This is a genomic window from Parabacteroides leei, from assembly GCF_023369805.1.
Classification (GTDB): Bacteria; Bacteroidota; Bacteroidia; order Bacteroidales; family Tannerellaceae; genus Parabacteroides; species Parabacteroides leei.
Window position 1 is genome coordinate 173,015 of sequence record NZ_JAMBQG010000009.1, and the last position, 57,671, is coordinate 230,685.

Consider the following 57,671-nt stretch of genomic DNA (forward strand, 5'->3'; position numbering starts at 1 on the left):
CCGTTGCCAGGCTCGTATGAAAGCGGAGAATCTGAAGAATGAAGAAGAGTTACAAAGTTACTTTATCCACCGGATGGGGGATCTCTTGAAGTCGAAAGGAAAGAAACTGGTCGGCTGGGACGAGATACTGGAAGGTGGCTTGGCACCCGATGCTAATGTGATGAGCTGGCGTGGCATGGACGGTGGTATCAAATCGGCTAAAGCCGGCCACCATGTGATTATGACACCGACGGAACATTGCTATCTGGATTTGTATCAGGGAGAACCTTCTGTTGAACCCGCTACTTATTCCATGTGCCGGTTGAAAGACTCGTATAGCTTTAATCCCGTACCGGAAGGTGTTCCGGCTGAAATGGTATTGGGCGGACAAGGAAATGTATGGGGAGAAGCCATTCCGACCTTCCGTCATGCCGAGTATATGACCTGGCCGCGTGGATGGGCTTTGGCGGAAGTTCTGTGGAGCGGTCCTGCGCAAACGGATTGGGAGAAATTCTGGCCTCGTGTAGAACGTCATTTCGTGCGTGCCGATCAGGCCGGTATCAATTATGCTCGCAGCATGAATAATGCGATTGTCACTCCGTATTTGCAGGATGGTGTGTTGGAGGTTGAACTGGGTAGTGAAATTGCAGAAACAGATATTTACTACACATTCGATAATACCGATCCGGATTGCTTTACCCCGAAGTATAATAAACCGCTGCGTATTCCGAAAACAGCCAGCCGGCTGCGTGTCATTACCTATCGCGACGGTAAACCGGTCGGCAAACTGATAACCCTTACAATAAAAGAGTTGGAGAAGCGTGCCGAGTCGGATAAAAGAACCGGACATGGAAACCTGACAGTTGAATTGCAGGCTCCGAACGAATAGTTTGTAACAATATTGTAATAATTTGGTTTTATCTTTGTAACAGGGCTGCAATATATGTGAAACAGAAAAGCTGTTCCTTTGCTGCCGGAAACAGTGATGTAACATTTTTTCACCGCAACCAACAAAGTTAGGAATGAAAGTAATCAAATTAATGGCGCTCACCCTGTTGGCGCTGCTTCCCTTTCTCGCGGAAGCTCAGAACACGGAACAGTTAGATGCCCGCATAGATTCGCTGGCGGAAGAGGCAGCAACGCTGGATAAGATAGTGAAGGGACTTAGTAAGTTTAAAGTCTCTGCCTATATCCAGGGACAATATCAGTATGGGCAGGAAGATGCCACCCTGAAGGTCGGCGACAAGAACGAACATGAAGACAAAGGCTTCAACCGTATCGGTATTCGTCGCGGCCGCCTGAAGTTTGAATACAACGACGGCATCGGAACCGGAGCCGTGCAGATTGAGGCAAACGATAAGGGTGTCAGCTTCCGTGACCTGTATATCGGGATCAAAGATCCTTGGACAAAACGCAGCCAGTTGATGGCCGGTGTCTTCAACCGTCCTTTCGGACATGAGATCGGCTACTCGACCAGCGGTTTGGAGTCGCCCGAACGTGCTACCATTATCCAGTACTTCTTCCCGGACGAACGCGACCTGGGAGCTATGTTGACCCTCCGTGCCAAGAAAGAGAGTCCCCTGGGTTTCCTTCGTCTCGATGCCGGGCTCTTTGCCGGAAACAGTATCAACCGCGAAACCGACAGCCGCAAGGATTTTATCGGACGCCTGGGTGCCGATAAGGAGATCGGTAACTGGGGGAAATGGGGAGCAGGCCTATCCTATTATAATGGTGGTGTTTACAATCCGACGACAACAGCTTATGAGATGGACGGTCAACGCTTCGTCGAAGTGGATAAAGGTAAAACCGGTACTTACATGAAACGTGAATATATCGGTCTGGATGCCCAGTTCAGTTTCCTGAGTTCCTGGGGGACGACTACTCTGCGTGCCGAAGGCCTTTTGGGTACACAGCCCGGTATCGCCTCCAGCAGTAAAAGCCCGAACAGCGGTACACGTCCGGAAGACCTGCCCGAAAACTCTTTGTTCAAACGTCCTTTTATCGGTTATTTCTTCTATCTGGTACAGGATATCGGAACGTCTCCTTTCTCTGCTGTATTCAAATATGATGTGTACGACCCGAATACAAAGCTGAAAGGAAATGAGATAGGTGTGGAGAACACATTTACTTCCAAGACTGATTTAGCCCAGAGCACTTTCGGTATCGGTGGCCTCTACCGCTTCAACAAACATATCCGTGTACAGGCCTACTATGAATTCAACTTCAATGAAAAGAGCGACTTCGTAAAAGGTTACGAAAAAGACCGCAAAGACAATGTGCTGACGGTTCGTTTGCAGTATAAGTTCTGACCGGATTACCTGAAAAGGAAACATAAATGTAACACCTGTTTCATGCTCTTGAAATACGCATGTAGTTACTTTGCAGTAAGAAATTAATTCAATAAGAGTAATGAAAAAGACAATTCTTTTGGCTGCTATGGCCGCTTGTTTGTTTACGACAAATGTATTTGCACAGAAGATCAAAGGTAGTGATACTTGCTTGCCGGTGACCCAGACGGAAGCCGAAAACTTTATGAATAAGAATAAGGGATCAAAGGTAACTGTAACAGGTGGTGGTTCCGGTGTCGGTATCTCCGCTCTTATGGAAGGGACAACCGATATCGCTATGTCGTCCCGTAAGATGAAATTCGATGAGAAAGTTCGTTTGCAGGAAGCAAAGAAAAATACAAAAGAGGTAGTAATTGCCTACGATGCCCTGGCCATCGTCGTTCACCCCTCCAACGGTGTGACGAACCTGACCCGCGAACAGTTGGAAGGTATCTTCACCGGAAAGATCAAGAACTGGAAGGAAGTAGGCGGTGCCGACCTGAAGATCGTTGCCTATTCGCGTGAAACGTCTTCCGGTACCTACGAGTTCTTTAAAGAAAGCGTCCTGAAAAATAAGAACTATATGAACGGTATCCTGAGTATGCCCGCCACCGGAGCGATCATCCAGTCGGTGAGCCAGACCAAAGGTGCTATCGGTTATGTAGGCCTGGCCTATGTCAACAAAGACGTAAAACCGATCCATGTCTCTTACGATGCCGGAAAAAGCTATGTAGAACCTTCTTTTGCCAACGCAAAGAATAAAACCTATCCGATCGTCCGTCCGTTGTTCTACTATTACGAAGTGAAGAATGAAGGTCCTGTGAAGCCTTTCATCGATTACGTGTTGTCTGCTGAGGGACAGGAAACTGTGAAGAAAGTGGGTTATATACCGGTCAAATAGTTTAGTCTTTAAAGCTTTTGTTTAGGGTGTAGTCTGAAAGGATCGATATTATTGCACAAAAAAGATATACCTGTGCAATAATATTGGTCCTTTTTGCACATCATTTGGTTTATTGTGCTACCTTTGCTGCGTATTTATAAACTATATAAACTTTCATGAAGACATTAACAATCGGAGATCTTAAGCCCCGTTTCCCAATTATCCAAGGTGGGATGGGCGTAGGAATTTCTCTATCCGGCTTAGCCTCGGCCGTAGCAAATGAAGGTGGGATCGGCGTTATCTCCGCAGCCGGTCTCGGACTTTTATATAAGAAATTATCCCCCAATTACACAGAAGCAGGCAATTTAGGCCTGGCCGAAGAGATCCGTAAAGCCCGTGAAAAGGCAAAAGGTATCATCGGAGTGAACGTAATGGTGGCACTTTCCGACTTCGCAGAACTGGTAAAGACAAGTATCGCCGAAAAGGTTGATATCATCTTCAGTGGTGCAGGTCTGCCGCTAGACTTACCTTCTTTCCTTAAGAAAGACAGTGTGACGAAGTTGGTACCCATCGTATCGAGTGCACGTGCCGTACGCATCATCTGTGAAAAATGGAAGAACAACTACGACTATCTTCCCGATGCCGTTGTACTGGAAGGCCCGAAGGCCGGAGGTCACCTCGGTTACAAGGAAAACCAGTTGGAGGACGAACATTTTTCACTGGAAGAGTTGCTGCCCCAGGTGGTACACGAAGTTTCTCTGTTCGAAGAGAAATACAACAAGAGAATCCCGGTAATTGCGGCAGGAGGCATTTATACGGGTGAAGATATCAAACGCATGATGGATCTTGGAGCATCAGGCGTTCAATTAGGAACCCGTTTTGTCACTACTACCGAGTGTGATGCTTCCGATGCTTTCAAAGAAAGCTATATTAAAGCGGAAGAGAAAGACATAGAGATCATCAAAAGTCCGGTCGGAATGCCGGGGCGTGCGATCCATTGTAATTTCCTCGAGAAGGTGAAGGCTGGCATCAAGCAACCGAAGGCGTGTCCATTCAACTGCATCAAGACGTGTGACATCTCGAAAAGTCCTTATTGCATCGTAACGGCGTTGTATAATGCTTTCAAAGGAAACTTTGAAAACGGATATGCCTTTGCCGGAAGCAATGCCTGGAAGACCAACCGTATCATGTCGGTAAAAGAGACGATCAACGAACTGATCAACGAGTGGAAATCGAAAGAATGATTTTTTCTACTTATATGAATACAAAACCCCGGTAGGCGTAATGCTTATCGGGGTTTTATTATTATTCAGGATCTTGGCCTGTCTTAGTAGTGTTACCGTATGTAGCATGCTAGTGCTACTAAGCGTGACTTACCTATCCTGTCGGCAAGCAGTGATTATTGCTCATCCAACCATTTGCTCAATCCTTCCTTATTCTGTACTGCGGCTTTGACACCAGCATTGGCAGCCTTGCTGAAATACTCGAGTGCTTTCTGGTACTCTTTCTTCTTGGCGTAGGCAACACCGAGGTTGTTCCATGCTTCCGGTGTATTGATCTTTTGCAGACGTTCGATACCGGCTTCGGTAGCTCCACGTTCTATTTCCAGGGCGGCTGTGTTCTGCTGTGCGACCGGATCAGTCGGGTAGAGGCGTACGGCAATGTCGAATACTTCCTTGAATGCTTCACTATCTTTCGGATAAGTGTTGGCTACCACGAACATTTCGTTCAGGCTCAGGTATTGCGGTTTCGTCTTGATCACCTGTTTCGCTTCGTTCACGTCGAACGGACGGGCAATGTAGGCCAATGTATAGTCAATACGGCGCAGGGCAGGATAATAATCATCCAGCAACATACGGTAAGTACGTCCTCCGTTCAGGGCTTTGAGTTGTGCTTTACGTTTGTTGATGTCGGATATTTCCAGTACTTTTAGGATTGCGTCGCGGTCGGACAGGTTAGAAGCTTTCACTGCGTTGCGCAGGCCGATCCAGTCTTCACCTTCCCAGTTCACCTTCATCAGTGAGGCCGGCATATCTTCTTTATCTTTCATATAGGCAGCGAATGCCTTGGCACGGCTTTCCGACAGTTTCATGTTATAGTCGTAGCCACCTTCCGGTGATGCGTATCCGGTGATATTGAACTCTGTAAATTTCAGGTTCTTGTCGTTACGAACTTCATTCACGATCTTGTTTACGCTTTTCAGTTCGGCGGCATTATTCTTGAAGTCGTGCAACAGGACAGATTTGCCCACTTCAAAGTTCAGGTAAGCCGAGTGCGTTTCACTACGTTGTTTTACCGGTTCTGCCGGAGGAGTCACATAGCTCAGTTCATAAGTCGGTGCAACTACCGGAGGCAATATGCGTGACGACAGCGGAGTGATATTGCTGGCTACATCACACGAAGCACATCCGGTGGTATTTGCCTGCATCACCAGCGAGGCATTACGCATCCAACTTTCGTACGGTACGGTCAGAGTCATCGGGATAGATTCCGGCTGATTTTTCTTATGACGGAAGATCACGGTCGGTGTCTGTTCGAATGGCTCGGCACCGAAACCCATCTCGCGGTCGAGTGCTTTCATACGTTTCTTTCCGGTAATGACGAACGGATCGAACTTTACCGTGTGTGCTTTGTCTGCCGATTGAAGTACCGGAGTGACGATCACCATGTTCTGTGATTTAAGCTCCATGTTGGTGAGATTAGCGGTGGTCGACAATACAACCTGGCTGCCCTGTTTGTTTACTTGCAGGTCGCTGTAAGTTATACCGTCGGGGCTAACAGTCTGTGCCTGCATGCTCCCATAGGCGGAGCATAATAAAACGGTTGCTATATAGAATAACTTCTTCATTTTGCTTGTTTGATTATTAGTGGATAAAATAGATAAAAGAGATAGACGCTTTCGTCACACCCCAGTAGTTGTGGTTGCCGGTGCGTAGTTTCGGCATGTCTTTGCCCTTGGCGTACTCGTCGTAGTGCATACGGGCATAACCGGCACCGATCTCGCCTTCGATACTCCAGCGTTTGCTCAGTACCCATTGATGACCGATACTGATACCTCCACCGTACAGGTAACCGTCGTAGCGATGGTCGCGCAGTTTCTTGAACATATCGAACGGCAGTTTGAACCCTGACACATCGTATTGTCCGCCCAGGGCGTGAACGCCGATAAATGTTCCGTTAAACTTTTCGCAGGTCCAGAAACGTACGCCTGCATGTGCCAGCCAATGTTTGAACTGTTTGTCGTTGTTGAACTCGAATGGATTGTAACCCGCAGAAAGGTCCATCGTGACCTTCTTTCCTAATCCCACTTCCAGACCCAGGTTGGGAGTGGCGGTAGCATCGTAAACGATATTGTTCTTTAATGCGACATGCTGTGCACTGGCATATAAAGAAAGAAATAACGTTGCTCCTATTAAAAAGAATTTCTTCATGTGATATTCATTATTAGTGATACTCTTTGTTCTTAACAGCGAGGTTTCGGATATTGTTTGCTGTGTTTTAAAAAAAGGGTGAAATGTTAGGGTTAATTATTAGAAAGATGAGGCTTTTTGTATTTGTTATGTTAATAGTAAAGGAGACAACAAGGGATACGTTTAAATAACGTAGTTAGTTTGGAGCCCGATTGTAGAGAACTGCAACACTGTCGGCTCTATGCTTTATTGATATCGCTGAGTTCCACCAGCTTATTCACAATCGCATAAACGGTCAAGGCGCTGGCACTGTGTACCTGCAACTTACGGGCGATATTTCTTCTGTGTGTGATGACCGTGTGGGTGGAGAGGAACAGGCGGTCGGCAATTTCACGGTTGGTCATGCCTTTTACCACGCATACCACTATCTCTTTTTCGCGGGCACTCAATGTCTGTTGTTCGTCGCCATCGCCGTCTTCCTCCGATTTGGCATGGAGCCGTTCCAGTTTAAGCCCGATCTCGTCGGGGCTGTCGAGGATATTGATATGATCGTCGTAATAACGGATCAGGGAATGGTCGATAGGGGCATAGAGCATAGCTACACATTTCATATTCGGGCAACCTGTCATTTCTTTCAGATGTGGAATAGTGAAATACCCGGGAATAGAAGGATTGATGATGAGGATATCCGGCCTGTGTGTCCGAAGATCCTCGGTAAGCGACTCGATAGTCGTTATTTCAGAAAACTGGACACGCAAGCCGCCGGGCAGGCGTTTCAGTATTGTTTCCAGTCCGTTACGGACGATAGCGGAAGGTTCAGCAATAACGATTTTCAGTGTGGTGCTCATAGGGCATCAATTAATTGTTTTTTCTAATGCTAAAATAGCGGGCATAAAGAGATAATCTTCCACATGGTTGTGTGAAGCCAGGTCCTGCTCGGTGGCGAAGATGTCGAACAGGACGCTGTTCAACAGGTTGCTTCCGGGACCGGGGTAATATTTTATCAGGATATTCTTCAGTTCCACGATCTTCATTTCTATCTGGTCGTGGCGTTTGCGGAAGATCGATATATTGTATTTCGGGTCTTTTTTTCCGGCCAGCAAGCCACGGACATACGGGAAGACCACTTTCTCTTCGTACGACATGTGCTTGTGTACCTCTTCGGCATATTCGTCGAAGAACTGCTGGATAACGAAGGCTACATCTTTCGGGCATTCGGTGATGGCTTCCAATAGCTTCCTGCGCAGATGCGGCAGGCGGAAGTTAAGGAAGTAGTCGTGTGCATTATGCAAGTATGTGATCAGCGCATCGATAGACAGGCATTTATTGAGGTCGGTGACAGGAGTGGTTACGTCTTCCGTCAGGAAGTTTACCACTGTCAGGAAGGTGCAGGCGTCTACTCCATTCTGACGGCATACCTCACCGATATTCTTTTCTCCGAATCCCAGGGCAATCCCAAAACGGCTCATAACGAGGACCATCGGATAGTTCTCGCATATCAAATCGCTCATTTTATCGGTTTCCCGGTATTTTCCGTTTTTGTACATAGGCTGTTTCTTTCTTGTTTTGGTGTTATTGATTATTCAATAGTTCAAAGGTAATGCTTTTTCTGTGAACAGATGGAGTTGTTATTAATCTTTCACGTTTGTTGGGGCTAACCATTCGTCAAAGAATCTCCGTCTTTTCAATAATAATCGATTACAACGGAGCATATTCAGGCTCATCTACGGCAACGACGGCGATACATTCGATTTCGACCAGCCAGCCCGGACGGCATACCGGAGCCCGAACGATCAGGTAAGGCATAGTCGGATGGTTTGTTTCCATGTATCGCTTCACGCGGGCAAAGTCTCCCGTGTCGCGGATGTAAACGATGGCCTGCATGATGTCATTCTGGTCGGCACCCGCTTCGTTTAACAGGGCGGTGATGTTTTCTACCATACGTTCCGATTGCTTGATGACATCTCCCGGATAGACGATTTCGCCGTATCTGTCGATACTGGCCGTTCCCGAAACGAATACATGACGTCGGTCGCCATACGTGATAGCTACCCCTCTTTCAAACGTCACCCCGTATTCGTAGGTGCGACTCAAATGGTTGGGGGCATAAAGATACTGGATCTGTTCCTGGCCGATACCCGATACGGCATACGTATCCATTGTTACGTACACGCTTGTATCCTGATAACGTCCCTCTATGCCCGTACTGGCGATGAAGTGGGTGTTTTCCGTTAAGTTTTGCGTTGCAAAGACTTCCTTGCGGGCTTTCACGACTCCCGGGTAGTTGACATCTACATTCTGTACGAATATCCAGGTGCGGATACAGTTGTTTGCCAGCGTGCACTTGGCTTCTGTCAGTTGCATGATATAATCGCGGAAGATAAGCCGTGTCTGATATTCGGAGTTGGCAGCACGGTTACAAAGATTGGCTCCGAAAAGCTGGCGGTAACTTCCGTGACGGGCTTCAAACAGATTGCTTGGGAGCACCTGCGTCTGTACACCTGTCTGGAGCCATGCCCAAAGGGCTATTTTAGTCCCGTTCATGGGGGCCTGTTGTACGATGGATAATGCACAATACGGATTGGAACGTTCTTTTTCCATCAGTAAAGCGGTCTGGTTGGTCACGTCACTCAGGAAATAACGGCGGAACACGGCAGTCGGGTTTCCCGGAAGCTCTTCCACACATTGTGTATAGGCTTTGAGCAAATCCTGCAACTGGGTGGAGTAATCATCCATACAATCCATTTGTTCGAGGATGATATGATATTCGGTGATCCCTTTTTTTGTCTCAAAGGGGGTGATCTGTACTGCCGTTTTGTTGTATTGTCTTGTTATTGGATCCATGGTAACCTGATATATATATTTTTGTTTCCCAAAGATACAGTATATAGGATTGAAGCCAAATTCTGGAGTGTGAAAAGAAGACAAAAGCTGTGAGAAAATAATATTTTATCAGACTTTCTTTATATCGTTCAGTTCGACCAGTTTATTCACAATGGCATACACCGTCAGGCCGCTGGCACTGTGCACCTGCAGTTTCCGGGCAATATTCCGGCGGTGGGTAATCACGGTGTGGGTAGAAAGATACAAGCGATCGGCGATTTCCCGGTTCGTCATGCCTTTGACAACACAGACAACGATTTCTTTTTCCCTCGAACTGAGTGTCTGCTGTTCTTCCTCCTCTTCTTGCGGCTCAGTAGATGCTTCTTCCGCATTCAGCCGTTCCAGCTTATGTTTCAGTTCGTCGGGACTGTCATAAATATTGATCAGGTCGTCATAAGGGCGGAGCATGGCTTGATCGGTTGCCATGCAGGCAATAGCCAGGCATTTCATTTCGGAGCAGCCACACTCTTCTTTTAGATGCTGTATCCCGAAATAGCCGGGAAGTGAAGGGTTAATGATCAGTACTTCCGGTCGGTGCATGCGGAGGCTTTCCACCAGGCATTCAGCCGTAGCTATTTCCGTCAGCTGGATATGCAATCCGGGCAACCGTTTCAGGATGGTGATCAATCCGCAACGGATAATGGAGGAAGGTTCTGCAACAGCTATTTTAAAGTTAGTGCTCATAAAGCAACGGTCATTTGATTGTTTTTTCAATTGCTAGTACAGCGGGAACGAAGAGGTAATCTTCTACCCGGTTATGAGAGGCCAAATCTTGTTCGGTGGCAAAGATGTCGAACAGGACACTGTTCAGCAGGTAATTGTCGGGTCCGGGATAGTATTTGAGCAGGATATTTTTGAGCTCCACGATCTTCATCTCTATCTGGTCGTGTCGTTTGCGGAAGATACTGATATTGTATTTGGTATCTTTCACCCCTTCCAACAGGTTACGGACGTAAGGGAAGACGATCTTTTCTTCATACGACATGTGTTTATGGACTTCGTAAACATAATCGTCGAAGAATTTAGTGATAGCGAAAGCGATATCACCTGGGCAGCCGGTAATTGCTTCCGTCAGTTTGCGGCGGATATGAGGCAGCCGGAAATTCAGGAAATAATCGTGCGCATTATGCAGATAGGTGATCAGCGACCCGAGAGAAAGGCAGTTGTTGATCTCGTTGATCGTGCCTGAAATCTCTTCCGAGAGAAAATTGACAACGGTAAGGAACGTGCAGCAATCCACCTCGTTCAACCGGCATACATCCTTGATGTTTTTCTCCCCGAATCCCAGGTCGATACCGAAGCGGCTCATTACGAGAACCATGGGATAGTTCTCGCAAATCAAGTCGCTCATCTTGTCTGTCTCTTTGTATTTTCCTTGTTTATACATAGTTGTTGTATTTATGGTGTTTCATTTATAAACAGGGGTATTGCGGAAGGTCTGCCGGAATAACGGCGATACATTCCGTTTCAATCAACCATCCCGGACGACATACCGGTGCCAGTACGATCAGGTGCGGCATATCCGGGTAATGGGTGCGGATATAGCGGTTCACTTCCTCGTAATCTGCCGGATCGCGGAGATAGACGATAGCCTGCATGATATCGGCAACGGAAGCTCCGGCCTCCTGCAACAGGACGCTGATGTTTTCCATCATCCGTCCGGTCTGCTCCAGAATATTACCGGGATGAACAATCTCTCCCAAGTTATCGATGCTGGCAGTGCCCGATAAGAATATATGTTTGCGGTCGCCATAAGACACTGCTGTGCCCCGTTCGAAAGTAACTCCGTACTCATACGTCGGGTTCAGGTGAGTCGGGGCATAGAGGAACTGTATCTGTTCCGGTTGCAGGCCGTCGACCGTATAGGCATCCATTTGTACCAATACGCTCGGATCGGCATGGCGTCCTTCGATACCGGTACTGGATATATAATGTGTCTTCTCCGTCAGATTCTGAGTGATGAATACCTCCTTACGCGCTTTTACAACGCCGGCATAATTTACATCTACGTTCTGTACGAAGAACCAGGTACGGATGCAGTCGGCTGCCAGCGTACAATGTTGTTCCGTCAGTTGCATCACGTAATCATTCAGTAGTAGACGCGTCTGGTATTCCGAGGTTGCCGCCTTGTTGTGTGCACCGCCGGTCCACAGGTGGCGATACCCGTTGTGAGCGGCTTCAAACATACCCGATGGAAGTGTTTCTGTTGTCATATCGGTTTGCAGCCATGCCCATAGTGCAATCTTGGTTCCGTTAAGCGGAGCCTGCTGCACCACGGACAGTGCACAGTACGGGTTTTCACATTCCCGTTCCATCAGAGCTTCGGCCTGGTTAGCAGCATCGCTCAGGAAATAACGGCGGAAAACAGCGACAGTCTTCTTTAAGTCCTGTTTGGTCAGCATATCGTAGGCTTTCTGTAGCCTGTCGAGTTGTTCGCCGAAAGGAAGGGAAGTGGTTGCAACGGAGAGTATAACGTGATATTCCGTAACCCCTCCTTTCCCTTCAAAAGTGCAAATTTGAGCGTGTATAAAATCTTGTTCGTATGTTTTTGTTTTAAATATCATTGTATGTTTTATTTACTCGTTTTGTGCTCCTTCTGATATCCAGGTTTCCATTAATGTGATGAATTCCGGAGTAGAAGCAAAAATGTCAGAATGATTGTAGTTCAAAATATCTTTCTGAAGAATGTCAATGATGAAGCTGGCATTAGGCTCATTGGGTTTCACTATCACTTTTCCCTCTGAAGATAGGTCTGCCTGGATATTGATGATGGCATTGTAACTTTTCTCTTCGGTAAGATATAGTTCTGCTGCTGCATGTGTACTACCTCCATGGCAAGCAACGCAGTTATCATTAAATATTTGTTTTTGTATCCGGTCAAATGAAGCCAAGTCAATTTCTTTTATTGGAAGATCGATTTTTTCGCTGAATTCGTCAATCGAATAAGTATAGAAATTGTAAAGTACTTGTCGTGTCGTCCCTTTAGTTACAAGTGAGATTGCAATCGTTTTTTCATTACCTGTTAGTCCTAGTTTGACATTAGCGGTATTATTGGCTGCTGTCGGTTCAGGAATGACTGTTGTTGAGACTGGTATTGTTTTGTCATCCCCGAAAGCTGCCAAAACGATCAAATCCTTTTGAGGCCATGCTTCTTTCCCTTTAAGAGTGACAGTCAAATAGGCGAACATATTATGGGTTGTCACTTCTTCTGGATAGATTTTCCCATCGTCACAACTAGATAACAGTAATGTGAACAATAATAGGATTGAAACAATTATATTTTTCATATACTTAGTCATCAGAATGTATATTGCAACATAGCGGTAGCACTATGACGAGCAAGTCCTAAACCATCATTATCCCGATCTTTCTGAGTCGCATGTCCGGTACGTCCCAGATATTGATACATCACTTGTAGTTTTAGATTTGAATTGAAGAAATAATAATTGATACCTGCAGCCGGCATATTCAATAATCCCCCTTCATCAATGCCATTGCGGTCATATAGATCATATCGTAAAGCTCCCTGTAATTTGTCAGTGATGAAATAACCTACTTGTGCATAAGCCCCCCAAAAGTTGTAAGCATTTGATATTTTTTGGCGTTTAGTGAATTTCATGTTCATCCAATATCCTTCAGCTCCAAAATAAAAACGATCTTTAATCCATGCAAATTCCAGTCCGACACGTAAATCGTTACTACTTTCATCTTGTGCTTCTACATTATAGGAAGTTGATAAAGCAATCGACATCTTATCATCATGTAAATTGCTGGGATCTCCCTGTGAGGTTGGCATAAGACCTTTTGGCATGTAAGCGATACGTCCGGAATATAACAGGGACATCAACCAGCGGTTATCATCACTGGTTGTTTTGGTTGCTGTATTTACATCTCCACCGGTGCCATTGAAAATACCTATCTGATAGTTCCATTTGTTATTTACCAAACCATGAACCTGTACTCCTGTGTCGAAACCTGTAGCGAAAGTCGGATTAACGGCATTTAAAGAGTGAGGTAATATGATTGTACTGCTTAAAGAGGTAGGTAAGTTTGGAAATAGAGTTTCCCCAAGAGTAGTTAGGTAGCCATGACTGAATGGGGTTTTGAATTTACCGACGCGGATACGAAACGATTCTTTTATAGCGACGTCGAACCAAGCCTGTTGTAGTAAGGCCCCTCCGCTTTTAGCTGCATTTATGGATAAGTTGAAAGTAACTTTACCAAACGCTTTTCCTGTGAAACCTAAAATAGCATTCGGAATTTCAAAGCCTGAATTAGCAACATTATCTGCATACATATTCTCTAGTCCCTGGTCATCATAATAATTGAATCTGCCGGAAGCTTGTACCAGAGCATAAGGCTTAAATAGGAAATCACCGGCCTTGGTTGTGAACGAGAAACCTTTTTTACCGGCAAGGGATACAACATCGTTTTCTACATATTTATCGTCTATTTCTATCCTCTGTTCTGTTTGAGCAATGGTGAGGAACGGTATTGCCAGAAATAATCCGGCGATTATCTGAGTTTTTATATATTGTTTCATTTTTATTGGTTTATCTATTTTGATAGATTGAATTTCTGTTTATAATGATTTGAGAAAAGTAAGCAGGGCTTCTCTGTCGTCTTTAGTCATGCGGGAGAATAGAATACGTGATGCCGCTCCTTCTCCATCATGCCACATAATGGCTTCCGTCAGGTTACGGGCTCGTCCGTCATGCAAAAAATAAGTATGACCATTAACCAGTTCCTGTAAACCGATTCCCCATAAAGGAGTTGTTCTCCATTCACACCCCATGGCCAATCCACTTTGATAGTCGTCATCCAGTCCAGGACCCATGTCGTGGAGTAAAAAGTCTGAATAAGGGTGGATTACCTGGCTTCCTAACCAAGGTAGTTGTGTATTATTTAGTAGAACTGTTCCTCGGGGACGTGTATGTAAGGTGACGGTATGACATAAATGACATTTAGCTTCGTAGAACATTTCCTCGCCTCGTTTTATAGTTTCATTTGCTACATTACGGCGTGCCGGAACTCCTAAACATTGCATATACAGGTCCACATTTTCCATATCCAACGTGGAAATCTGAATACCATAATTGGCAAATCCCATCATTTGCGTTTGTCCCTCGCAAACTTCTTCCGGGTAACGGTCGTTGGTAACTCCCATGTCGGAAGAGAAACCCAGTTCGACTGTCAGGTCGGCATGCTGGGCTTTATTACCGGATACTCCAATCTGTTTTTTACCTCGTTCGGTAATCCAGTTTAACCGACCGCTTATTCCATATTCCGGATAGTTGCTTTGAGCAGCTAGCTTTTGGAGCTCATCCAAATCGAGTGCCATCATTTGTCCCATTCCTACGTGTCGAAGCGGAATACGTACTGTAATACGAAGATCATTAGGTGCGATGCTGTCGGCATACCAATTTGTGATCTCATAATGGGGAGTGATAAGGCTATATTTTTCACCATCAGGGAATTTGTATTCCTTTTCCGTATAGGTCGCTTTTAATTTCCCTTCTGGTTTAGATCCGTAAATAGCCTGATCGTGCAACACTCGTCCGTATTCAGGAAAAAAGCCACCACCTTTTCGAGTAATGTAAATCAAAACAGAAGAGAAACCATAATTGCCTGAACCTCCATCTGTGAATAAGGTTGGTTTTGTTCGGCCAGCTCCTTTATGGCAACTGGCACAGGAATATCCGGCATATACCGGGCCTAGTCCACCTAATCCTCCGTTTTCATCTACGCCTCGGGATGTATCATACAAACTATTCCCACGGTTAAAGCGACTGTTTAGTTCTCCGGTTACCCATTCCGCTGACATATCATATGCATCTGGACCTGTAGAGAAAATAGTGGAATATCCAGCTGATAACTCTTCCGGTTTGGCAACAGTGCCATTTGGTTTTTTTATCAGCGTATCATCCAACCCATCTTCGCATGCTGTACATAAAATACCGGCCAATAATACTATAGGAAGAATAACTTGTTTCATAAAACGATATTGTTTATTGTGGTAAAGACTAAGTCCCGCTTTGTCCGCTTGTCATTAGAAGCGGTCAGAGCAGAACTTAGTTTCAGATTTTTATGTAAAGAACTATCTATTGATATTAATTGGCTCCTAGCTTAGTACGTACTTCTTTCAAAACCTCTACAACTTCAGCACAAGCATCCTGTGCAACTGTAACTTGTGGGTATTTTGTTACATCCAGATGGTTACGGAAAGGAGCAGGGATATTTTCGATAGCTGCAATAGCTGCATTGATTTTTTCCTGAACTTTAGTATCTAATGATGTATCCAACTTTTTTACTAATGCGGATAGACTTGAAGCATTTACTTTTCCATCTAGACTCCCTAAATAGCAGTTCTTGACTCCTTTAATATTATTGGAATAATCAGTAATCGAGTTCCAGCTATACCATGATTCTACAGATAACAAACCTTTTTCGGGATCTTCTTTATAGTTCGTTATAGGGTCTCCTATTTTTGCTTCTCCTACTTCATTAGCAATATTAGCCATGCCTCCTTCTTCTGAAAGAATGGTTGCCAATACAGTTTCTGCAGAAGTCATACCATTTGTTCCATCATGTTTCTTTAATGCTTCTCCATAAGGGGTGGAATATGTATCGTCATCTTCTAAACCTTTAGCCCAGGCATTATAAAGTGTTTCTGTATCTTTAAGAATGTCGTTAACAACGATCTGAAGATATTTCTTTAAATTGGTATTAGTAAGGTCGATCTCATCTTGAATTTTTGATAAATCACGAGGTTGACCATCAAAGAAAAGCATATATTCAGCAGTATGAAAACCTCTTAATTCCATATTATCATCATCATATCCTTCTAGCTCAGAAAAGTCTCCGGATTTGATTATTGTATTAATACCTTCTTTATCCAAAGGCCAAGAGTCCATAGATGGATCTAAATTCAAATTAGTGGCAGGGCCACCTAAGTGCGCTTCGCTAAACTCCCATGGTTCGCGTGCATCTCTCCAAGCCTGACAAGCAACATTTAAATCATTTTGATTACCACTAGCAACAAATGCATCTACTTTATTTTTGAAGATGGTTACTTTATCTAGCATATTCTTGTAAGTTGGAAGGACAATGCCATCTACATATGTGGCAATGGCTGCATCCATTTCTTCTTCGGTAAGTTCACTACCGTTATTGGGACCATCAGTATTTTCGTCTTCGCTACAAGATGTTCCACAAAATAAAACGGCTAATCCCATCATAGCCATTACTAAAACATTTTTCTTTTTCATCATTGCGTAATATTTAATTATTTATACTTTTTATTTGCTTAAGAACCAAGCGATATAGGCAATTCCAACAGAGACCATATTTTCACTGTTATAATCTCCTCCACCAATTTGTCGGTTTGTGTAATCTGCTTTTACAACCAAGTTCGGTAACGCGTTGTAATTGATACCGGCTGTCCAGGCTGAAACTTGTAGCCGTCTGTCGGCTGTTATTCCTTTTACTGTCTTTTCCATTGGGTTGTAATATTCATAACGAATAAAAGGGTAGATACGCGGAGATTTTTCATTAAACAAAGAACCGACATTGTACCCAACTTCACCTGCATAGCTGACAGCAGCTTTCGCTACTGGTGTGCGTGGGTAGCCGGTGGCTGAACCCAGACGTTTGTTTACATTTGTAAGAGCTAAACTTTCTTGTACATTCCCATAAACAATATTTGCGCGTGCAATCAGTTTATTGCCGGGACTTTTATATTGTGCATCAGCTGTAAAGATTGTGACTGGAGCATCAATCCATTTACCGGTAGATGAATTTAAATTTTTGTTGGGTTTTGATGCGTTGCGGGTCGGCTTTCCATTGTAATAACCGGAAACTCCCAAGCGAAGTCCTTTTACGCCACTATAATTTAATCGCCCAGCAAAAGCCGGGCTATTGAAATTGTCAACTTCAAAAGCACCTTGTTTTCCGGATGCAATCCATTGTTGCTTGCCGAAACCATTGGCGTCCAAACCGGCTACCATCATAACAGTATAATCAAATTTAGCAAACTGCCCGAAGAATGAAATACCGTTCTCGTGCCAAGTTGAAGGTAATATTGTTGTCTCTCCTTCAGGACGATACACACCGAAAAAGTTGATTGGTTCGTGATTTGAATTGGTTAATCCCACGGGAACAATAATGTGGCCTGCTCGTATATTAAAAGCCGGATGGATTAGTTTTGTAATATGAAATTGCTCAAGGGCTACTTCACCGCCTTTTTCTATTTCAGTTTCATATTCTCCATTTTCTTCAAACCACTCTATTTCACGTGCGGTACCTGTACCTCCGTATTCAAATTCTATTTCGGCTCCAAGTATCCAGGATGAACTAAATTTGTAATCGAATGCAAGTACAAATCTGGGGATAGAAATTGAACCTCTGTCTTTTTTATAAGAACCGTTTGGCCCAAAACGGTTTTGATCATAATCCATATAGCTTGCAGCCATTTCTCCATAACCACCAAAGCGGATTTTATCATAACCGCTGGCATAAATCTCTGCTGATTTTTCTGCCGCTGTCGGCTCTTCATTGCTCTCTGCAAAGGCTGTTGCACAAGATCCAAGTAGAGTGATAGCCAACAAATTTGTTAATTTTCTCATTGCCTTTTGTAATTTTTGGCAAAATTAGGGCGGTTAAAAAGTATGCGCAATCGCGTATAGTAGGTATAAATTGCCCGATGTTACCTATTTGTAGGTATTGCATGGTGTTTTGCTGGAAAAATGCTGTAAAATCCCCATTAATGGTTAGAGATAAGTAAGTTTTACATATATATAGGTATTGCGGGTACTTTTATATGACTTTACTTTTGCATCATCAATTAAGTTTTACTATTAGTATAATCGTCCTGGCCGAAACCGAAATTGTTGATTTTTATGTACACCTATTATTTATAAGGTAAATACCCAAATGAAAGGGATTTTTTATTGGTTGTTCCTTTCATATAAAAGAGGAGTCATTCTGTGAAGAATGGCTCTTTTTTTGGCTTAAAAGAGGAATATAACCCGTAATAGGTAGCCGATGCCTCTTTTTTTACTCAGTAATAGGTATTGTGTACTCTTGCGGGCAGCCCTATCTTTGCAATGTAAAAAGAAAGTAACACTATTAGTATAATCGCTATATCAAAACCTTTTTGCTAATTATGTAAGCATATAAGATGATTAAACGTATGTCGGAATGTTTTTATTGGTTGTTTCCGGCATAAAAAAGGAGCTATCCTGTGAAGGATGGTTCCTTTTTTATTTTGCATCGGCGCATGCGAAGAAGAGAACAATGGTTAATGTAACTATCTGTTGTATAGAACTGAATTTTATCGATATTCTGTATTTTGAATATTAAACTGTTTTGAGTGAATATATAAAATATTCATAATGTGTTATTTTGTAGATAAATATCCCCTCCGAATCTAACAATGTATTAATATAATACGTATATTGTGCTATCTTAATATATTAAATAATAGAATTGTATGGAAGACAAAAAAACGGAACTGTCTCCCTGGAGGAGAGCGTATGGGGTAACGGAATTCGCCCAGTTGTATTTTCCCGGCCGGACACCGGTGATTGCCTATAAACGTATGTGGGAATGGATACGCACTTCGCGCGGACTGAAGGCCAAATTGGAAGCCGCCGGGTGGGTGAAGTTCCAGAAACTCTACACGCCGAAGCAAGTCGGCGTATTGATCGAACATTTGGGAGAACCCTGATAGTATTAAACTTAATTGATTCAGCATGAGAAATCCAGTTAATCAAACCGTCGAATGTACCCTGTTCAGAACAGCATTCGACACCACCTCTTACACGGCGGTTACCCTCGGTGGCTATTTAGCCGATGTGGTAAACGGTAAGTATAAACAACAAGTAGAAAACGTTCGCGCCCTGGTCACCTCCGGCCATCAGGAAGAAGCGGGTATCTGTAAGAAGAACCTTCCCCTGCTCGTGGCAGGCGGGCGGATGGCAGGCGGCCGCAAACGTGAGCACCTGGTAGACTACTCCGGCTGCGTGGTGGGCGACCTCGACCATGTGTCCGGATCACCCTCGGAACTGCTTGGCCGCGCCAAAGAACTACCCTATGTAAAAGCAGGCCATATCAGCCCATCGGGTACCGGTCTCAAGCTCTTCGTGCTGGTAGACAGCGATATGGAACACCACGCCCAGGCCTTTGCAGTGGTGAGCCGCCTGCTCGAAACCGACCTGCCGGGCGTGAAGGTAGACCCTTCGGGCAAAGACCCCAACCGCGGTTGTTTTGTAAGCTACGACCCGTCAGCCTTTTATAAGGAAGAAGCCGAAGCGGTGTGCATCCCCATTGGCCCCGACAAGGCTGATGTCTTCTCTGAGGCGGAACCCCGTTCGCTGTCCAACTACATCGACAAGTTTGAAACCGGCAATCCTTTTGCTGACGGTGGCCGCCATAGCTACATGGTTAAGCTGGCCTCGGCTCTCAACAGTGCCGGCTTCGGCGAAAGCGAAGTAGTGGCCGAATGTCTCTACCGCTACACCGCTCCGGGTTTCGGTGAAAAAGAAATCCTTACTACCGTGTCCGACATTTACCGCCGTTACCGATCTGCCCACGGCAGTAATTCCTGCCGTCAGTTACCGGGTATGGCGACGAAAAAAAGTATCAAAAATCTCAAAAGTATCACCCCCGTTTCCGAAGATGCACTTTCGGATGAAGGTTTCTCTATGGAGCCTGATTATGAACCCGTAGAGAGTGATTTTCCTCACTTCGAAAAACCCCTTTTGGCCACTCTTCCGAGTCTTCTCGCGGACGCTTTGAAGCCGGCCGCCGACGATACGGAACACGACCTGATATTGCTCGCCGCACTCACCATGATTAGTACCGCGCTCCCGAATGTGAGAGGCTCGATGCAGAACGAAATCTATTATCCCCCGTTCTACACTGTCGTGACCGGCCCCTCGGGCAGTGGCAAGGGCTGTGTCAGCCGGGTGTTTAAAATGATAGAACCCTGGCAGCGTTCTGTCTACGATGATTCGTTCCGCAAGGTGGAGGAATATAATGTGCAAAAGGAAGCCTACGAGGGCTACAAACAACAGCAACGCCAGTCGCGAACTAAAAAGCCGGCCGGTATTCCTCCTGAATGTCCCCGCCCGGTGTACCAAAAGCAGCTTCACATGGGTGGCTACACGACTACCGCGCGTATGATCGCGCAGTTGGAAATAAACGCCCCTTATGCTTCCTTCTTGTTTGAAACCGAACTCGAGTCGGTGAACAACACCATGGCACAGGATTTTGGCGGCTACGGATACATTCTCAACCAGGCATTCCACGGCGAACGGGTGAGCTGTGCCTCGAAAACCAATGGTACCAACATCGTTGAGCGTCCGAAACTGGGTATGTTTCTAACCGGTACTCCCGGCATGTTCACCAAGCTCGTACCCTCTACCGAAAACGGCCTCTTCAGCCGTCTCCTGATCTACCATATTGTCGGAGGAGGCACCTATCGCTGCCTGACCTCCGCAGACGATGATCCGAAGAATGCTTCTTATTTCAGCGAACTGGGCGAAAGATTGCGTCTGATGGCCGTCTTCCTCGAACAATCGGAGACGTTTGTAAGTTTCACCGACCGTCAGCGTAAGAAGCTCGACCGCTATTTCTCACGCGAATATTATAATGTACGCGTGTTCGGTAATGACGACGTTACCTCGGTCGTGTTGCGTCACCGCCTGATTATCTTCCGTATTGCCATGGTATTAACCGCCTTACGCAAAGCGGAGGAAGAAGTCAAGTTAAAACATTGCAGCATAACCGATGCCGACTTCGATGTGGCTTTCCATATCGGTACTGTTTGCCTGCGTCATTCGATGCTGGTAAGCACCACCTTGAAGCATAGCGATACTGAGCAGCATTTTAAGATGCACACAGCCCAGCGCGACCTGTTTGCCGCCATGCCGGATAAGTTTAAAACAGCAACGCTGGTGGAAGAGGCGGTTGTCCGCGGGATCAGCCGTTCGAGTGCGTTCCGTATGCTGAAAAAGGCGCAGATGTATGATTTATTGATCTCATTAGGTGCGGGTTACTATGATAAAACGGACTCGGGGAAAAATGTCACTATTTCGAAAAAGGGGTAGAGACTTTTGAAACTATTGAGACTTTTTATCGTATTCTTCCTCCTTGCCGATCCCCTTGTAAATGGGTAGGCACCGGACAAATAACGGGTAGTTACCCGTAGAAAATGAGTAGGCATCGGAGGTGAAACGGATAGTTATCCATCCAAAAACCGACTTTATTTAACATTTGTTGGATATAAGGCTATAAACTATGAATAGCAAGGCGAGAGATCGAAAAAAGACTGACTAAAAAAATCGATCGTTTTTTCTCGTCACAAAGGTACTGCATCATTTTGAAATACCAATCATTTCTTCCAATTTTTTTTCCATTCCTATCTTCTTTCTTATCAACAGAATAGCAAAGCGAGTACGAAATTACTGCTTTTTGTCATCAAATCGAAATTTCTCAAAAACAGTGACGAGAAAAAACGATCGTTTTAGCTAGTCATTAACATTTGGAAGCCTACCGAGAGTAGGCTGTGAGCGAGTTTTTATAACACTATTATTAATATTAAATTTTAAATTATGAACAAAAAGTTTTCTACGTTAGTGGCTGTCCTTCTGGCAGCCGGTGCTTGGACAACGCTGGATGCTAAGGTGATTGAGGTTTCAACACCGGCAGCTGGTGGTTCTTATTTGGTCGGTACGGGCATTAATGCCGATGGTAGTACTGAGTACACTTTGTTGTTAGGGGCTGATGGAAAAGCAGCCAAGGCTGATAAAGATGCTGTAACTGCAGAATCTCCTGTTTGGAAATTAGTGGAAGCGGAGAAAGGTAAGTATAAATTACAGGCTGCAGATGGCAAGGTTTTTTATGCTGTAAATGGTGAAAACTCAGCAGCTGGTGGTAAGGTTTTGACTTTGTCAGCCGAAGAAATTCAATATTCATTGCCAGTTTTGTTTACTATCGAAGACGGTAGTAAGCTAAAGTTGGCAAATGTTGATGATTTTAGTAACAATACTGATATTACAGGTGAGTTGTACTTAAAGATTGAAGCTTCTCAGTGTTCTCTTGATGCAACAGGTGTTGTTATCGACTTCGGTGTTTACGCTTCAAACAATGAAAATGCGCTTCCCGGCTTTGATTTGAATGTAAGTGACAACGGTGAAGTTGTTTTGGATGCATTTGATGCGTCTAAAACTTACAAAGCTCCTGTTTATTTCCAGACAGAAGACGGTTATCTGACAGTAGCATCTGAAGATGGTAAATTAGTCGTAAAAACATTAAAAGCTGCTCCTACTGCTGCACAATCTTATAATGCATCTTGGATATGGGCAGAAGGAAAGTTGGTTTCTGTTGCTGCTGTTGCTGCAAAAGAAAAAGCGACTCAATTGGTTGTGGCTGATGTTGTTGCAAGAGCTGCTGGCTCTGTGACTTACACATTGGCAGGAACAGGTTCTGAGTTTGCTGTAAAAGATAATGCGATTACTTCTGTTGCTGCTGCTAACTTAGCTGGAACTGCTCTTTATGCATCAGCAAGTGTAAATGCAACTGCTGCTCCGGCATCAACTATTGCTGTAACAGGCAGCCAGAATATTGTTGAAGGATCTTATAAACTGGCAACATCAGTTCCTTCCGGTTATTGCGTAGTTACATTGGGTACCAACAAATATTTGAAAGCTGGCGCAACAGCGACTGTTGAAACAAGTATTTCTGCAAATGATATTGAAGGTTATAAAAACTTCTTGTGGTCTGTTGCAAAAACAGAACTGAATGGAAAAGTTTTCTATAGCTTCACTAGCTTGGCTAAAGGTGCAGATAATAAACCTTATAAATGGACTGTTAGTGGCGAAACTTCATTTGAAGCAAACGAAGCATATGTAGGTCAAGGTATTACTTTGACTGCAGGTGGTAAAATGATTCAGATAGATGCAAATACGGCTGATTCTGAAGCTACTGCCGTTATCGGTTTCTACGAATCTTTTGCTTTGGCTCATACACAGGCTAAATTAAATAGCATCCTTAATCCGGGCTTCGAGCTGACTGTTAAGTACGATAAAGACAAAAACAAAGATAAAACGATTGAAAATGTCGATGTACTGCAGCAAAAAATGTATCCGGAAGGTGACGACGCTGCAACTAAGGTCGCATTGTGGAATAACGAAAAGCTAGACCAAGGTAAAAATGCTAAGAAATTAGTATTGGATACTAAGGGTACTGTAGGTAGTGATGTTATCGGTGAATTCAAGTGGTTAACTCAGAAAGAAATCGATAAGGGAACAACAGGTCAGTACTTGTCTGAATTCCAGTTCCAGTATGCTCAAGGTAATCCTGATGTGATCTCTAAATTAGTTGTAGTAGATAAAGGTAATGTTTCTATCTTGTTCAATGATAACAAATATTATCTGACAACTTCTATCGCTGCTGATGCTAAGTTGCCGTATATCAAACTGGGTGCAAGCAACGTCTACGATGTTAAGAAATTGTTAGGACAGTACCTGAATTTCTCTTATGCTGATACAAGAGCAAATGCAAAAGACAATAGCGAAGAGTATAAGTATGCAGGTGTTTTGGCTGTAACTAATGAGGATGGAACAGATCCGACAGATAATGCTGCGGATTATGTACCAGCAAGTACAGTATTATTGTCTTCTCCGGAAGCACAGTGGGCTGTAATCGCTGCCGATTTGGATAATAATACCTTCACATTGCAGAACCGTGAAAGCGGCATTAAGATTGCAAATGTGCAATTGCGTGAAGTAGATGGCGATAAGTTTATTGTTACATCTGATAATACGGCATTCAATGATGACCTTGTAACTTTGAACAAAACAGCTGCAAAAGGTCAGATCAACTTTGATGGTTACATGCAGACAACTGCAAACGTATTGAGAAATGAAAACTTCTATCTGGGTCAGTATCATGCTATCGAAGGAAATAACAATGCTTATTTCGTTGAAAACCATACTGACAAAGCAAGCCATCAGATCGGTATGACTGCTGAAAAGGAAAATGCCCAGAAATGGAACCTGCGTTTTGCAATGAAAGCGGATAATGAAGGTGAATATACAGAAGTTGATACTGTATTTATTTACACGACATTTGCAACATTGAAAGATGGTAAGATCGTAACTTCAGGTGATGATGCATTGAAAGATACATTGGCTATCCTTCCGTATGCATTCCAGAATGCTTCTAACCGTGAATTTGTTGATTACAAAACAGGTAAAGGTTATGAATTCTATTTCTGTGATCCTGAAAACAAGGATAACGAAGATCAGGATGCTGCTCGTTTCGCTCTGAAGAAGAAACCGAATGACACTTATAACTTCGTAAGAATTGCTCCGGCAGTAACAGAAGCAACTCCTGCTGCAACTAAATTGGATGATAACAAAGTATTTGTTGCCAACAGTGCAGACAAGGGTTCTTTGAAGAATATGCTGACCTATGCTGAAGATCAGAACTCTCTGATGGTTGTTGAAAAAGCTGATTCTCCTGAATATCATAAAATTGCTGCTGCATGGGGTGACACAATCAAGTTGTTCCGTAACGAAAATAACTCACAGGTATTGTATGAAAAACTGGATGCAAAATCAGTTGTCGAAAATGATTCTTTGAGCTTCCTGAACATTGATAATGTAAATCAGTTCAAGGTAAATCCGGCTATTTTTGCAGATACAGCTTATATCAACCGTGTAGATGTTGACGGTGAACTGAACACTTGCTACCAGTATTTACTGGCTGTAAATGTAGATCCTGAAAAGTCTTACTATTGCCCGTACAACCCGACTCACAACACAGACGAGTGGAGAGATGCTAATGGTGGTCCTTGTGCAGATGCAAAAGAAAACAGAGCTGTTCACGGTCGCTTCCTGATCAACCTGATCGATACTGCTAATGTTTACGGTGTAGACCATATCCACAGCAATCCATATATCAATGAAGTTGAAGCAGGTGAAAGCCTTGCCAAGCTGTCATTCGTAGAAGGTGTTCATGCTGGCGATACATTGTATGTAACTCGTAAGGGTGGTGAAGCTGTGAAGATTGCTATGGATTCTCCTGAGTTCAACGTAGCTAAGTTCGCTTTCCGTTATGTGGATAGTGCAGAAAAGATATTCAAAATTCAGACTCAGTGGAAGCCGTATTCTCCGGAAACTGATGTTGATAAAATTGAAAAGGCTGCAACTAACGAAGGTTACCTGAAATGGATCAATGGTACAGTTGTAGTTGTGAATGATTTCGAAAGAGGTGATGTATTCGGTATCGAAGAAAACTACGAAGGTGATCCTGTAGCTAACGAAGATATCACAACTTCTTCAATCAGTGTAATCGCTAAAGAAGGTGCCGTAATTATCAACGGTGCAGCTGGTAAGAAAGTTGCTATCAGCAACGTTCTTGGTCAGACAATTGCTAACACAGTTCTTTCTTCTGACAATGCTACTATCGCTGCTCCTGCAGGTGTAGTTGTTGTAGCTGTAGAAGGCGAAGCAGCTGTAAAGGCTATCGTAAAATAAGAAACTATTTATAATCAATAAATTTAAATTTGACTGCGCGGTGATATCGGACAAGAATCAACCAAGTATCCCGCGAGGGCGAACAAGCAGTCGATATTAATACTAAAGTAATGAAATAAAGTTCTTCTGTTCGATCTCTGTGAAGAGCAAAAACAGACAAAACAAAGCCCCGACAGAAACTCCTGCCGGGGCTTTCTGTGTTAAGTACGGGAACGAATGTGATATTGCTGCGAAAGCTTTGCGTATTGTGAAGTTTTTTATACCTTTGTCATAAAGATAGATTGGAATGAAAATACTACATAGAGAGCGTATTGGTAAATTTTCGACAAAGCATGTAGATGCTGTTCGTCCACTTCAGCGGTGGGTAGACAAAGTAGAAGAAGCTGCTTGGCGGAATCATGCGGATTTGAAACTGGATTTTCCTTCTGCCGACTATGTAGGAAATGGTAGATATGTCTTTAATATAAAAGGTAATAGTTATAGAATGGTCGTAGTGGCGACTTTTGTTGCCGGACTTTTGTCTATACAGTTTATTGGCACACATGAAGAGTATGACAGGATAGATTGTTCAATAATTTAATTACGTAAAGAGAATGGAAAGAAAATTTGAAAATATTACTCACATAGACACGCTTGAATTGTATAATGAAGCTGTGACCTATGTAGATGTGCTTATCAATGAAGCAACAGCAAATGGAGCCTTGGCGGAACCTGATGCAGACAACGAATACACACGTGAAATAGGACGTGTAGGCGGTATGTGTGCTGATTATGAAGCTCTGTATTATAAATCCCAAAGTTTAAAATTCAAGTCACCTCTTATTGTATCAATAGAAAAAGAGTTGAAGAAGCGTTCTTTAAAACAACGCCAGGCAGCTGATTATTTGGATGTAAAAGAATCTACTTTCAGTCAGATAATGACTGGGAAACGTCCTATTTCTATGCGAATGGCAAAACGTTTGTATGAGAGATTGAATATTGACCCGGTATTGATAATGAAGTTTGCGTAAGGGAGAACAAAAACAGATAAAACAAGATAGGTTTAGCGATCAGCTGGCGGATAGCAACAAAGGCTCTCATTAATTTTTTAAGGTCACAATTTGTGATCTTAAAGATTCATATTCATCTTTTTTTGTATTATTTATCATACCATGCCCAGTGATACCTAAAACAGGCGATACCCCCCTGTTAAGGGCCCTTTTTAGTAACTATTTGTAGTGATTTTGACTATTTGGCGTATATCCTGGCTGTGCAATAGTTTCTTGTCACGTATAAAAGCAGTACCTTTGTACCGATAAGTTAAAAACCGAAATAAGCAAAATAGGTATGAAGTTTGAAAACGAGAACTGGGCGCAGTTCAAAGGTGAGATTTGGAAAAGAGAGATTAATGTAAGGGATTTTATCCAAAACAACTACAAACCTTATGAAGGGGACGACACTTTCTTGAAAGACTCCTCAGACAAGACTAAGAAAGTTTGGGATAAATTGACCGAAATGTTTAAGGTGGAAAGGGAAAAGGGTGTTTACGACGCTGAAACAAAATACCCTCAAGGTATAGATACTTACGGACCGGGCTATATAGACAAAGAAAACGAAGTAATTGTCGGCCTGCAAACCGATGCCCCTCTGAAACGTGGTATTTACCCGAAATGCGGAACACGTATGGTGGAAAACAGCCTGGAAGCTTACGGCTACAAGCTGGATCCGATGACAAAAGAAATTTTCACGAAATATAGAAAGACGCATAACGAAGGCGTATTCTCCGCTTATACGGAGGAGATGCTTGCCGCACGTCGTTCCGCTATCATCACCGGGCTGCCGGATGCTTACGGACGCGGACGTATCATCGGTGACTACCGCCGCGTAGCCCTTTACGGTACGGAAATCCTGATCGCAGAAAAGAAACATTATCTGAAAAGACTCGATATACAGGAACTGACCGAAGAAATCATTCAGAGCCGTGAAGAGATCTCCGAACAGATCAAGGCTTTGAAAGCCTTCGAAAAGATGTGTGCCGGTTATGGTTTCGATGTTACGAAACCGGCCAAGGATGCACGCGAAGCTGTTCAGTTCGTATATCTGGGTTACCTGGCTGCCGTAAAAGACCAGGATGGTGCGGCCATGTCATTGGGACGTACCTCTACTTTCCTCGATATTTATATTGAAAAAGATATCCGCGAAGGCAAATTGACGGAAGAAGAAGCGCAGGAGCTGATCGACCAGTTTATCATCAAACTGCGTATCGTTCGTTTCCTTCGTACTCCGGAATATAACGACCTGTTCTCAGGTGACCCTGTTTGGGTGACTGAGTCTCTGGGCGGACAGGGGGTAGACGGCCGTTCACTGGTGACGAAGACCTCTTACCGCTATCTGCATACATTATACAACCTCGGCCCGGCGCCGGAACCCAACCTGACAGTATTGTGGTTCAACAACGCTCCTGAAAACTGGAAACGTTTCTGTGCGAAGGTATCCATCGATACTTCGGCTATCCAGTATGAGAACGACGATCTGATGCGTCCGGATTATGGCGACGACTATGGCATCGCCTGCTGTGTGTCGCCGATGAAGATCGGTAAGCAGATGCAGTATTTCGGTGCACGTGCCAACCTGGCTAAATGTCTGTTGTACGCCATCAACGGTGGCCGCGATGAACGTTCGGGTGTACAGGTTGCTCCCCGGTTCGAACCGATCACCAGCGAATATCTGGATTACAACGAAGTGATGGAGAAATACGAACAGATGATGCGCTGGCTGGCTAAAGTCTATGTGAACGCTCTGAAGATCATCCATTACATGCACGATAAATATGCTTACGAAGCTTTTGAAATGGCTCTGCACGACGGTTCTGTGGAACGTATCCGCGCAACAGGTATTGCCGGTCTTTCTATCGTTGCCGACTCGTTGGCAGCTATCCGCGATACAAAAGTGAAAGTAATCCGCGACGAACGTGGCCTGGCTGTCGGTTTCGAACGCGAAGGCGAATATGTTCCTTTCGGTAACAACGACGACCGTACCGACAGTATCGCTGTCGACATCACTGAAAAGTTCATGGAATATTTGCGCCAGCACCAGACATACCGTAATGCGACTCCGACACAGTCTATCCTGACCATTACCTCCAACGTGGTATACGGTAAGAAGACGGGGGCTACTCCCGACGGACGCGAAGGCGGTACGCCGTTTGCTCCGGGTGCCAACCCAATGAACGGACGCGATACGAAAGGGGCTATCGCTGCACTGGCATCTGTTGCCAAACTGCCTTTCCAGCATGCACACGACGGTATCTCTTATACTTTTGCCGTATCTCCTGCAACGCTGGGTAAGGAACGTGATATTCAGATCGCCAATATGGTTGGCCTATTGGACGGTTACTTTACTCCTGACGGCGGACAGCACTTGAACGTAAACGTGTTCGACAAGGAACTGTTGCTCGACGCCATGGAGCATCCGGAAAACTATCCGCAGTTGACTATCCGCGTATCCGGTTATGCGGTAAACTTCGTGAAGTTGACACGCGAACAGCAGTTGGATGTAATTTCAAGAACAATCAATCACTCTTTATAAAGGTTAATGAAAGGAAGCTCCGGTTCCCGTGTCTGACACGGGAATCGGTCGGCTTTTAAGATATATGCTTACAGGGAAAATTCATTCTTTAGAAAGTTTTGGGACTGTGGATGGTCCCGGGATACGTTTTGTTGTCTTTATGCAAGGTTGTCCGCTCCGTTGCCTGTATTGTCATAACCCGGATACCTGGGACAGTAAGGGCGGTGCTAAATACCGGATGGCGCCGGACGAGTTGCTGGCGGAAGTATTGCGGTACAAGAATTTCATTGCTAAGGGCGGCGTAACCGTTACCGGGGGAGAACCCTTGTTGCAGGCCGAATTCCTTACTGAGTTTTTCCGTCTTTGCCGGGAGGAAGGTATTCATACGGCATTGGATACATCCGGCTATATCTGTACCCCGAAAGCGCTGGAGGTACTTGAACAGGTCGACCTGGTACTGCTGGATATAAAAACGATCGATCCCGAATTACATCCTCGTCTGACGGCTGTAAAGCTGGATAATACATTGCGTTTCCTGGATGAGTTGGAGAAGCGTGGTGTTCCTGTGTGGATTCGTCATGTCATTGTTCCCGGACTGACTGATAATGATGAAGCCTTAGACAAACTTGCCGGATATATCAGTCGATATAAGGTGGTTCAGAAAGCAGAACTTCTGCCTTATCATACGATGGGCGCGTATAAATATGAGGCGCAAGGAATAGATTATAAACTAAAGGACGTAGAGCCCCTGTCTGCCGAACGTCTGGCAAATGCAAAAGAGATATTTAAGAAACATGGCATCACCGTGTGACCTTATTCAATCGGTTCCCTGTGGATTTTTACCGGTTGCCTGCGTATCTTATTGACAATACGGACACTGTCGTTCTCGATGCTCGTTACGTCTCCCTGGCAGTTGGTGAAATAGATGTAATTCCCCATATCCATAAACCGGTATACCTTACAACCATCGTGCTCAAACAGATACTCGACTTTGTAACTGGGGTTGTTTTCCGGTGCCGATTTGGCGATGGGTGTTCCCGCCAGGCCACAGGCTGTGAAACCGACGATATAAGACAATAGTGCACCTACCGAAAGGATGAAAAAACAGATCCTTCTCATATTCTTTTTCTTTTAATTTACTTCGTCTCCAAAGGTAGCGAATTTCAAATAAGACATGGTATAACCGTATGACATTTTACCTACAATCAGGTATATTTTTATTGTCTGGAAAAACATAGTTTTGTCCCATATTGTTACTCAAATAAAACTAAGAACGAATATGGAACAACATCATCACGACCATCATCACCACGAAATAAGCTCTTTGAATAAAGCCTTTATTATCGGTATTGCCTTGAATCTGGCGTTTGTCGTTGCTGAGTTTGCGGCAGGCTTCTGGTATAATTCGCTCGGTTTATTATCGGATGCCGGGCATAACCTGGGGGATGTGGCGAGCCTCGTGCTTGCCATGCTGGCTTTCCGGCTGGCGAAGGTGCATCCTACCTGTAAATATACGTATGGATATAAGAAAAGTACCGTTCTGGTGTCCCTGTTGAATGCGGTTATCCTGCTGGTGGCCGTCGGTATCATTATTGCCGAGAGTATAGGGAAGCTGCTTTATCCGCAACCGGTCGAAGGGGATGCCATAGCCTGGGTGGCTGGTGTAGGAGTGGTTATAAATGCACTGACGGCCTGGCTTTTTATGAAGGATAAAGACAAGGACCTGAATGTAAAGGGGGCGTACCTGCACATGGCGGCCGATGCATTGGTTTCGATCGGTGTGGTTATCTCCGGTATCGTGATTGCTCATACGGGATGGTATATTATCGACCCGATCATCGGTTTGCTGATAGCTATTGTCATTATTGTTTCCACCTGGGGGTTACTACGCGATAGTATCCGACTTTCGTTGGATGGTGTGCCTGCGGGTACGGATATCGACAAGGTGGAATATGTGATTCATGGGGTGAAGGGTGTAGAGGGAGTGCATCACCTGCATATATGGGCGATCAGTACTACCGAAACGGCCCTTACCGCACATATCGCCATCTGTAATATTTCAGAAATGGAACGTATCAAACAGGAGATAAAACATGACCTTTTACATGTCGGTATCCAGCATGCCACACTCGAGTTTGAAATGTCCGGTATCCAGTGCGATGGGCGTTGTTGCTCAGGTAAATAGCACCGGATTATAAACGTGATTTACTGATACTCAAAGATTTTGTCTATGAGCACATAAAACCTTTCGATTGGATTTTTTGTTCTTACCTCAAATCGGCAACTTATCTTTGCATCAGAAACAAAAACAAATAGTAATAACAATTAAAATAGTAAATACAATGGAACCTATTATCAATTCACAAGCACCCGAGTTTAAAGTACAGGCATTTCAGAATGGAAGTTTCAAAACGGTAAGCAGCGAAGATATCAAAGGCAAATGGTCTATCTTCTTTTTCTACCCGGCTGACTTTACATTTGTTTGTCCGACTGAACTGGTAGATATGGCTGACAAATATGATCAGTTCCAGGCTATGGGCGTAGAGGTTTACTCTGTAAGTACAGACTCACACTTCGTACACAAAGCATGGCATGATGCTTCTGAAACGATCCGTAAGATCAAATACCCGATGTTGGCAGACCCCACAGGTGCTCTGAGCCGTGCATTCGGTGTGATGATCGAAGAAGACGGTATGGCTTACCGCGGTACATTCCTGGTTAATCCGGAAGGAAAGATCAAACTGGCTGAAATCAACGATAACGGTATCGGCCGTAATGCAGACGAACTGCTTCGTAAAGTAGAAGCTGCCCAGTTTATCGCAGCTAACCCGAGTGAAGTTTGCCCTGCCAAGTGGAAAAAAGGTGGTGAAACACTGAAGCCGAGCATTGATCTGGTCGGCAAGATCTAAGAATAATAAACGGAGGCCGGCAACTATATTGTCGGCCTTTTTTGTCTTTGAGAGTATTTTAGTTTCATAGTAGTGAAACAACTGTTTCTATTAGGTGAAACAAGTGTTTCACTACTATGAAACAACTCTCAAGTCAGGAGAAAAAAGAACAAGTATAATATAGAAGGATTTAATAATGTTAGACTCATCAATGAAAAATCAGTTATCCGGTATTTTTGCCGGACTGACGAACGAATATATGTTTGATGTTCAGGTATCCCCTGAACACGAAAGTCAGAAAGAACTTTTGGAACTTCTGAATGATTTAGCTTCCTGCTCTGATAAGATTTCCGTTCAGGTGACAGACGGCAAAGGACTGGAATTCTCTCTGTTGAAGAATGGGGAAAAGACCGGTATCAAATTCCGTGGTGTTCCTAACGGACACGAATTTACCTCCTTACTGTTGGCTATCCTGAATAGCGACGGCAAAGGAAAGAATATACCCGACGAAAGCATCTGTAACCGGGTGAAAGCCCTGAACGGCCCGATCAAACTGACAACGTATGTGTCGCTGACGTGTACGAACTGTCCCGATGTCGTACAGGCACTCAATGCAATGGCTACCCTGAACCCGGAGATCAGCCATGAGATGGTAGACGGCGCGATCAACCAGGAAGAGGTGGAAGCAATGAAAGTACAGGGCGTGCCTTCTGTGTTTGCCGACGGTAAACTGCTCCATGTAGGCCGTGGCGATTTCGGCGAATTGCTGGCTAAACTGGAAGCCCGGTATGGGGTGAAAGAAGAAGAGTTGCCGGTAGTGGAAAAGAATTACGATGTCATTATCGTGGGCGGTGGCCCTGCCGGAAGTGCGGCCGCTATCTATACCGCACGCAAAGGGTTGAAAGTTGCTGTAGTGGCCGACCGTGTAGGCGGTCAGGTGAAAGAAACGGTCGGAATAGAAAACCTTATTTCCGTTCCTCAGACAACCGGTCAGCAACTGGCTCTCGACCTTATGTCGCACATGAATGATTATCCTATCGATATCCTTGAACACCGTCGGGTGGATAAGGTTGAACTGGTAGGAAAGGATAAAATATTGACAACCTCTACCGGCGATAAACTTATAGCCCCTGCCGTGATCGTAGCTACGGGAGCAAGCTGGCGTAAGCTGAACGTTCCCGGTGAGAGTGAATATATCGGACGCGGCGTTGCCTTCTGTCCGCATTGCGACGGTCCTTTCTATAAAGGAAAGCATGTTGCCGTTGTAGGTGGTGGAAACTCAGGTATCGAGGCGGCTATCGACCTGGCTGGTATCTGTTCGAAAGTGACTGTCCTGGAATTTGCCGATACGCTGAAAGCCGACCAGGTATTGCAGGATAAACTGTATAGCCTGCCGAATGCAGAAGTGTTCAAAAGTTCACAGACGATGGAGGTGATCGGTAACGGAACAAAAGTGACCGGTATCCGTGTCAAAGACCGTGAGACTGAGCAGGAACGCACAATCGATTTGGATGGTATCTTTGTCCAGATCGGCTTGGCAGCCAACAGCGGTGCTTTCCGTGAGGTAGTGGATACGAACCGTCCGGGCGAGATTGTGATCGATAGCCATTGCCGTACCAGTGTGCCGGGTATTTATGCGGCCGGTGATGTTTCGACTGTCCCTTACAAGCAGATCATTATTTCGATGGGTGAAGGCGCAAAAGCGGCCCTGACTGCTTTCGAAGACCGGATGCGAGGAATAGTGTAACAGTATATATAAAAAAAGAAGAGGGTGTTTTGACACACCCTTTTCTTTTTATAAGGACTTGGCTGGATATAAGGCTTCCCACCACTGTGGTTGTTCTTTCAGCCATTTGGCGAACCAGGCGTAGATTGTGTTATTCCATTCTGCCCGTTTCTTATAATCGAAGATCTGATGATTTTGTCCGTTTACCTGGATAAAGGCGGTTTCCTTACCAAGCAATTTCAGGGCGGTAAACATTTGGATACTTTCTCCGACAGGCACATTCGTATCGACGGAACCGTGCAGGAAGAGGATCGGGGTGTTGATCTTATCGGCATGGAACAACGGACTTTGCTCTACGTAGATATCCCGGGCATTCCAGGGATAGCTGTTTGCCGTTGCCAGCGAACTGTATGAATATCCCCAGTAACCTTCTCCCCAATAACTTGTAATGTCGCTGATACCGGCATGTGAGATAGCTGCTGCGAATATATCCGTTTTTGTTTGCAGGTACTGTGTCATGAAACCTCCGTAAGAGGCTCCGATACAACCGATCTTCTTGGCATCTACAAAATTATGTTCTGCGCAGAACTTCTTTGTTCCTTCGATGATTTCGTCACCAGTGCGTTTCCCCCAGGCATTGACGTGGCGTGCAGAGAATTCCTGTCCGAAACCAGTCGCCCCGCTGGGCTGGATAATATAAACGATATAGCCCAATGCGGCATACGCATGCGAGGGATAACGGTTTTCCAACGAACGTTCCGTCGGGCTTGTTCCGCCGTAATAGTTTACGATCAACGGGTATTTTTTGTTCGGATCGAAATGGGGAGGCAGGTAGTAGCGTCCGTAAATTGTATCACCGGCAGCAGCCTGGAAGTTCCAGTCGTGTACCTCGCCCAGTGTGACATCTTTCAATATGGTTTCCGACAGGTTTTTCAGGCAAACGGTTGTATTCTTTTTCAGGTTGACTGAGTAAAGACGCTGCGAGTTGGAAGCACTTTCACCGAAATAAACCAGTTCGGGAGCCGCCTCTGCCAGGGTGAAATCAGAAAGGATCTCTTCTTTCAACGGAACCGGATTGATCTTTCCGTTAGACGGATTGAGAACATACAGGCGGACACAATCTTTATCTTCGCCCTGGAGATAGATCTGTTTATCGTTGCTGTTCCAGGTGAAAGACTGGATAGACGGATCAAAGTCTTTGCTTACAGGAGACACTTCTTTACTCTCCGGATCATAAATGAATAATTGCCCGTCGGCAGTATTGGAGGTTTGTCCCGGTGCAATCTTCAATCCGATACCGTTGAAGGCTTCTCCCGAGCCTTCGATCGCCAACAGTTTTCCGTCTGGAGAGAAACCGGCACGACCGATAAAGGCGTCTTTCAGTAATGCTTCGGTCTGCATGGTCTGCAAATCCATGCGGTAGAGTGTGTTGATGCTGAACGGACGCCGGGTCAGGGTTCGCTCGCTGCTGCTGAAGAGGATATAACGGCCGTCTTTCGATATATCGTTGAGGTGGGTAGAGTTGTATCCGTAGGTCAGGCGTTCGAACAGGCCCGTTGCCAAGTCGTACTTATGAAGGAAAGAACGGTTACGCCAGCCGGGTTGACGGTCGTCGGGGACAAGTATTTCTTCCATATCCTTGTCTTTCTTCGGCCCTTCTTCTGAAACGGTGAAGATCAGGTAGTTTTCGGTCGGGGCGAATACGAACCAGCCATCGGGCAGGTTACGGGAAAGGATGCTTTCTGCCTGGGTGGCGGGATCGATCGTTACCAGTTCTTTGCCTTCCATTCCTTCGCGGGTATAATACAGGCGGTTGCTTTTAGGCATCCAATTGTAGTTGTTATTGCTGTTTTCGATAACGACCTGCCCGGTGGCCCTGTCAGTAACTTGCTGGTATGACTCGGTCTTACCGCCGGGGTAGGTGGTCTGGTAAGCGGTCAGCAGATATTTACCGTTGGGCGAAAGGCTTACCGAACGGAAACGGGTTCCGTCAAATACCTCGCTGATGGTGTATCGCTTTTCCGGGTTGGTAGTGGCTGTCACCACTGCTTCGGCTTCCGTGTTGAATGTGACTTTTAGTGACTCTGCTTTGTTTGCTTCGGCCAGGTATTTGATAACGATCTCATAACGGTGGGGCTCCAGCGAGAGTGTGATCTTACCGTCGGCTGGTGTTTGCTTTTCATTATTTATATATACTTCGTATGTCTCCGGACCTTTTACCAATAGGTCACCTTTTACATATCGGTCGCTGTTGAGGTAGAAGGAGGCTAGTCCGATCTGATAGGGCTGGGAGGAAGTAGGGAGTTGTCCTTCTCCGTTGGCGTTGGCATCCAGCAGTTGTGTACTTTGGCGGACGTTGCTGAACGGGACGGCTGTTTTCAGTAGTTCTTTTTCGGTGAACTTCTTGCTGTTTACATCGAGGCTGTCGTTGAGGAACGGCTTCTTTACCTCGTAGGGGCCGGCGTATCTGAACTGTTTCACTGTCACCTCTTCGGCAAATAGGTTGTAGCAGGAACAGATGGCGGCCAGGAATAGCATGTTTCTTTTCATGGCGAATGATGTTTTGTTATAATGCCACAAAGGTATTTATTTTAATGGTAAACCAGAATAAAGTTCCTACCCCTTCTTCCGACTCCACCTTGATTTCTCCCCCAAGCTTTTCTACAATGGTTTTACAGATGGAAAGTCCTAATCCCGTACCTTGCTGAAAATTGTTCAGTTTGACGAAACGGCCGAATACCGATCCTACCTTGTCGGCCGGAATGCCGCAGCCGGTATCTTGTACGTAAAAACGCAGCATATGGCCTTCCTGTCGGTAACCGAAACGGATGCTTCCCCGGGTGGTGAACTTCATGGCGTTGTTCAATAGGTTGGTAATGACCTGGGTCAGGCGGTTACGTTCCGTATGGATGATACATTGCGGCAAACGTTCTTCGAAAGAGATCTGAACCTCCGGGTATTTGTTGCGGAGCTGGCAGCTTTGCTCTATTTCCGTTAACAAGCTGTTCAGGTCTACATCCGAATAGGTGAATTCGAGAGTTCCGGCCTCTATTTTGGAGAGGTCGAGTATGTCGTTGATAAGTTGAAGCAATAATTGGTTGTTGTTCTCGATGATCCTTGCGAACTCCTGCCGCTCTTCCAGGGCATCTTCATTGGCCAGGAGGGTGGAGAAGCCTACGATGGCATTCAGCGGGGTACGTATCTCGTGGCTCATATTGGCCAGGAAAGCCGATTTGAGGCGGTTGGCTTCTTCCGCTTTTTCACGTTCGCGTATTTCTTGTTTCATCCGCCAGTAAAAGCGGAGTCTCATGACGAGGATGGCGACCACGGCACAGATCAGTGCTATTATACTGATTATGGCCAGTTTGTTACGATCGTAGAAACTGGGTGGACGTTGGTAGTAGACGGCGTCGCCGGGATAGAGGTGGCTGTCGGTATTGTGCATTTTCAGGTGGCGGTAGTTCAGGTATGTACGTGGCGTTCCTCCTGTGTGTGGCTGGATGTCATGGGCGGGGGTGCCTTCGAGTATTTTTTCTAAGGTATGGATCGTTTCACGGCTGTAGTCCGATAGTGAGATGTAATGTCCTCCGGCAAAGTTGCCGTCTTCCACCAACTGGTCGGCAATGGTGAATACCGGGTAATGGGAGAAACCGTAGACGATCCGTTGTATATTGTCGTTCAGGTAGTTTCTTTGGTCCTGGAGTTGTTTGGAGAACCAGGAGTAATACAATATGCCGGTATCTTTGTTGTAGCGGGAGATTGTGTCGAGTAATTGTTCGGTGGAGATACGGGTTGTGGTGAGAAGGTGTAGTTTCAGTGAAGGATAATAATCGGCTATGGTTTGTTCCACTTCCTGTTGGGCGCACAGGCTGATATAACGGTTGTCGGATATGAATGCTATATTTTTGATTTCGGGCTGTATACGCTGCATCAGTTCGAGTGTTTCTTTGATATAGAAGGTCTGGTATAAGGCTGTTACATTATAGCCTTTCATGATCCGATCGGCGGGGACAAGCATCTCGGGGGATATATTCCGTGAAAGGAGGTCCTCTATGCTGGGCGGCATTAGTTCACGTGAATAGCAGATCAGGACGGGAACATCTTTCCACTCGTTGTCGAATAAGGGACGACATACCACCCATCCGGGATCGCCCATAAAGACAACGACTTTGGGGCGTTGGGGAAATTTCTTTAGTAAAGAGTTTCTCTTAATACCGGCTTCCTCCGTGTTTGCAATGGTCGGGACCATCAGTTCTTCCGTTTCGATTGCATATTGCGATCCCATGAAATGTTCGTAAATGGCTTGATAGGCACCGTTTGTCCAGGCTTCATCGAAGTTGACGGAGTTGAGAACAAGAATATATTCCTGCTTGCCTTGATCTTTCGCGCTTATTAGTGTGAAAAGACTGAGTAAAAGGCTTAGTATTATGACTGTTTTTCGCATAAAGCCTGTATAGATTAAAAAGCCGGTTAAAGTCCTACGTCCGGAAGAGGTAGGTCTTTAACCGACTCTTTCTTTTTGTATACCCTATTGAATAATAATTTCGTCTACAAACAGGTAAGCCGGATTACCCGCGCCACCATGCCATGCCGGCAACTTATCGCTTTTGATGATTACTTCCACATAGCGTGCTTTTACCGGGGCAAAAGTAATTTCCTGTGGATAAATACCATCTTTGTCGGATTGTTTTAATGAAGGGATCACCTTGGAGGTCACTTCCTTGAAGTTCTGGCCGTCCTCGGATACCTTTACCGTCACTCCGGCTGCTCCCATGATCCAGTCGCCTTTTACGACATTGGTGTTGAAGGCTACCTTGCTGATTTCAACCGGTTGTTTCAGGTCGATCGCAGCGTCGAGGTCTTTTCCCTGGAAGCCCAGCCAGCGGCCGGTCTTATAGTTTGTGTCGCCAGTCAAACCGTCTGTCAGTTCGATACCACCGTTAAAGTCGTATCCTTTACTCGGAGCAACACGCAAGGTAACGGGTTTCGCTGTCGATTTGCTGAAGTTGATCTTTTCAGAGAATACGCGGCTGTTGCCGGAAGGACGTACAACGACTGCTTTTATCGTTCCGTCTTCCTTTATTTTAACAGGGGCTTCATATTTGCTGCTAGCACTGGTCGGTTCGCTGCCATCCAATGTGTAGTATATATCACCGTCTCCCATTGTGGACAGGTTTACAACAATCTCGCCGTTCTCCGTATCGGTGGTGAATTCAGCGTGGATGTCGAAGATGTTCTTGGCATAGTTGTAACCCAGGTGGTCGTATAATTTAGTCATACGGACGAGACGAGGCAGGAAACTCTGGTATTCTTTCTTGCCCGGATCTGTCCACTGCACTTCGGCCAGGGCTGCCATACGTGGCATTACCATATATTCCACCTGTGAGAAGGTCGGGATATATTCAGTCCACAGGTTAGCCTGTACACCGATCACATATTTCTTGTATTCGTCGGGGATACCGGCAGTCGGTTCCAATGAATAAACCCGTTCCAGCGGCAGGTAACCACCGATTGCCAACGGTTCGTTTTCCGTGTCGGTCGACTGGTAGTAGTCGAAATACAGATAGGTATTCGGAGTCATGATCACATTGTGGTTTTGTTTGGCAGCTTCGATACCGCCGTCTACACCACGCCAACTCATCACAGTTGCGTTAGGAGCCAGTCCGCCTTCCAGGATTTCATCCCAACCGATGATGTGGCGGCCTTTGCTTTCCACGAATTTTTCCATACGGGAGATTACATAGCTTTGCAGATATTCTTCCGCACTGTGTTTGTTGTCTCCCTTGATACCTTCCGCTTTGATACGGGCCTGGCATTTCGGACAGGTTTTCCAGCGTACTTTCGGACATTCGTCACCGCCGATATGGATATATTCGGAAGGAAAGAGGTCGATCACTTCCGATAATACATCTTCCAGGAATCCCATTGCTTTGTCGTTACCGGCACAGATCACGTCGTCGGAGATACCCCATTGTGTCCATACTTCATACGGACCGCCTGTACAACCCAGGTCCGGATAAGCGGCCAGCGCAGCCTGCTGATGACCGGGCAGGTCGATTTCGGGAATGATCGTGATGAAACGTTTTTGGGCGTAAGCGATTACGTCGCGGATTTCGTCCTGTGTGTAGAAACCACTGTACGGTTTGCCGTCATATTCACCGGAGTTACGTCCGATCACGGTTTCTTTACGTTGAGAACCGATGGTAGTCAGTTCCGGATATTTCTTGATCTCGATACGCCATCCCTGATCGTCGGAAAGATGCCAGTGGAAAGTGTTCATATTGTGCAGTGCCAATATGTCGATGTATTTCTTGATAGAGTCGGTAGGGAAGAAATGACGGGATACATCCAGGTGCATGCCACGATAGGCAAAGCGGGGATAATCGTTGATCGTTACGGCCGGAAGCTCGATGTTCATTCCTTCTGCCACTGCCGGGATCGATTTGCGCAATGTCTGTATACCGTAGAATACACCGGCTTCGGTAGCACCTGCCAGTTCGATACCTTCGGGAGTTACCGTCAGGCGATACCCTTCAGGGTTGGAGATGCTTTTGTCGATAGAGAGGTTGATAGGTTTAGCACTTTTGTCGGTTACTACTTTCGGTGCGTAGCCGGTTGCTTCTTTAATATAGGAAGCCAGGAACTCGCCAGCCTGTTTCAGTAAGTCATTCCCTTCCGGGTAGCTGATAGAAGTAGAAGGCGTTAAGATGAAAGGAGTCCCGTTTGTCAGGGAAACATCCTGCGGCAGGGGAATGATTTCATAATCACCGGTAGCAACTTTACCGTCGGAACAGGCCACCATTCCTGCAAAAGCTGCGAAAAGCAGCGCGTACTTGCTTAGTTTATTCATGCGTTATTAAAAGTTATAAATGATAATGTCTTTTTTAGATTGTTTTATATTCTGTTAGAGATTGCGTTCAAAGATAATAATTTATTTCATATGTGTAATAATCAGGTAGTAAAGGACGCAAATTATTATAAATCTATCACTTTGTCTTTTTTGAAGAAGTTGCTTACTTTTTTCACGGTGCTGCATTTGGTGTAGGCATCATGGCAATAGATCAGTACCTGTCCTTCGCGGGCAGCTTCTTCGAGCATACGAATCTTTTCCTGATAGGAGGTGACCGGATAGGTGTCGTAGGCTGATATCCATTCGGGTGAGACGCTCGCGGCAAGGGGTATTACGTCTCCGGCAAAGACAAAAGTCTGTTCAGGAGTCGTGATGTAAGGGACCAGTTGTCCGGGCGTATGACCGTCGAAGATACGGAGTTCGATGCCGGTGCATAGCTCCGTATCGGTGTCGATAAGGCGTAACAGTCCTCTATCTGCAACAGCCTGCATGTTTTCCATGAAGTAAGAGTCTTTTTCCAGCGGGTTCGGATGCAGGAAATTTTCCCATTGTTTGCGGCTGACCCAGTGGACGGCATTAGGGAATGACGGATATAACTCGCCGGCTTCCTCATTCTTTCGGGTGGTATAACCACAATGGTCGAAGTGCAGGTGGGTGAGTACGACGTCCGTTACCTGCTCCGGAGAAACACCTCTTTTTCGCAATTCATCTTCCAGATCGGCCAGGTCGAAGAAGTTGTAATAGCTGAGTTGGCTGATGTGTTTGTCTCCTGCACCGTTGTCGACAAGGACTACTTTTTCAGGAGCCTTTGATATTAGTAGGCTTCTCATCGAGAGGATGCAACCGTTCGTTTCGTTACTCGGATAACGACGGCTCCAGGCTGTCTTCGGAATGGCACCGAACATAGCTCCGCCATCCGCGTAAAAACATCCTGTGTCTATTATCTGTATCTTCATTTCACTTTTTTTTTGTCAAAGATAAGCAAGTTTTTTCTATCAGCGATACGTTGAAGCTTGATGAAATTGTGTACATTTGCGCCAAAATCTAAGCGATGCGAAAAGTTCATTTAATCTCCGTAACCGAACCTCTTGTGCTTGACCTGGCTTTGGCTATTCATGAGAAGGGATATGAAGTAAGCGTTTCAGGCGACGGTATAACAGAAGAAGTTGTTGCAAAGCTTCGTGCTGCAGGTTGTACTTGTCATGGAAACGGATGGTTTCCGGAGAGATTAATAAAGGATAGTAATTTTGTCGTTCTGGGTGCAACTGTTAAACAAGACAATCCGGAGCTGATGAAGGCAAAAGAATTAGGATTACTGATTCTCTCAATCCCTGAATTCATATTTCAGCGTACCAAGGAGAAAACACGGGTAGTTGTTGCGGGAAGTCGTGGGAAGAAATCAATTATCTCGATGATTGTTTGTGCTCTTCAGCGACAGAAGCTGGTTTTTGATTACGCCCTGACAAGTGAAGTTCCTCTGCTGCCAAACCGGGTACGGATGAGCTATGAAGCACGCATTGCCCTGATTGAAGGTGACGAGCATGTCACTTCGGCATTGGAAAAACGTTTCCAGCTGGAGTTCTACCGTCCGCATATCGCTATACTGACCAATTTGTCGTGGACACCGGACACTGACCATCCTACGGCGGATGCCTACTACGATACCTTCCGTAACTTCACCACCCTGATCGAACGCGAAGGTAAATTGATCTATTTCGAAGGCGACCGTGTTGTAAAGCAGTTGGCTGAGGATGTACGTGAAGACATCACCGCCATTCCGTATGCAGAACATGCCGTGATCGAGAAAGACGGAGCAACCTTCTTACAGACCCGTTACGGTGACTTTCCGATACGGATCCCCGACAGTTATTTCCTGACAAATCTGAATGCTGCCCGTCTGGCTTGCCGCCAGTTAGGTGTTAAAGATGCCGATTTTTATCGGGCGTTATCCGAATATAGTGTATCTTTGTCGCTATGATTATAGCAAAACAGAAAAGAAAAGAAAATATAGCCGAGTATTTGTTATACATGTGGCAGGTGGAAGACCTGATACGTGCCAATCATTTTGATATCGACTCTATCCGCCGTACGGTCATTTCCCAATACGACCAGCCGGATGAAGTAAAGGAAGAGATCGCTGTCTGGTATGAAGAACTGATCGAAATGATGCGTAGTGAAGGCGTAATGGAAAAGGGACACATCCAGTTAAATAAGAATGTGATCATCACCCTGACCGACCTGCATCTGCGGCTGCTTAAATCTACAAAAGAAATGATTTACGGGGCGGCCTACTATAAAACGCTCCCACATATAGTTCAGCTCCGGACTAAATCCGGGGGAGAAGAGTTACCCGAACTGGAAACATGCTTTAATGCAATCTATGGTTTTCTGCTTCTCAGGATGCAGGGAAAGCCGGTAAGCCCGGAAACACAGGAAGCGATCAAGCAGATCAGTTCTTTTCTGGCCCTTCTTGCCGAGAAGTATCGTGAGGATATGAACGGAGAACTGAAATTAGAAGATTAAAAACATGAAAACAATTTTAGTAACAGGTGCCAACGGACAGCTGGGTAATTCTATTCGTGTGCTGGCCGGGCAATATCCGCAATACAATTTCCTGTTTACGGATGTCGATACGTTGGATATAACAGATCCGGCAGCTGTAAAAGCTGCAGTAAAAGACAATCAGGTAAACTATATTATAAACTGTGCCGCTTACACGGCGGTAGATAAGGCGGAAGATAATGAAGAGCTCTGCCGCCGATTGAACAGCTTTGCCGTATGTGTACTGGGTGAAGCGGCCCGTGAAGCCGGAGCAAAGATGATCCATGTCTCTACCGACTATGTATTCAGTGGTACGGGTTATTGTCCATACAAGGAAACCGACGGTACACGTCCGGTTTCTGTCTATGGCCGTACCAAACTGGCCGGTGAAGAAGGGTTGATGGAAGTTTGCCCTGATGCGGTAATCATCCGTACAGCGTGGCTGTATTCCGAGTTCGGAAGTAATTTTGTAAAGACAGTGCTCCGCCTGGGCAAAGAAAGGGATGAACTGGGTTTTGTGTTCGACCAGGTAGGGACACCTACCTATGCGGGAGATTTGGCTGCTGCGATCCTTTCCGTGGTTACTGCCGATGAAAAAGGAGCCTTTGTTCCGGGTATCTACCATTATTCGAACGAAGGTGTTTGCAGCTGGTACGACTTCACCGTGAAAATCTTGCAAATAGCCGGAATAGATTGCCGTATCCGTCCTATTGAAACAAAAGATTATCCGACAAAGGCTGTACGTCCCCCTTATAGTGTGTTGAATAAGAATAAGATAAAAGAAACATACGGTGTCGCTATCCCACATTGGGAAGCCAGTCTCCGTGTATGTATGGGGAAATTGTAGGTTGTTGATAACCCTGTTGATAAGTATGTTGAAAACCCCGTTGAAAACCCTGTTGAAATAAAATAAACTATATAAGATGAGTCAATATTCAGAAGAGATTAAAAGAAGAAGAACGTTTGCTATTGTCAGCCACCCGGATGCCGGTAAGACTACGCTTACAGAAAAGCTGTTGCTGTTCGGAGGGGCTATCCATGTGGCCGGTGCCGTAAAGTCTAATAAGATTAAGAAGACGGCGACATCCGACTGGATGGAGATAGAAAAACAACGTGGAATCTCCGTTGCAACCTCTGTAATGGCTTTCGATTATGAAGATCATAAAGTAAATATCCTCGATACTCCCGGTCACCAGGACTTCGCCGAAGATACTTTCCGCACATTGACGGCCGTAGACAGTGTGATTATCGTGATCGACATTGCCAAGGGGGTGGAAGCACAGACCCGTAAACTGATGGAAGTCTGCCGTATGCGTAAGACCCCGGTGATCGTGTTTGTCAACAAGATGGACCGCGACGGTAAAGATCCTTTCGATCTTCTGGATGAGATTGAAGAAGAATTGCATATCAACGTACGCCCGTTGAGCTGGCCGATCGATATGGGACAGCGTTTCAAAGGCGTATATAATATATATGAACAGAAACTCGACCTGTATACGCCGAGTAAACAATATGTAACGGAGAAGATCGAGTTCCGCGATATCAACAGTCCGGAACTGGAAAATCATATCGGTGATACTCTGGCCGATAAGCTCCGTGCAGATATCGAACTGATCGAAGGTGTTTATCCGGAGTTCGATGTGGATACTTACCTCAGAGGAGATATCGCTCCCGTGTTCTTTGGTTCTGCCCTGAATAATTTCGGTGTGAAGGAGTTACTCGACTGCTTTGTCAAGATCGCCCCGTCGCCCCGTCCTATACAGGCTGTCGAACGTGTGGTCGATCCGGAGGAAGATAACTTTACAGGTTTCATCTTTAAGATCCATGCGAATATGGACCCGAACCACCGCAGTTGTATTGCTTTCGTGAAGATCTGTTCAGGTCGCTTCGAACGTAATGCGCCTTACAAGCATGTCCGTTTCGGCAAGCAGATGCGTTTCAGTAGTCCGACAGCGTTTATGGCTCAGAAGAAGGAGACGGTGGATGAAGCTTTTGCCGGCGATATCATCGGTCTGCCTGATACCGGAAACTTCAAGATCGGCGATACGCTTACCGGCGGTGAAGAGTTGCACTTCAAAGGATTGCCAAGCTTCTCTCCGGAAATGTTTAAATACATCGAGAATGCCGATCCGATGAAGGCAAAACAGCTGAACAAGGGTATCGAACAGTTGATGGACGAAGGGGTTGCACAGTTGTTTACTAACCAGTTCAACGGCCGTAAGATCATCGGTACGGTAGGACAGTTGCAGTTTGAAGTTATCCAGTACCGCTTATTGCATGAATACGGTGCACAATGTAAATGGGAGCCTATCAGCCTCTATAAAGCCTGCTGGATCGAAAGTGAAAACCGGACGGCTTTGGAAAACTTCAAGAAACGTAAATCGCAGTATATGGCGGTCGACAAGGAAGGTCGTGATGTCTATCTGGCCGACTCCGGCTATGTATTGACGATGGCACAGCAGGACTTCCCGGATATCAAGTTCCACTTTACTTCCGAGTTCTGATAAAATTGAACGAACAAACTCATTCTATATAAGAAGAGCCGTGTCGATACTTTCAACACGGCTCTTTCTTCATCTTGTCTTAAAGATGAATCCTCTTATTGTATTTTCCAATACACAACAAAGGCCCATTGCAGAGGAGACCATAATTTCCCGGGCAGGAAACGCGAATTTCCTCCGCAGGGAATTGGAGTTTCCTGCCCGGGAAATTGCAGTTTTCTGCGGAGGGAACTATGGTTTCCTAAGAAGGGAATTGCCGGGGGAACTGGAGTTTCATATTTCTCATGGTCGGAGACTTTGGTTATTGTCAGATTCATGTCATTCACATTCAAGAATACTCATTCCTGAATGTGATATAAATACAAAAGAGAAACGTGCATTCTATGGAGATTATAGTATCTTTTTTATCTCTTCCAGGCTACTGACCGTATAAGTCGGAGTGAATTTCCGGGGAGATAATCCTTGTGGATTGAACCAGAGTTGGTCTATTCGGGATTGGTGGGCACCGAAAATATCGGCTTCGAAGCAGTCGCCTATCATCAGGGTTTCGTTGCGACGGGAGTTGGTGTTGATCAGGGCGAAGTCGAAAATTCCTTTATGCGGCTTTTGGATACCGGCATCTTCCGACAGGATCATTCGTTTGAAGTAAGGAGCCAGTCCGGAGTTGCGGAGCTTCTTGTCTTGTACTTCGCGGAAGCCGTTCGATAAGATATACATACGGTAAGAGGGGCGAAGGTATTCCAATAATTCGATAGCACCTTTGACAAGCCGCGTCTTGGTGGTGGTACGTTGCAGGAAATCGTTGTTGACTGCCAGCACTTCCCTGGTATCTTCAATACCCATCGGGCGTAGCACGTAACGGAAACGGTCGACGATAAGTGTTTGCCGGTCGATCTCTCCGGCACGGTATTGTTTCCACAGCAATTCGTTGTGCGGCCAATAGATATCAAAGAAAGCCTCGAAGGAGGCATAATACCGATCAAAGTGGTGATCGGTATAAATCTCTTCGAGGCATTCTTTATTATTATGGTACGTATCCCAAAGGGTATCGTCCAAATCTATAAAGAGGTTTTTGTATTTCATCATCCTACTTCAATAACCAGATATTTACCCAGGCTCCAGAATGTTTTCGGGTCTGTGATATTCAAAGTCAGATTACCGTCTTCGTCTTTCACGAATTCGTAAGAACCTTCCGGATGGTTGGATTTCAGTTTTGCTTTACCTGCAAATAAAGGAATTTCTTTTACTTCGCGGATATCTACAGAGATAAAGTAATCCTTGTTGAAGCCGCTCTGCAATACTTTTGATTTAGAGAAAAGGCCGCCTCCGGAAAGGATCTTCTGATCTTTCAGTTCTTTGGCAGTACCGAAACAGTAGTAAGCTGTGTTGATTGCCTTGTCCTGTTTGTTCAGTTTATCGGACTGCGCAGCTGCTGTTGTTGCCAGGCTTTCCACATCTTCATTCAGTGAAGAGACCATCTCGTCCAGTTCCTGGATACGTACGTTCTTCTTTGCCAGGTCTTCTTGAAGGGCGACGATCATAGTTGCTTTCTGATCCAGTTCGGATGAAAGGCGGTTGATCGTTTTCTTCAGTGCAGCTGACTGGATACCACTCTTTTTCAGTTTGTCTTCCAGCTGGCTGATCGTTTCCTTATTCTTTTTCAAGGTTTCGCTGATCAGCTGCATGTTTTCCTTGATCTGTTCGCGATTGCTTTTGCTGAATTCGCCACCTGATTGCTGTTGAAGGTTCAGGTAGTTTTCGGCATCACGGATAGATTGTATGTCTGCCTCTACATCATTTAATGTAGTAAGGATTTCATTCATTTCGCTGGATGCTTTCGTATTCTCTATTTTCAAAGAATCGTTTTCAGCTTTCAACTTCTTATATTCTGCCGAGTTCTGTCCGCAGGATACCAGTAATGTTGCGCAGGTACAAATTAATAATAACTTCTTCATTTTCTTCTTGTTTTTGTGTTAAACATCTTTTTCTGTCTCTTTTTCTTTTTTATCTTTCAAGCCTGCTAATACTATAACAATCTCACCTCTCGGATCGTTCACGGTAAAGTGTGCTATAACCTCTTCCAGGGTTCCGCGGACAGTCTCTTCGTGCAGTTTGGATATTTCGCGCGAGACGGAGACTTGCCGGTCGCTCCCGAAGAATTCGGCTAGTTGGGTTAGCGTCTTTACCAATCGGAAAGGTGACTCATAAAAAATGATCGTTCTGTTTTCGGTAGACAACTCCTTCAGGCGGGTCTGGCGTCCTTTCTTCTGAGGGAGGAATCCTTCGAAGCAGAATTTCTCGTTGGGTAACCCTGAGTTAACCAGGGCCGGAACGAAAGCAGTGGCTCCCGGAAGGCATTCGACATCTACACCTTGTCGTACACATTCCCTGACCAGCATAAAGCCGGGATCGGAAATGGCCGGCGTACCGGCATCGGAAACAAGTGCAATGTTTTCGCCGCCTTTGATGCGGGAGGCGATTTGCTCCACGGTCTTATGTTCGTTGAACTTGTGGTGCGACTGCATCTTATTTTGTATCTCAAAATGTTTCAGCAGAATACCGGTCGTGCGTGTATCTTCAGCCAGGATCAAGTCGGCTTCCTTCAATACACGGATAGCCCGGAAGGTCATGTCTTCCAGGTTTCCTACGGGAGTCGGTACAACTGTTAACTTTGCCATATCTTATAGGAATCGTTTTTCAAGTAGTTTGATGAAGTCGGCTACGGCTTCATCTTCTATATTCCACTTCAGTTCGTTATTTAAATAGGTGACCGATTCTTCGTACGAATGAATATCGTTGAGGTCGGTGATCGCCTTATTCATTTTTTCTTCACTACCTCCGAACAGTTCGCGGCGGAAACGGAAACGGTCGTTCAGACTGAATGCCTTACGGAAGTCGGAGAGATTTTTTTTCTCCAGTATATCACTCAGGAAAACACCTTGTTTCTCCGTTGTAACGGATTTGTGAAGCACTTCCGTTGTTGCCTTAGGTTCGACAACGGGGGCAGGTACTGGTTCGGGCTGTACGGTAACAGCCGGCTCCGGTATACTAACTTCCGGTTGTTGAATCACTGGCTCCGGTTGTTTAACAATCGGGGTCGGTTGGATCGTTTCCTCGGGAGCAACCGGCATCGGTGCGGCGACAGGGTTTGGTAACGACTGGATCAGAGCCTGGTGGGCTTCCATCTGTTCGCGCAGCATCTCGATCTGGGCTGTTTCCAGCGAATGAAGATCATTCAGTATCTTATGTGTCAGATTAAAAGTCTGGCTAAAGAAGGATACCGGATAAACTTCTGCATCACGCATCCCAGCTATCAACGTCTCTAGTTCCTTGAGGTCAAGTAACAGATAATCTATTTTTTCTTTATTTGCCATTCCTGAATTTAATATTTACAAGACCGTGTTTACAACGCTTTTGTCTTAATTGCAACAAAAATAACTATTTCTATTAATGTAACGTGATTAATAGGTAAAAAAGTGTGCTGTCACTCAACAAATTCATCCGGTAAATTAACTAGATATAACCGATGGGTGGCACGGGTGAAGGCGGTATAGAGCCAACGGTAGAAGTCTTCGCCCAGCATTTCTTCTGTCATGTAGCCAATGTCGAGGAAGACGTTCATCCATTGTCCGCCCTGGGCTTTGTGGCAAGTGATGGCGTAGGCATATTTTACCTGTACCACATTGTAGTGCGGGTCGGCCTTCATCTTTTTCATCTTACCTGCTTTGGTCGGAATATCGTCATAGTCTTCCAATATGGTGTAAAACAATTTATCATTAAGCTCTTTAGGCAGGGCTGGCGCGTCTGTCTGCAAGGTGTCCAGCAGGATCTTGATATCTATTTCAAGGTCGTAATCCTGGAAACGTACGGTGACATCGGCGAAGCGGAATCCGTATAGTTCACTGGTACGTCTGACACGGAGCACCTGCACGATCTCTCCGTTGGCGATGAAGTCCATCTCTTTGCATTCGCTGGTCCAGTAGTAGTTGTTCTTGGCAACCATCAGGCGGTCGCCCGACGATAACTCTTCCTCTCTATACAGGATACGGTTGCGGATACCGTTATTGTAGATCGTTGCCCGCTTGTTCGACCGGCAGATGATCATTGTATCTTCCACACCGTCGCGACTGTAAGCCGACGATATCTCTTCGATCAATTCGTCACCGTTCACTTTCCTGAAATCGGCGAACCCTTTCAGGTTGAGCTTCGGATAGATCTCTACGGTGTTCTCCCGTAAGGCATTGCGTAAGCGGGTGGCATTGAATAAGATACCGGAATCTTCACTCTGCCTGACCACCTGTGTCAACGTGATTTCGCTGACGGTGAGGTTATAGCCTTTTAATATCTCAGCATTCAGTGCCGGGCTTTCGGTCTGCATGACCGGAGGAAGCTGTGCCACGTCGCCCATCAGGATCAGCCGGCAGTTCTCTCCGGAGTAAACATACTGTATCAGATCGTCCAATAAACGCCCTGTGCCGAAAAATGAGGAATCCAACCCGTCGTTTGAGATCATGGAGGCTTCATCTACTATAAATAATGTATCTTTATGTAAATTGTCTGAGGGTAAAAATCCGGTCGGTTCGTTGGAGAAAGCCTTCTGCCGGTAAATCTTTTTATGTATGGTGAAGGCTTTATGACCGGAGTAATTGGAGAATACCTTGGCCGCTCTTCCGGTGGGTGCGAGCAAAACCGTTTTCTGTTTTAGTTCAGTCAACGTTTTGACAAGGGCACCGACCAGAGATGTCTTTCCTGTTCCCGCATATCCTTTCAGCAATAAAATGGAGTCGTTTTCGTCTGAAAGCAGAAAGTCGGTCAGTATTTTTAATGCCGAATTCTGGTCTTCAGTAGGATTATATGGGAAATTTTGCGTAATTTGGCGGCTTAAATAACTATTTATCATTTTGATTGCAATAATTTTGGTGATAAAGGTAGTGTATTAAATATTCTTTTTTAAATTTGCCGAACGAAATAAATTCAAAAAAAACAATACAAACCATGAAAGTTACATTAAAGATTTTAGTAGCCGCTGCAGTTCTCCTGCTAGTTTACATGTGCTATAGAAGCATTATGACGCCGATCGAGTTCAATGCTGAAAAAGATTCGCGTGAAAGTGCTATTAAGGCTCGTCTGATCGATATCCGTAAAGCTCAGATCGAGTACAAGAATGTGTATAAAACACATGCAGGTAGTTTTGCCGATTTGATCAAGTTCCTGAAGGACGACAAGCTTCCGTTCCTGATCAAGGAAGGTGTTTTGACTGACGAGCAGCTGGAAAAAGGTATGACAGAGAAAGAAGCTGTAAAGAAAGGTTTGATCAGACGTGATACGGTTTGGGTAATTGCCAAGGATACTTTGTTCGGTGCCAACTACAATGTTGACGACCTGAAAATGGTTCCGGGTACAAACATTCAGTTTGATATGGATACTGCAACGCTGACTTCAGGCTCCGGTTATACTATTAAAGTATTTGAAGCAGGCGTTAAGTATGACGATTATCTGGGTGACCTGGACAAACAGTTGGTTGTAAACTTGAAGGATAAAGCTGATAAGCTGAGCAAATATCCGGGCTTGCGCGTAGGTTCACTGACTGAAATTAATAACAACGCAGGTAACTGGGAATAATTTTATCGCTTATGACTATCAGTATTCCTGATACGTTGACTGCTGATAATTCTGGAAAATATATAATGTCCATTCGGCTTAGGTCGGATGGACTTTCTTTTTCAGGATACAGTCCTTCGGAGAATGAAAGTTTCTTTTACAGGAACGTGGAATTCGACCGGACGAAGCCTTATATCGCTTCATTGAAAGAGTTCTTCTTTGAACATGAATTCCTCACCTATTCCTATAAGCGGACAAATCTGGTTTGTGTCACACCACAGTACACCATTGTGCCGGAAGAGGTATTTTCCGATAAGCAGAAGAATGATTTGTTGTCATTCACATTTCTGGCTCCGGAAAGCAGGTGTCTGAATAATCCCTTGACACGGGAATCTGTGGAGGTTGTGTTCGGAATCGATGAAGAAGTCTATGAGTTCTGTTCACGTTCGCTGATCAATCCGGCTTTTATTCATCATATCACACCCCAACTGGCTTTATGGAAACAGCAGAGCCGGCTGTTGATCCCACGTCAGTTGTATGTGGTCCTGCATCGCCGGATGATGGATGTAGTTTGTTATGCCGGAGGGGCGTTGCTTTTTGCCAATTCGTTCGAGTATGACAAACCTGACGATATTCTCTACTATATATTATATGTATGGAAACAGGTGGGGATGGACCAGGAGAAGGATCAGCTTCATATGTATGGAGGTGCTTCCCTTCGTAACAGCATCACTGCTACATTGCGGAATTATATACAATATATCAGTCCGGCTGAAATACCGTCGGATGCTTACTTATTGGGAGCCGAGGTTGTACAGGCTCCGTTGGATTTAATAGCTTTATCTGTATGCGAATTATAAGTGGAATATATGGGCGCAGGCGCTTCGATGTACCGTCATCTTTCAGTGCACGGCCAACAACTGACTTTGCCAAAGAAAATCTTTTCAATGTGATTAACAACCTGACCGACCTGGAAGGGATTGATGCGCTCGATCTGTTTGCCGGGACGGGCAGTATCTCGTTCGAACTGTTGTCGCGGGAGTGTAAAAGCGTGACGGCTGTGGAGAAGAATAATGCGCATGCCTCTTTTATTGCGAAGGTGGCAAAAGAATTGAAGACCGATTCGCTGCACCTGATCCGTGGTGATGTATTTCGCTATCTTCATTCGGCCCCGAAACAGGGGTTCGACTTTATTTTTGCCGATCCTCCCTATGCTCTGAAAGAGTTGCCGGAAGTACCGGTACTGGTATTCGAAAAGGATCTGTTGCGTGACGGAGGTATCTTTGTCATGGAACATCCCAGAGACAATGATTTCTCGGAACTTCCTTATTTTAATCAGCGCCGGGTATACGGTTCTGTTAATTTCAGCATCTTCATCAGAGAGGAAAAGGCTTAGAGGAGCGGTGAGAACAATCGCATGAACGACTCTATCAGCCGTTGTTTGGCGGGACGTTTCAGCCAGCGTGAAGGAACCAGCCGTTCGCAACTGTGCAGGTCATGTTGAAATACCCGTTTCATTTGAAGGGCGAAAGAAGGTTGGTAGACGAAGGCGTTTATCTCGAAATTATGTTCGAAGCTTCGAAAGTCCATATTGGCTGAACCTATACAGGCCAGTGCATCATCTGTGATCATTAGTTTGGAGTGGAGGAATCCCGGTTTATAGAAATACACTTTTACACCGGCTTTTACCATCTCGTCTATGAAAGAATGTGTTGCCATGTTGGCTGTCCGCGTATCCGAACGTTTGGGAAGCATAAGACGTACGTCCACTCCTCCCAGTGCCGCGATCAGTAAAGCCTGGTTCAGTCCTTCGGTGGGAAGGAAATAGGGTGTCTGTATGTAAATATACTTTTTCGCATTGGCTATCGTGAAGATATAGGCCTGCAATAAGGTGCGCCATTGGCCGACCGGGCCGCTTGTCACAATCTGCATGATGTTGTCGTCGTGATATATTTTTGCCGGGGGATAAAATATCTTATCGTTCAACAGGTTCTTGCTGACAACATACCAGTCGATCAGGAACGCGGACTGAAGCCCGTGTACACCTTTACCGATAATCCGGAAGTGCGTATCGCGCCAGGTTCCCCATTCGGTCCCTTTTTCATACCGGTCAGCGATGTTCATACCTCCCATATAACCGATCTGTCCGTCTATCACAACGATTTTCCGGTGATTTCGATAGTTTACCTTACTGGTGAAGACCGGGAATGCTACTTTCAGGAAGGCATGAACTTCTATTCCGGCTTCCTTCATCTCATTGAAGAATTTGTCTTTTACATTCCAACAGCCCACATCATCGTATAGAACACGAACTTTGACTCCCTCCTTAGCCTTTGCTATCAAGGCATCTTTGAAACGTATCCCGACTTCGTCATCACAAAAGATATAATACTGGAAATGAATGTGGTGTGTAGCCTCCTGTATATCTTTAAGCAGGTCTTTAAATTTTTCTTCCCCGTTTGTATAGATTTGAATTTCGCTCCCGTAAAGGAGGGACGATTGGTTGTTGTTATTTAAAAGCGTAACCAGCGGTTGGTATGGATCGGGTACGGTACAGGCATCCTGGGGAAGTTTACCTTCCTGCGGGCGCTTCATAATGCGTTTGTAAGTCCTACGCGAGATAATACGCTGCTTTCTGTTATCCTGTCCGAAAAAGAAATAGAAGAACAAACCGACACCGGGAGCCAGTAATAATACAATTACCCAGGGGATGGTTTTTAACGGGTTCCTGTTTTCTGCAATGATAACCAATACCAGCCCCATGATCGTGATGGAGTATAATAGAATGAATATTACCCCAACGACCCATTGTATATGTATGACTGCCGGCATCTTTTTTATAATTTGTTACAGGTTGATAAAGGTAATAAGGTAATTCGGAAATAACAAATCTTTACTACATTTGCCGGATATATAAACTGAAAGAAGATGATTACATATATTATTATAGGTATAACGGTCGTTGTTTCGTATCTCTGTTTCAATAATCAGGAGTTATTTCGCAAATTAGCGCTGATACCTTACCGGACGGTAAAGAACAATGAATGGTATCGTTTGGTTACACATGGTTTTGTACATGCGGATATGACGCACCTGCTGGTGAATATGTTTACATTCTGGTCGTTCGGAACGTATATAGAAAGTATATTCGGTTATCTCGGGTTCGGAACCTGGGGATATCTTGGTCTTTATTTCGGAGGAATGGTCTTTGCTTCCGTATATGATGTATTGAAACATCATAATGATCCGTATTATGTTTCTATCGGAGCATCCGGTGCGGTATCGGCTATTTTATTTTCCTCTATCCTTTTCGATCCGTGGAGTAAGATATTGCTGTTTGCCATTATTCCGATTCCGGGAATTATCTTCGGTGTGCTCTATCTGGCTTATTGTCAATATATGGCTAAACGTAGTGGGGACAATATCAATCACAATGCCCATTTTTACGGTGCTGTCTATGGTTTTCTGTACCCGGCTTTACTTAATCCTTCGTTGATAAAAGCCTTCCTTTCTCACTTTTAATCGGAATGTTTTCTGTGTTTAGTACTGATCAAGTATTTGTTTTTTAAGGTATTATTTATAGATTTGTGGAAATATCTCAATTTGTAAGTAATACCATAAGACAGACACAATGAAAAGAAGAAACTTCATCCGAAGCGGAGCTCTGGCGATTGCGGGCTTCACCATTTTACCTCGTCACATTTTAGGAGGAACAAATTTTGTAGCTCCCAGCGACCAGATCAATCTGGGAATTATCGGCTGTGGGGCACAAGGCCGGTGGACACTTGCCCCGGAGTTTGCCCGGCGCGCCAATCTGATAGCTGCAGCCGATTGCGAGTCCCGCCAGCTGAAAGCCATGCAGGAAATTGTTGAGAAAGAAACAACGAAGGCAAAAGGACAGGCTTATAAAGGATTCAAACTCTATGCAGATTATCATGAACTATTGAACCGAAGCGATATCGATGGTGTAATCATAGCAACCCCCGATCATTGGCATGCTGTACAAACCATCGAAGCATGTCGTGCCGGGAAAGATGTGTATGTGGAGAAACCGATGTCGCATAGTATAGAAGAGGGCAGGGCGATGGCCGATGCAGTGGAAAAATACAACCGTGTATTGCAGGTGGGGAATATGCAACGTTCATGGCGAAACTTCCGTCATGCCTGTGAGTTAGTTCGTAACGGATATATCGGGGAGATCAAAGAAGTGAAAGTTTCCATCGGACCTCCTCCTGTAAAATACGATCTGCCTGCACAGCCTGTTCCTAAAACTCTGGACTGGGAAATGTGGATCGGTCCGGCTCCGATGAATGTCTACAATGAGGAACTGGCTCCGCCAATGGAACGGAATACATTTCCAAACTGGCGTAACTACCGGGAATACGGTGGTGGTATGATCTGTGACTGGGGTGCTCATATGTTTGATATTGCCCAATGGGCGCTAGGCATGGACGACTCCGGCCCGATCGAATTTACTCCTCCCGAGGAAGGCGAGTTGAAGCCACTCAGCATGCGTTATGCCAATGGTACCGTTATGACGCATGAGCCTTTCCGTAAGGCTGATGGTAATGCAGTCCGCTTTATCGGTTCGGACGGTGTGATCGATATCAGCCGTAGCTTCCTGGATACTATCCCTGCTAAATTACAGGATGAAGTGATAGGGGATGATAAGATCAAACTCTATAAAAGTGACGATCATTATAGTGATTTCCTTACAGCGATGAAGACACGTAAACAGCCGCTCAGTACTGTTGAAATCGGTCATCGTACGGCTTCCTTGTGCCATATCGTCAATCTGTGTTACGAATTTGATCGTAAATTGGTTTGGAATCCGGAAAAAGAGGAGTTCTTCTTTGATGACGAAGCGAACAAACGGCGTGGTAATCTGATACGCGAACCGTATAGCCTGAAAGTATAGTATATATAATAATGTATAGGAAAATGTAAGCGGTGGTAAAAACTCATAGGAGTTTTACCACCGCTTACTATTTTATACTCTGGAAAGTTTCGTATTCTTATATCAGAATCGTGGAGGTCCACCGGGACCACCGTGACCTCTGCCGCCCGGTCCACGAACATCGTTCATACTGGCACCTCCCTTGAAGATGCTGAACCGGTAGATGAAGTGAACCATAAAATAACTGCTCAACGTATTATACTCGGAATACTGCGTATATTCGGTATTTATAGTCTGGGAGATGTTACTGCGTTGTTGCAGGATATCATAGATCTTGAAACGTAATGTTGCTTGATTACCTTTCAGGAACGACTTGGAAGCGGAAGCATTCCATAAAACTTCTTTTTGTTTATATCCTGTTGCATAGCCGGAGTTGGCCGACCAGGTGATATCGCTTTCGATCTTGAAATCAAGTGGAAGATAAATCGCCGTTGTCCCTCCAACACCGTAGTTGAACGTATTCTGATCGTTTTGTCCCTGCAATGAGTTTTGAGCACCGTTGTAACGGATATTCCCGTTTATTCCCAAGTCTAAATAATCCGACCGGAAATCGAAACCGGCACGTTCCATTGCCGTGAAATTCTTATTCGTATTTTTTTCTTCATTGATGAAACCATTGGTGTTGGCATACGCGGCCATAGTCATGGAATTGACAGAGAACTTCTTGTTCTTCAGCGGTGTGTTGAACAGGACGCGAACGTTTCCGTTGTAGTTTCCGTTTATATTTTCATAAGTAGTCATCTTTTTACCGGATTCTCCCAGGTAAATCGATTTGGTAACGATGTCATTTACTATGTAATTGGCATTCAACATAATCATGAAAGCGGTCTGTTTCTCAGGAACGAATTTCTGAAAACGTGCGAACAGGTTATTCGAATAGGTCGGTTTCAGGTCAGGATTACCGGTGATAGTGTTCAACGGGTCGGAAATATCGTCTACCGGTTGCAACTGTGTCATGCTCGGCTGACTGGTGCGTCCCCGGTAATTGATCCTTAAATTCGTACGTTTGTCAAACCGATAATTGAAACGGATCATTGG

Annotated in this window: 48 protein-coding genes (2 of these 48 running past the window's edge); 23 read left to right on the forward strand and 25 right to left on the reverse strand. The window is 45.1% G+C overall.

All coding sequences use genetic code 11. The features are described from left to right. The 4 genes from M1P97_RS14545 to M1P97_RS14560 all read left to right on the forward strand — a co-directional run. Nucleotides 1-868: the end of a beta-N-acetylhexosaminidase gene (locus M1P97_RS14545; RefSeq protein WP_249389463.1), read on the forward strand. 1,070 nt of this gene lie to the left of the window's left edge; 868 of the gene's 1,938 nt are visible here — the last part of the coding sequence; its start codon lies off the left edge, out of view; its stop codon occupies nucleotides 866-868. A 133-nt stretch (nucleotides 869-1,001) separates the two neighbouring features. Further along, the gene (locus M1P97_RS14550; protein WP_195372489.1) at nucleotides 1,002-2,288 is read left to right on the forward strand and encodes a hypothetical protein; all 1,287 of its coding nucleotides are present in this window, start codon (nucleotides 1,002-1,004) and stop codon (nucleotides 2,286-2,288) included. 100 nt (nucleotides 2,289-2,388) lie between these two features. Next, nucleotides 2,389-3,207, forward strand: coding sequence for a phosphate ABC transporter substrate-binding protein (locus tag M1P97_RS14555; protein ID WP_195372490.1), 819 nt, complete (start codon nucleotides 2,389-2,391; stop codon nucleotides 3,205-3,207). A 155-nt stretch (nucleotides 3,208-3,362) separates the two neighbouring features. Further along, nucleotides 3,363-4,430: an NAD(P)H-dependent flavin oxidoreductase gene (locus M1P97_RS14560; RefSeq protein ID WP_195372491.1), complete on the forward strand. Its 1,068-nt coding sequence runs from the start codon at nucleotides 3,363-3,365 to the stop codon at nucleotides 4,428-4,430. A gap of 155 nt (nucleotides 4,431-4,585) precedes the next feature. Here M1P97_RS14560 and M1P97_RS14565 read toward each other — a convergent pair whose 3' ends face one another. From M1P97_RS14565 to M1P97_RS14625, 13 genes are all read right to left on the reverse strand, one after another. Then, a complete protein-coding gene (locus tag M1P97_RS14565; RefSeq protein ID WP_249389464.1) occupies nucleotides 4,586-6,034 on the reverse strand; it encodes a DUF3868 domain-containing protein in 1,449 nt (482 codons plus the stop codon). 16 nt (nucleotides 6,035-6,050) lie between these two features. Beyond that, the gene (locus M1P97_RS14570) at nucleotides 6,051-6,617 is read right to left on the reverse strand and encodes a DUF3575 domain-containing protein (RefSeq protein WP_195372493.1); all 567 of its coding nucleotides are present in this window, start codon (nucleotides 6,615-6,617) and stop codon (nucleotides 6,051-6,053) included. 218 nt (nucleotides 6,618-6,835) lie between these two features. Further along, nucleotides 6,836-7,444 carry a response regulator transcription factor gene (locus M1P97_RS14575; protein ID WP_195372494.1) on the reverse strand — a complete coding sequence of 203 codons (609 nt, stop codon included), beginning with the start codon at nucleotides 7,442-7,444 and terminating at the stop codon, nucleotides 6,836-6,838. Between the two features lie 6 nt (nucleotides 7,445-7,450). Continuing rightward, nucleotides 7,451-8,143 (reverse strand): hemerythrin domain-containing protein, encoded by a 693-nt coding sequence (locus tag M1P97_RS14580; protein WP_249389465.1) that lies wholly within the window; start codon nucleotides 8,141-8,143, stop codon nucleotides 7,451-7,453. A 151-nt stretch (nucleotides 8,144-8,294) separates the two neighbouring features. Beyond that, nucleotides 8,295-9,440, reverse strand: a complete 1,146-nt coding sequence (locus M1P97_RS14585; protein WP_195372496.1) for a Rid family hydrolase — start codon at nucleotides 9,438-9,440, stop codon at nucleotides 8,295-8,297. A gap of 108 nt (nucleotides 9,441-9,548) precedes the next feature. Beyond that, the gene (locus M1P97_RS14590) at nucleotides 9,549-10,163 is read right to left on the reverse strand and encodes a response regulator transcription factor (RefSeq protein ID WP_075558978.1); all 615 of its coding nucleotides are present in this window, start codon (nucleotides 10,161-10,163) and stop codon (nucleotides 9,549-9,551) included. 10 nt (nucleotides 10,164-10,173) lie between these two features. Beyond that, complete coding sequence (locus tag M1P97_RS14595) at nucleotides 10,174-10,866, reverse strand: hemerythrin domain-containing protein (protein WP_249389466.1); 693 nt, start codon at nucleotides 10,864-10,866, stop codon at nucleotides 10,174-10,176. Nucleotides 10,867-10,891: 25 nt separating this feature from the next. Further along, entirely contained in the window at nucleotides 10,892-12,043 is a 1,152-nt protein-coding gene (locus M1P97_RS14600) for a Rid family hydrolase (RefSeq protein WP_249389467.1), read from the reverse strand. 12 nt (nucleotides 12,044-12,055) lie between these two features. Continuing rightward, the gene (locus tag M1P97_RS14605; protein ID WP_249389468.1) at nucleotides 12,056-12,766 is read right to left on the reverse strand and encodes a hypothetical protein; all 711 of its coding nucleotides are present in this window, start codon (nucleotides 12,764-12,766) and stop codon (nucleotides 12,056-12,058) included. 11 nt (nucleotides 12,767-12,777) lie between these two features. Then, a complete protein-coding gene (locus M1P97_RS14610) occupies nucleotides 12,778-14,022 on the reverse strand; it encodes a porin (RefSeq protein WP_249389469.1) in 1,245 nt (414 codons plus the stop codon). Between the two features lie 39 nt (nucleotides 14,023-14,061). Then, the gene (locus M1P97_RS14615; RefSeq protein ID WP_249389470.1) at nucleotides 14,062-15,474 is read right to left on the reverse strand and encodes a di-heme oxidoredictase family protein; all 1,413 of its coding nucleotides are present in this window, start codon (nucleotides 15,472-15,474) and stop codon (nucleotides 14,062-14,064) included. Nucleotides 15,475-15,589: 115 nt separating this feature from the next. Further along, nucleotides 15,590-16,750 carry an imelysin family protein gene (locus tag M1P97_RS14620; protein ID WP_249389471.1) on the reverse strand — a complete coding sequence of 387 codons (1,161 nt, stop codon included), beginning with the start codon at nucleotides 16,748-16,750 and terminating at the stop codon, nucleotides 15,590-15,592. A gap of 27 nt (nucleotides 16,751-16,777) precedes the next feature. Then, nucleotides 16,778-18,103, reverse strand: coding sequence for an outer membrane beta-barrel protein (locus M1P97_RS14625; RefSeq protein WP_249389472.1), 1,326 nt, complete (start codon nucleotides 18,101-18,103; stop codon nucleotides 16,778-16,780). An 866-nt stretch (nucleotides 18,104-18,969) separates the two neighbouring features. Here M1P97_RS14625 and M1P97_RS14630 point away from each other — a divergent pair. The 7 genes from M1P97_RS14630 (at nucleotide 18,970) to pflA (ending at nucleotide 30,380) form a co-directional block, all read left to right on the forward strand. Continuing rightward, entirely contained in the window at nucleotides 18,970-19,206 is a 237-nt protein-coding gene (locus tag M1P97_RS14630; protein WP_195370708.1) for a DUF4248 domain-containing protein, read from the forward strand. Between the two features lie 25 nt (nucleotides 19,207-19,231). Then, on the forward strand, nucleotides 19,232-21,589 hold the full coding sequence (locus tag M1P97_RS14635; protein WP_249389473.1) for a DUF3987 domain-containing protein: 2,358 nt from the start codon (nucleotides 19,232-19,234) through the stop codon (nucleotides 21,587-21,589). A 504-nt stretch (nucleotides 21,590-22,093) separates the two neighbouring features. Further along, nucleotides 22,094-26,023 (forward strand): DUF6383 domain-containing protein, encoded by a 3,930-nt coding sequence (locus tag M1P97_RS14640; protein WP_249389474.1) that lies wholly within the window; start codon nucleotides 22,094-22,096, stop codon nucleotides 26,021-26,023. Nucleotides 26,024-26,309: 286 nt separating this feature from the next. Continuing rightward, a complete protein-coding gene (locus tag M1P97_RS14645; protein WP_195372506.1) occupies nucleotides 26,310-26,603 on the forward strand; it encodes a type II toxin-antitoxin system HigB family toxin in 294 nt (97 codons plus the stop codon). Nucleotides 26,604-26,616: 13 nt separating this feature from the next. Continuing rightward, complete coding sequence (locus M1P97_RS14650) at nucleotides 26,617-27,033, forward strand: helix-turn-helix domain-containing protein (RefSeq protein ID WP_195372507.1); 417 nt, start codon at nucleotides 26,617-26,619, stop codon at nucleotides 27,031-27,033. 316 nt (nucleotides 27,034-27,349) lie between these two features. Then, nucleotides 27,350-29,590 (forward strand): formate C-acetyltransferase, encoded by a 2,241-nt coding sequence (gene pflB / locus M1P97_RS14655; RefSeq protein ID WP_195372508.1) that lies wholly within the window; start codon nucleotides 27,350-27,352, stop codon nucleotides 29,588-29,590. 64 nt (nucleotides 29,591-29,654) lie between these two features. Next, nucleotides 29,655-30,380: a pyruvate formate-lyase-activating protein gene (pflA, locus tag M1P97_RS14660; protein WP_195372509.1), complete on the forward strand. Its 726-nt coding sequence runs from the start codon at nucleotides 29,655-29,657 to the stop codon at nucleotides 30,378-30,380. 2 nt (nucleotides 30,381-30,382) lie between these two features. On the opposite strand, the gene M1P97_RS14665 is transcribed toward pflA, so the two are convergent. After that, entirely contained in the window at nucleotides 30,383-30,688 is a 306-nt protein-coding gene (locus M1P97_RS14665; RefSeq protein ID WP_195372510.1) for a DUF4884 domain-containing protein, read from the reverse strand. 160 nt (nucleotides 30,689-30,848) lie between these two features. On the opposite strand from M1P97_RS14665, the gene M1P97_RS14670 reads away from it, so the two are divergent. From M1P97_RS14670 to ahpF, 3 genes are all read left to right on the forward strand, one after another. Then, complete coding sequence (locus tag M1P97_RS14670) at nucleotides 30,849-31,754, forward strand: cation diffusion facilitator family transporter (protein WP_195372511.1); 906 nt, start codon at nucleotides 30,849-30,851, stop codon at nucleotides 31,752-31,754. Between the two features lie 157 nt (nucleotides 31,755-31,911). After that, nucleotides 31,912-32,478 carry an alkyl hydroperoxide reductase subunit C gene (ahpC, locus tag M1P97_RS14675; protein WP_195372512.1) on the forward strand — a complete coding sequence of 189 codons (567 nt, stop codon included), beginning with the start codon at nucleotides 31,912-31,914 and terminating at the stop codon, nucleotides 32,476-32,478. A gap of 175 nt (nucleotides 32,479-32,653) precedes the next feature. Then, complete coding sequence (gene ahpF / locus M1P97_RS14680; RefSeq protein ID WP_195372513.1) at nucleotides 32,654-34,204, forward strand: alkyl hydroperoxide reductase subunit F; 1,551 nt, start codon at nucleotides 32,654-32,656, stop codon at nucleotides 34,202-34,204. A 48-nt stretch (nucleotides 34,205-34,252) separates the two neighbouring features. Here ahpF and M1P97_RS14685 read toward each other — a convergent pair whose 3' ends face one another. The 4 genes from M1P97_RS14685 to M1P97_RS14700 form a co-directional block, all read right to left on the reverse strand. Further along, entirely contained in the window at nucleotides 34,253-36,733 is a 2,481-nt protein-coding gene (locus M1P97_RS14685; protein ID WP_249389475.1) for a S9 family peptidase, read from the reverse strand. A gap of 16 nt (nucleotides 36,734-36,749) precedes the next feature. Further along, nucleotides 36,750-38,627: a sensor histidine kinase gene (locus M1P97_RS14690; protein WP_195372515.1), complete on the reverse strand. Its 1,878-nt coding sequence runs from the start codon at nucleotides 38,625-38,627 to the stop codon at nucleotides 36,750-36,752. Between the two features lie 84 nt (nucleotides 38,628-38,711). Further along, a complete protein-coding gene (locus M1P97_RS14695) occupies nucleotides 38,712-41,033 on the reverse strand; it encodes a glycoside hydrolase family 20 protein (protein WP_249389476.1) in 2,322 nt (773 codons plus the stop codon). Between the two features lie 125 nt (nucleotides 41,034-41,158). Next, entirely contained in the window at nucleotides 41,159-41,989 is an 831-nt protein-coding gene (locus M1P97_RS14700; RefSeq protein ID WP_249389477.1) for an MBL fold metallo-hydrolase, read from the reverse strand. Nucleotides 41,990-42,084: 95 nt separating this feature from the next. Here M1P97_RS14700 and M1P97_RS14705 point away from each other — a divergent pair, with 95 nt between their 5' ends. The 4 genes from M1P97_RS14705 to M1P97_RS14720 all read left to right on the forward strand — a co-directional run bounded on the left by M1P97_RS14705 (nucleotide 42,085) and on the right by M1P97_RS14720 (nucleotide 46,078). Next, nucleotides 42,085-43,011, forward strand: a complete 927-nt coding sequence (locus M1P97_RS14705; protein WP_249389478.1) for a Mur ligase family protein — start codon at nucleotides 42,085-42,087, stop codon at nucleotides 43,009-43,011. Further along, on the forward strand, nucleotides 43,008-43,556 hold the full coding sequence (locus M1P97_RS14710) for a DUF4924 family protein (RefSeq protein ID WP_195372519.1): 549 nt from the start codon (nucleotides 43,008-43,010) through the stop codon (nucleotides 43,554-43,556). The genes M1P97_RS14705 and M1P97_RS14710 overlap by 4 nt, the downstream gene beginning before the upstream one ends. A 4-nt stretch (nucleotides 43,557-43,560) precedes the next feature. Next, complete coding sequence (gene rfbD, locus M1P97_RS14715; RefSeq protein WP_249389479.1) at nucleotides 43,561-44,421, forward strand: dTDP-4-dehydrorhamnose reductase; 861 nt, start codon at nucleotides 43,561-43,563, stop codon at nucleotides 44,419-44,421. 76 nt (nucleotides 44,422-44,497) lie between these two features. Continuing rightward, a complete protein-coding gene (locus M1P97_RS14720) occupies nucleotides 44,498-46,078 on the forward strand; it encodes a peptide chain release factor 3 (protein WP_195372527.1) in 1,581 nt (526 codons plus the stop codon). A gap of 387 nt (nucleotides 46,079-46,465) precedes the next feature. Here the strand turns inward: M1P97_RS14720 and M1P97_RS14725 are convergent, their stop codons facing one another. From M1P97_RS14725 to M1P97_RS14745, 5 genes are all read right to left on the reverse strand, one after another. Further along, nucleotides 46,466-47,158, reverse strand: coding sequence for a YjjG family noncanonical pyrimidine nucleotidase (locus tag M1P97_RS14725; protein WP_195372547.1), 693 nt, complete (start codon nucleotides 47,156-47,158; stop codon nucleotides 46,466-46,468). Beyond that, nucleotides 47,158-48,030 (reverse strand): Cbp1 family collagen-binding glycoprotein adhesin, encoded by an 873-nt coding sequence (locus M1P97_RS14730; RefSeq protein WP_195372528.1) that lies wholly within the window; start codon nucleotides 48,028-48,030, stop codon nucleotides 47,158-47,160. Before M1P97_RS14730 ends, M1P97_RS14725 begins: the two co-directional genes overlap by 1 nt. Nucleotides 48,031-48,048: 18 nt before the next feature. After that, on the reverse strand, nucleotides 48,049-48,753 hold the full coding sequence (rsmI, locus tag M1P97_RS14735) for a 16S rRNA (cytidine(1402)-2'-O)-methyltransferase (RefSeq protein ID WP_129731913.1): 705 nt from the start codon (nucleotides 48,751-48,753) through the stop codon (nucleotides 48,049-48,051). 3 nt (nucleotides 48,754-48,756) lie between these two features. Continuing rightward, nucleotides 48,757-49,449, reverse strand: coding sequence for a hypothetical protein (locus M1P97_RS14740; RefSeq protein ID WP_249389480.1), 693 nt, complete (start codon nucleotides 49,447-49,449; stop codon nucleotides 48,757-48,759). A gap of 110 nt (nucleotides 49,450-49,559) precedes the next feature. Beyond that, nucleotides 49,560-50,975: an ATP-dependent DNA helicase gene (locus tag M1P97_RS14745; RefSeq protein WP_195372530.1), complete on the reverse strand. Its 1,416-nt coding sequence runs from the start codon at nucleotides 50,973-50,975 to the stop codon at nucleotides 49,560-49,562. Nucleotides 50,976-51,070: 95 nt separating this feature from the next. Between M1P97_RS14745 and M1P97_RS14750 the strand changes: the two genes are divergently transcribed. Genes M1P97_RS14750 through rsmD form a run of 3 tightly spaced genes read left to right on the forward strand, consistent with a single transcriptional unit; the run spans nucleotide 51,071 to nucleotide 53,072 of the window. After that, nucleotides 51,071-51,697 carry a hypothetical protein gene (locus M1P97_RS14750; RefSeq protein WP_195372531.1) on the forward strand — a complete coding sequence of 209 codons (627 nt, stop codon included), beginning with the start codon at nucleotides 51,071-51,073 and terminating at the stop codon, nucleotides 51,695-51,697. 11 nt (nucleotides 51,698-51,708) lie between these two features. Next, complete coding sequence (locus M1P97_RS14755; protein WP_249389481.1) at nucleotides 51,709-52,536, forward strand: DUF3822 family protein; 828 nt, start codon at nucleotides 51,709-51,711, stop codon at nucleotides 52,534-52,536. Beyond that, nucleotides 52,524-53,072 carry a 16S rRNA (guanine(966)-N(2))-methyltransferase RsmD gene (rsmD, locus tag M1P97_RS14760; protein WP_195372533.1) on the forward strand — a complete coding sequence of 183 codons (549 nt, stop codon included), beginning with the start codon at nucleotides 52,524-52,526 and terminating at the stop codon, nucleotides 53,070-53,072. The genes M1P97_RS14755 and rsmD overlap by 13 nt, the downstream gene beginning before the upstream one ends. Here rsmD and cls read toward each other — a convergent pair. Next, nucleotides 53,069-54,508, reverse strand: coding sequence for a cardiolipin synthase (gene cls / locus M1P97_RS14765; RefSeq protein WP_195372534.1), 1,440 nt, complete (start codon nucleotides 54,506-54,508; stop codon nucleotides 53,069-53,071). The genes rsmD and cls overlap by 4 nt on opposite strands. A gap of 96 nt (nucleotides 54,509-54,604) precedes the next feature. Between cls and M1P97_RS14770 the strand changes: the two genes are divergently transcribed. Next, nucleotides 54,605-55,198, forward strand: a complete 594-nt coding sequence (locus M1P97_RS14770; RefSeq protein WP_249389482.1) for a rhomboid family intramembrane serine protease — start codon at nucleotides 54,605-54,607, stop codon at nucleotides 55,196-55,198. A 109-nt stretch (nucleotides 55,199-55,307) separates the two neighbouring features. Next, nucleotides 55,308-56,594, forward strand: coding sequence for a Gfo/Idh/MocA family protein (locus M1P97_RS14775; protein WP_249389483.1), 1,287 nt, complete (start codon nucleotides 55,308-55,310; stop codon nucleotides 56,592-56,594). Between the two features lie 102 nt (nucleotides 56,595-56,696). Here M1P97_RS14775 and M1P97_RS14780 read toward each other — a convergent pair whose 3' ends face one another. Next, nucleotides 56,697-57,671, reverse strand: partial view of a TonB-dependent receptor gene (locus tag M1P97_RS14780; protein WP_249389484.1) — the end only. It continues 1,827 nt past the right edge of the window; the window shows 975 of its 2,802 coding nt (coding positions 1,828-2,802); its start codon lies beyond the right edge, outside the window; its stop codon occupies nucleotides 56,697-56,699.

Coding starts and splice junctions, on each gene's coding strand:
- M1P97_RS14640 (WP_249389474.1), top strand. CDS start 22,094: ATGAACAAAAAGTTTTCTACGTTAGTGGCTGTCCTTCTGGCAGCCGGT.
- M1P97_RS14770 (WP_249389482.1), top strand. CDS start 54,605: ATGATTACATATATTATTATAGGTATAACGGTCGTTGTTTCGTATCTC.
- M1P97_RS14575 (WP_195372494.1), bottom strand. CDS start 7,444: ATGAGCACCACACTGAAAATCGTTATTGCTGAACCTTCCGCTATCGTC.
- M1P97_RS14600 (WP_249389467.1), bottom strand. CDS start 12,043: ATGATATTTAAAACAAAAACATACGAACAAGATTTTATACACGCTCAA.
- M1P97_RS14565 (WP_249389464.1), bottom strand. CDS start 6,034: ATGAAGAAGTTATTCTATATAGCAACCGTTTTATTATGCTCCGCCTAT.
- M1P97_RS14695 (WP_249389476.1), bottom strand. CDS start 41,033: ATGAATAAACTAAGCAAGTACGCGCTGCTTTTCGCAGCTTTTGCAGGA.
- M1P97_RS14630 (WP_195370708.1), top strand. CDS start 18,970: ATGGAAGACAAAAAAACGGAACTGTCTCCCTGGAGGAGAGCGTATGGG.
- M1P97_RS14670 (WP_195372511.1), top strand. CDS start 30,849: ATGGAACAACATCATCACGACCATCATCACCACGAAATAAGCTCTTTG.
- M1P97_RS14755 (WP_249389481.1), top strand. CDS start 51,709: ATGACTATCAGTATTCCTGATACGTTGACTGCTGATAATTCTGGAAAA.
- M1P97_RS14625 (WP_249389472.1), bottom strand. CDS start 18,103: ATGAGAAAATTAACAAATTTGTTGGCTATCACTCTACTTGGATCTTGT.
- M1P97_RS14560 (WP_195372491.1), top strand. CDS start 3,363: ATGAAGACATTAACAATCGGAGATCTTAAGCCCCGTTTCCCAATTATC.
- M1P97_RS14595 (WP_249389466.1), bottom strand. CDS start 10,866: ATGTATAAACAAGGAAAATACAAAGAGACAGACAAGATGAGCGACTTG.
- M1P97_RS14650 (WP_195372507.1), top strand. CDS start 26,617: ATGGAAAGAAAATTTGAAAATATTACTCACATAGACACGCTTGAATTG.
- rsmI (WP_129731913.1), bottom strand. CDS start 48,753: ATGGCAAAGTTAACAGTTGTACCGACTCCCGTAGGAAACCTGGAAGAC.
- cls (WP_195372534.1), bottom strand. CDS start 54,508: ATGCCGGCAGTCATACATATACAATGGGTCGTTGGGGTAATATTCATT.
- M1P97_RS14775 (WP_249389483.1), top strand. CDS start 55,308: ATGAAAAGAAGAAACTTCATCCGAAGCGGAGCTCTGGCGATTGCGGGC.
- M1P97_RS14555 (WP_195372490.1), top strand. CDS start 2,389: ATGAAAAAGACAATTCTTTTGGCTGCTATGGCCGCTTGTTTGTTTACG.
- M1P97_RS14710 (WP_195372519.1), top strand. CDS start 43,008: ATGATTATAGCAAAACAGAAAAGAAAAGAAAATATAGCCGAGTATTTG.
- M1P97_RS14610 (WP_249389469.1), bottom strand. CDS start 14,022: ATGAAACAATATATAAAAACTCAGATAATCGCCGGATTATTTCTGGCA.
- M1P97_RS14635 (WP_249389473.1), top strand. CDS start 19,232: ATGAGAAATCCAGTTAATCAAACCGTCGAATGTACCCTGTTCAGAACA.
- M1P97_RS14740 (WP_249389480.1), bottom strand. CDS start 49,449: ATGGCAAATAAAGAAAAAATAGATTATCTGTTACTTGACCTCAAGGAA.
- ahpF (WP_195372513.1), top strand. CDS start 32,654: ATGTTAGACTCATCAATGAAAAATCAGTTATCCGGTATTTTTGCCGGA.
- M1P97_RS14700 (WP_249389477.1), bottom strand. CDS start 41,989: ATGAAGATACAGATAATAGACACAGGATGTTTTTACGCGGATGGCGGA.
- ahpC (WP_195372512.1), top strand. CDS start 31,912: ATGGAACCTATTATCAATTCACAAGCACCCGAGTTTAAAGTACAGGCA.
- M1P97_RS14725 (WP_195372547.1), bottom strand. CDS start 47,158: ATGAAATACAAAAACCTCTTTATAGATTTGGACGATACCCTTTGGGAT.
- M1P97_RS14705 (WP_249389478.1), top strand. CDS start 42,085: ATGCGAAAAGTTCATTTAATCTCCGTAACCGAACCTCTTGTGCTTGAC.
- rfbD (WP_249389479.1), top strand. CDS start 43,561: ATGAAAACAATTTTAGTAACAGGTGCCAACGGACAGCTGGGTAATTCT.
- pflA (WP_195372509.1), top strand. CDS start 29,655: ATGCTTACAGGGAAAATTCATTCTTTAGAAAGTTTTGGGACTGTGGAT.
- rsmD (WP_195372533.1), top strand. CDS start 52,524: ATGCGAATTATAAGTGGAATATATGGGCGCAGGCGCTTCGATGTACCG.
- M1P97_RS14690 (WP_195372515.1), bottom strand. CDS start 38,627: ATGCGAAAAACAGTCATAATACTAAGCCTTTTACTCAGTCTTTTCACA.
- M1P97_RS14750 (WP_195372531.1), top strand. CDS start 51,071: ATGAAAGTTACATTAAAGATTTTAGTAGCCGCTGCAGTTCTCCTGCTA.
- M1P97_RS14745 (WP_195372530.1), bottom strand. CDS start 50,975: ATGATAAATAGTTATTTAAGCCGCCAAATTACGCAAAATTTCCCATAT.
- M1P97_RS14620 (WP_249389471.1), bottom strand. CDS start 16,750: ATGATGAAAAAGAAAAATGTTTTAGTAATGGCTATGATGGGATTAGCC.
- M1P97_RS14685 (WP_249389475.1), bottom strand. CDS start 36,733: ATGAAAAGAAACATGCTATTCCTGGCCGCCATCTGTTCCTGCTACAAC.
- M1P97_RS14730 (WP_195372528.1), bottom strand. CDS start 48,030: ATGAAGAAGTTATTATTAATTTGTACCTGCGCAACATTACTGGTATCC.
- M1P97_RS14580 (WP_249389465.1), bottom strand. CDS start 8,143: ATGTACAAAAACGGAAAATACCGGGAAACCGATAAAATGAGCGATTTG.
- M1P97_RS14605 (WP_249389468.1), bottom strand. CDS start 12,766: ATGAAAAATATAATTGTTTCAATCCTATTATTGTTCACATTACTGTTA.
- M1P97_RS14645 (WP_195372506.1), top strand. CDS start 26,310: ATGAAAATACTACATAGAGAGCGTATTGGTAAATTTTCGACAAAGCAT.
- M1P97_RS14665 (WP_195372510.1), bottom strand. CDS start 30,688: ATGAGAAGGATCTGTTTTTTCATCCTTTCGGTAGGTGCACTATTGTCT.
- M1P97_RS14550 (WP_195372489.1), top strand. CDS start 1,002: ATGAAAGTAATCAAATTAATGGCGCTCACCCTGTTGGCGCTGCTTCCC.
- M1P97_RS14615 (WP_249389470.1), bottom strand. CDS start 15,474: ATGAAACAAGTTATTCTTCCTATAGTATTATTGGCCGGTATTTTATGT.
- M1P97_RS14720 (WP_195372527.1), top strand. CDS start 44,498: ATGAGTCAATATTCAGAAGAGATTAAAAGAAGAAGAACGTTTGCTATT.
- M1P97_RS14570 (WP_195372493.1), bottom strand. CDS start 6,617: ATGAAGAAATTCTTTTTAATAGGAGCAACGTTATTTCTTTCTTTATAT.
- pflB (WP_195372508.1), top strand. CDS start 27,350: ATGAAGTTTGAAAACGAGAACTGGGCGCAGTTCAAAGGTGAGATTTGG.
- M1P97_RS14590 (WP_075558978.1), bottom strand. CDS start 10,163: ATGAGCACTAACTTTAAAATAGCTGTTGCAGAACCTTCCTCCATTATC.
- M1P97_RS14585 (WP_195372496.1), bottom strand. CDS start 9,440: ATGGATCCAATAACAAGACAATACAACAAAACGGCAGTACAGATCACC.